Origin of the sequence: Pseudomonas sp. Irchel s3f7, from assembly GCF_900187615.1 — a bacterium.
Classification (GTDB): domain Bacteria; phylum Pseudomonadota; class Gammaproteobacteria; order Pseudomonadales; family Pseudomonadaceae; genus Aquipseudomonas.
On sequence record NZ_FYDO01000016.1, the window covers coordinates 113,615 to 157,936 of the forward strand.

Annotated in this window: 43 protein-coding genes and 1 pseudogene (1 of these 44 running past the window's edge); 19 read left to right on the plus strand and 25 right to left on the minus strand. The window is 58.5% G+C overall.

The genetic code is table 11. The features are described from left to right. The 6 genes from CKW19_RS15685 to CKW19_RS15710 all read right to left on the minus strand — a co-directional run. Positions 1-470, minus strand: partial view of a sensor histidine kinase gene (locus tag CKW19_RS15685; RefSeq protein WP_095058661.1) — the beginning only. Its footprint begins 1,426 nt before the window's first position; 470 of the gene's 1,896 nt are visible here — the first part of the coding sequence; its start codon is at positions 468-470; its stop codon lies off the left edge, out of view. 156 nt (positions 471-626) lie between these two features. Continuing rightward, positions 627-1,361: an amino acid ABC transporter ATP-binding protein gene (locus CKW19_RS15690; RefSeq protein ID WP_007975082.1), complete on the minus strand. Its 735-nt coding sequence runs from the start codon at positions 1,359-1,361 to the stop codon at positions 627-629. After that, complete coding sequence (locus CKW19_RS15695) at positions 1,358-2,029, minus strand: amino acid ABC transporter permease (RefSeq protein ID WP_095058662.1); 672 nt, start codon at positions 2,027-2,029, stop codon at positions 1,358-1,360. Before CKW19_RS15695 ends, CKW19_RS15690 begins: the two co-directional genes overlap by 4 nt. Next, the gene (locus CKW19_RS15700; RefSeq protein WP_053162189.1) at positions 2,029-2,775 is read right to left on the minus strand and encodes an amino acid ABC transporter permease; all 747 of its coding nucleotides are present in this window, start codon (positions 2,773-2,775) and stop codon (positions 2,029-2,031) included. The genes CKW19_RS15695 and CKW19_RS15700 overlap by 1 nt, the downstream gene beginning before the upstream one ends. 193 nt (positions 2,776-2,968) lie before the next feature. Continuing rightward, entirely contained in the window at positions 2,969-3,883 is a 915-nt protein-coding gene (locus CKW19_RS15705) for a glutamate/aspartate ABC transporter substrate-binding protein (protein ID WP_095058663.1), read from the minus strand. A gap of 367 nt (positions 3,884-4,250) precedes the next feature. Further along, positions 4,251-5,876, minus strand: coding sequence for a glucan biosynthesis protein D (locus CKW19_RS15710; RefSeq protein ID WP_095058664.1), 1,626 nt, complete (start codon positions 5,874-5,876; stop codon positions 4,251-4,253). 415 nt (positions 5,877-6,291) lie between these two features. On the opposite strand from CKW19_RS15710, the gene CKW19_RS15715 reads away from it, so the two are divergent. Then, positions 6,292-6,477 (plus strand): hypothetical protein, encoded by a 186-nt coding sequence (locus tag CKW19_RS15715; protein ID WP_095058665.1) that lies wholly within the window; start codon positions 6,292-6,294, stop codon positions 6,475-6,477. 49 nt (positions 6,478-6,526) lie between these two features. Here CKW19_RS15715 and CKW19_RS15720 read toward each other — a convergent pair whose 3' ends face one another. From CKW19_RS15720 to CKW19_RS15765, 10 genes are all read right to left on the minus strand, one after another. Further along, positions 6,527-6,817 carry a type II toxin-antitoxin system RelE/ParE family toxin gene (locus CKW19_RS15720; protein WP_095058666.1) on the minus strand — a complete coding sequence of 97 codons (291 nt, stop codon included), beginning with the start codon at positions 6,815-6,817 and terminating at the stop codon, positions 6,527-6,529. Continuing rightward, positions 6,786-7,043 (minus strand): CopG family ribbon-helix-helix protein, encoded by a 258-nt coding sequence (locus CKW19_RS15725; protein ID WP_095058667.1) that lies wholly within the window; start codon positions 7,041-7,043, stop codon positions 6,786-6,788. The genes CKW19_RS15720 and CKW19_RS15725 overlap by 32 nt, the downstream gene beginning before the upstream one ends. Before the next feature lie 299 nt (positions 7,044-7,342). After that, entirely contained in the window at positions 7,343-7,849 is a 507-nt protein-coding gene (locus CKW19_RS15730; RefSeq protein WP_095058668.1) for a Bro-N domain-containing protein, read from the minus strand. 653 nt (positions 7,850-8,502) lie between these two features. Beyond that, the gene (locus tag CKW19_RS15735; protein ID WP_095058669.1) at positions 8,503-9,927 is read right to left on the minus strand and encodes a gamma-aminobutyraldehyde dehydrogenase; all 1,425 of its coding nucleotides are present in this window, start codon (positions 9,925-9,927) and stop codon (positions 8,503-8,505) included. 175 nt (positions 9,928-10,102) lie between these two features. After that, the gene (locus CKW19_RS15740) at positions 10,103-10,912 is read right to left on the minus strand and encodes an ABC transporter permease (RefSeq protein ID WP_095058670.1); all 810 of its coding nucleotides are present in this window, start codon (positions 10,910-10,912) and stop codon (positions 10,103-10,105) included. Then, entirely contained in the window at positions 10,902-11,849 is a 948-nt protein-coding gene (locus tag CKW19_RS15745; RefSeq protein ID WP_053162175.1) for an ABC transporter permease, read from the minus strand. The genes CKW19_RS15740 and CKW19_RS15745 overlap by 11 nt, the downstream gene beginning before the upstream one ends. 1 nt (position 11,850) lies before the next feature. Beyond that, entirely contained in the window at positions 11,851-12,888 is a 1,038-nt protein-coding gene (locus CKW19_RS15750; protein ID WP_095058671.1) for an ABC transporter ATP-binding protein, read from the minus strand. A 179-nt stretch (positions 12,889-13,067) separates the two neighbouring features. After that, positions 13,068-14,219, minus strand: a complete 1,152-nt coding sequence (ydcS, locus tag CKW19_RS15755) for a putative ABC transporter substrate-binding protein YdcS (protein WP_095058672.1) — start codon at positions 14,217-14,219, stop codon at positions 13,068-13,070. A gap of 225 nt (positions 14,220-14,444) precedes the next feature. Continuing rightward, positions 14,445-15,932 (minus strand): gamma-aminobutyraldehyde dehydrogenase, encoded by a 1,488-nt coding sequence (locus CKW19_RS15760; protein ID WP_095058673.1) that lies wholly within the window; start codon positions 15,930-15,932, stop codon positions 14,445-14,447. Between the two features lie 101 nt (positions 15,933-16,033). Continuing rightward, positions 16,034-16,948, minus strand: a complete 915-nt coding sequence (locus CKW19_RS15765; protein WP_095058674.1) for a LysR family transcriptional regulator — start codon at positions 16,946-16,948, stop codon at positions 16,034-16,036. 194 nt (positions 16,949-17,142) lie between these two features. Between CKW19_RS15765 and CKW19_RS15770 the strand changes: the two genes are divergently transcribed. The 8 genes from CKW19_RS15770 (at position 17,143) to CKW19_RS15805 (ending at position 26,499) form a co-directional block, all read left to right on the plus strand. After that, positions 17,143-17,835 (plus strand): tellurite resistance TerB family protein, encoded by a 693-nt coding sequence (locus CKW19_RS15770; protein ID WP_095058675.1) that lies wholly within the window; start codon positions 17,143-17,145, stop codon positions 17,833-17,835. 230 nt (positions 17,836-18,065) lie between these two features. Continuing rightward, the gene (locus CKW19_RS15775) at positions 18,066-19,688 is read left to right on the plus strand and encodes a methyl-accepting chemotaxis protein (protein ID WP_095058676.1); all 1,623 of its coding nucleotides are present in this window, start codon (positions 18,066-18,068) and stop codon (positions 19,686-19,688) included. After that, complete coding sequence (locus tag CKW19_RS15780; protein ID WP_095058677.1) at positions 19,688-20,224, plus strand: chemotaxis protein CheW; 537 nt, start codon at positions 19,688-19,690, stop codon at positions 20,222-20,224. The genes CKW19_RS15775 and CKW19_RS15780 overlap by 1 nt, the downstream gene beginning before the upstream one ends. Beyond that, complete coding sequence (locus CKW19_RS15785) at positions 20,221-21,492, plus strand: protein-glutamate O-methyltransferase CheR (protein WP_095058678.1); 1,272 nt, start codon at positions 20,221-20,223, stop codon at positions 21,490-21,492. The genes CKW19_RS15780 and CKW19_RS15785 overlap by 4 nt, the downstream gene beginning before the upstream one ends. After that, a complete protein-coding gene (locus CKW19_RS15790) occupies positions 21,489-22,169 on the plus strand; it encodes a chemotaxis protein CheW (RefSeq protein ID WP_095058679.1) in 681 nt (226 codons plus the stop codon). Before CKW19_RS15785 ends, CKW19_RS15790 begins: the two co-directional genes overlap by 4 nt. After that, positions 22,166-24,442 carry a hybrid sensor histidine kinase/response regulator gene (locus tag CKW19_RS15795; protein ID WP_095058680.1) on the plus strand — a complete coding sequence of 759 codons (2,277 nt, stop codon included), beginning with the start codon at positions 22,166-22,168 and terminating at the stop codon, positions 24,440-24,442. The genes CKW19_RS15790 and CKW19_RS15795 overlap by 4 nt, the downstream gene beginning before the upstream one ends. Then, positions 24,439-25,449 carry a chemotaxis response regulator protein-glutamate methylesterase gene (locus tag CKW19_RS15800; protein ID WP_095058681.1) on the plus strand — a complete coding sequence of 337 codons (1,011 nt, stop codon included), beginning with the start codon at positions 24,439-24,441 and terminating at the stop codon, positions 25,447-25,449. The genes CKW19_RS15795 and CKW19_RS15800 overlap by 4 nt, the downstream gene beginning before the upstream one ends. A 48-nt stretch (positions 25,450-25,497) precedes the next feature. Further along, complete coding sequence (locus tag CKW19_RS15805; RefSeq protein WP_095058682.1) at positions 25,498-26,499, plus strand: PleD family two-component system response regulator; 1,002 nt, start codon at positions 25,498-25,500, stop codon at positions 26,497-26,499. A gap of 290 nt (positions 26,500-26,789) precedes the next feature. Here the strand turns inward: CKW19_RS15805 and CKW19_RS15810 are convergent, their stop codons facing one another. The 5 genes from CKW19_RS15810 to CKW19_RS15830 are packed head-to-tail and all read right to left on the minus strand — an operon-like array spanning position 26,790 to position 30,155. Further along, positions 26,790-26,954 (minus strand): rubredoxin, encoded by a 165-nt coding sequence (locus tag CKW19_RS15810; protein ID WP_095058683.1) that lies wholly within the window; start codon positions 26,952-26,954, stop codon positions 26,790-26,792. 19 nt (positions 26,955-26,973) lie between these two features. Further along, positions 26,974-27,312 (minus strand): hypothetical protein, encoded by a 339-nt coding sequence (locus tag CKW19_RS29100; RefSeq protein ID WP_095058698.1) that lies wholly within the window; start codon positions 27,310-27,312, stop codon positions 26,974-26,976. A gap of 20 nt (positions 27,313-27,332) precedes the next feature. Next, positions 27,333-28,040 (minus strand): hypothetical protein, encoded by a 708-nt coding sequence (locus tag CKW19_RS15820; RefSeq protein ID WP_256580345.1) that lies wholly within the window; start codon positions 28,038-28,040, stop codon positions 27,333-27,335. A gap of 22 nt (positions 28,041-28,062) precedes the next feature. Beyond that, complete coding sequence (locus tag CKW19_RS15825; protein ID WP_095058684.1) at positions 28,063-28,788, minus strand: ferritin-like domain-containing protein; 726 nt, start codon at positions 28,786-28,788, stop codon at positions 28,063-28,065. Between the two features lie 23 nt (positions 28,789-28,811). Continuing rightward, complete coding sequence (locus CKW19_RS15830; RefSeq protein WP_095058685.1) at positions 28,812-30,155, minus strand: saccharopine dehydrogenase C-terminal domain-containing protein; 1,344 nt, start codon at positions 30,153-30,155, stop codon at positions 28,812-28,814. Positions 30,156-30,809: 654 nt separating this feature from the next. On the opposite strand from CKW19_RS15830, the gene prfB reads away from it, so the two are divergent. The 7 genes from prfB (at position 30,810) to CKW19_RS15865 (ending at position 37,612) form a co-directional block, all read left to right on the plus strand. Next, positions 30,810-31,905 (plus strand): peptide chain release factor 2 gene (gene prfB / locus CKW19_RS15835; protein ID WP_099493714.1). Its coding sequence is split into 2 segments (ribosomal slippage): positions 30,810-30,881 and positions 30,883-31,905, totalling 1,095 coding nucleotides; the frame shifts between segments, so codons are not numbered across the junction. A 95-nt stretch (positions 31,906-32,000) separates the two neighbouring features. Next, on the plus strand, positions 32,001-33,503 hold the full coding sequence (lysS, locus tag CKW19_RS15840) for a lysine--tRNA ligase (protein WP_095058686.1): 1,503 nt from the start codon (positions 32,001-32,003) through the stop codon (positions 33,501-33,503). A gap of 111 nt (positions 33,504-33,614) precedes the next feature. After that, on the plus strand, positions 33,615-34,319 hold the full coding sequence (locus CKW19_RS15845) for a TetR family transcriptional regulator (protein WP_095058687.1): 705 nt from the start codon (positions 33,615-33,617) through the stop codon (positions 34,317-34,319). A 39-nt stretch (positions 34,320-34,358) separates the two neighbouring features. After that, the gene (locus CKW19_RS15850; protein ID WP_095058688.1) at positions 34,359-34,913 is read left to right on the plus strand and encodes a hypothetical protein; all 555 of its coding nucleotides are present in this window, start codon (positions 34,359-34,361) and stop codon (positions 34,911-34,913) included. Between the two features lie 33 nt (positions 34,914-34,946). After that, positions 34,947-36,224: a flavohemoglobin expression-modulating QEGLA motif protein gene (locus CKW19_RS15855; protein WP_095058689.1), complete on the plus strand. Its 1,278-nt coding sequence runs from the start codon at positions 34,947-34,949 to the stop codon at positions 36,222-36,224. A gap of 147 nt (positions 36,225-36,371) precedes the next feature. Then, positions 36,372-37,286: an alpha/beta hydrolase gene (locus tag CKW19_RS15860; protein ID WP_095058690.1), complete on the plus strand. Its 915-nt coding sequence runs from the start codon at positions 36,372-36,374 to the stop codon at positions 37,284-37,286. Then, on the plus strand, positions 37,283-37,612 hold the full coding sequence (locus CKW19_RS15865; protein WP_095058691.1) for a hypothetical protein: 330 nt from the start codon (positions 37,283-37,285) through the stop codon (positions 37,610-37,612). The genes CKW19_RS15860 and CKW19_RS15865 overlap by 4 nt, the downstream gene beginning before the upstream one ends. A gap of 77 nt (positions 37,613-37,689) precedes the next feature. Here the strand turns inward: CKW19_RS15865 and CKW19_RS15870 are convergent, their stop codons facing one another. The 3 genes from CKW19_RS15870 to CKW19_RS15880 all read right to left on the minus strand — a co-directional run bounded on the left by CKW19_RS15870 (position 37,690) and on the right by CKW19_RS15880 (position 39,611). After that, positions 37,690-38,487 (minus strand): OmpA family protein, encoded by a 798-nt coding sequence (locus CKW19_RS15870; RefSeq protein ID WP_095058692.1) that lies wholly within the window; start codon positions 38,485-38,487, stop codon positions 37,690-37,692. A 46-nt stretch (positions 38,488-38,533) separates the two neighbouring features. Then, a complete protein-coding gene (locus CKW19_RS15875) occupies positions 38,534-38,947 on the minus strand; it encodes a DUF4398 domain-containing protein (RefSeq protein WP_095058693.1) in 414 nt (137 codons plus the stop codon). Positions 38,948-39,266: 319 nt separating this feature from the next. Then, positions 39,267-39,611 carry a pilin assembly protein gene (locus tag CKW19_RS15880; protein WP_095058694.1) on the minus strand — a complete coding sequence of 115 codons (345 nt, stop codon included), beginning with the start codon at positions 39,609-39,611 and terminating at the stop codon, positions 39,267-39,269. Positions 39,612-39,810: 199 nt separating this feature from the next. On the opposite strand from CKW19_RS15880, the gene ppc reads away from it, so the two are divergent. From ppc to tsaB, 3 genes are all read left to right on the plus strand, one after another. Further along, positions 39,811-42,441, plus strand: a complete 2,631-nt coding sequence (ppc, locus tag CKW19_RS15885) for a phosphoenolpyruvate carboxylase (protein ID WP_095058695.1) — start codon at positions 39,811-39,813, stop codon at positions 42,439-42,441. Positions 42,442-42,728: 287 nt separating this feature from the next. Further along, complete coding sequence (adk, locus tag CKW19_RS15890; protein ID WP_095058696.1) at positions 42,729-43,376, plus strand: adenylate kinase; 648 nt, start codon at positions 42,729-42,731, stop codon at positions 43,374-43,376. 93 nt (positions 43,377-43,469) lie between these two features. Further along, a complete protein-coding gene (tsaB, locus tag CKW19_RS15895) occupies positions 43,470-44,144 on the plus strand; it encodes a tRNA (adenosine(37)-N6)-threonylcarbamoyltransferase complex dimerization subunit type 1 TsaB (RefSeq protein ID WP_095058697.1) in 675 nt (224 codons plus the stop codon). Between the two features lie 70 nt (positions 44,145-44,214). Here the strand turns inward: tsaB and CKW19_RS29105 are convergent. After that, positions 44,215-44,322: pseudogene (locus tag CKW19_RS29105) on the minus strand (IS110 family transposase); the annotation flags it as partial.

Genomic DNA, 44,322 nt, shown 5'->3' on the forward strand with positions numbered 1-44,322 from the left:
CGTATGGCGCTCTGGAAATAGGCACGGAAGGACAGGTCTTCACCCAGATAACTGTCGAAGTCGCGCCAGTTGCTGGTGGCCATGACGCGACCGGTGGTGTCCATGACGTAGATGGCCCGACTGCGGCTGCGCCGGTTCAGGCCCTCGAGGTAATCGTTGACCGTTTGCCGGTGTTCCGGGGTCGGGTCGGCCAGCAACTGCGAAACACTGGTTTCGAGTTCGAGCAGGCTGGGCAGGTAGGTGTATTTGCTGATTTCGCTTTCGACGGCGCGGGCGTGCAGCTCAAGCTGACGCTGGCCGTTTTCGCTGAGGCTGCGGATGCCGTAGCGCTCACTGACCCAGAAGCCGATGTAACCCAATCCGATCATCAGCGCGATGATCAGCGGCGGCAGGAACAGCTGTCGAACAAGACGGGGTTTCACGGCGAGTGATGGCGGCGCTGCGCGATAAAGATTGGGGTCGCATTTCATCACAGATGCCTTGGGTCAACCACCACACAAATCTGCAAGCCACCGCCGACCCTTGTAGGAGCCGGCTTGCTGGCGATGACGATGTCCCGGACATTGATGTCGTCTGGACCACCGCCATCGCCAGCAAGCTGGCTCCTACAGGGAGCGGTGTGTTTCTTAGTGCTGCAGAATTTTGTTGAGGAAGTGCTGTGTACGCTCGGCGCGGTGGCTGATGTCGCCGAAGAACTCCTCTTTCTTGCAGTCTTCGATGATCTTGCCGGCGTCCATGAAGATCACGCGGTCGGCCACTTTGCGGGCGAAGCCCATTTCGTGGGTCACGCACATCATGGTCATGCCTTCGTGGGCCAGTTGCACCATCACGTCCAGCACTTCGTTGACCATTTCCGGGTCGAGCGCCGAGGTCGGTTCGTCGAACAGCATGACGATCGGGTCCATCGCCAGCGCACGGGCAATCGCCACACGCTGTTGTTGACCGCCGGACAGTTGGCCCGGGTGCTTGTGGGCGTGGGCCGACAGACCGACGCGCTCGAGCAGTTGCAGGCCTTTCTTGGTGGCTTCTTCCTTGCTACGGCCCAACACCTTGATCTGCGCGATGGTCAGGTTCTCGGTGATGGTCAGGTGCGGGAACAGCTCGAAATGCTGGAACACCATGCCCACGCGCGAACGCAGTTTCGGCAGGTTGGTCTTCGGGTCGGCAATGGATGTGCCGTCGACCACGATGTCACCTTTCTGGAACGGTTCCAGCGCGTTGACGCACTTGATCAGGGTCGATTTGCCGGAACCGGATGGCCCGCATACCACGATCACTTCACCTTTTTTGACCTCGGTGCTGCAATCAGTCAGTACCTGGAAGTCCCCATACCACTTGTTGATGCTTTTGATAGAGATCATACGGCGAACCTTTTTTGCAGACGCTTGACCAGCAGCGAGGCGGAAAAGCTGATGATGAAGTACACGAGACCCGCGAAAATCAGGAACTCATTGGAGCGGCCAATGATGTCGCCACTGGCGCGCGAAGCATTGAGGAAGTCCACCAGGCCGACGGCGTAGACCAGCGAGGTGTCCTGAAACAGGATGATGCTCTGTTGCAGCAACAGCGGTGTCATCTTGCGGAACGCTTGCGGCAGGATGATCAGGCGCATCATCTGGCCGTACGTCATGCCCAGCGCCTGGGCAGCGCCCATCTGACCCTTGGGTATCGACTGCACACCGGCACGGACGATTTCGCAGAAGTACGCCGCTTCGAACATCATGAACGCCACGATGCAGGAGGCGAACGCGCCGATCGGCGTGTCTTCGCCAGTGATCCAGCGCAGCACGAACGGTACCGCCAGGTAGAACCAGGTGATCACCAGCAGCAACGGGATCGAGCGGAAGTAGTTAACGTAGGCGCCGGCCAGGTTCGACAGCAGTTTGTTGTGCGACAGACGGCACAGCGCCAGGATAGTGCCGAGGATGATCCCGCCGATCACGCCCATGACCATCAGCTTGAGGGTCATGACCATGCCGTTCCACAGACCCGGCAGGGACGGGATGATGCCCGAGAAGTCGAATTCCATCATTTACCCCCTACGGAAATCAGGCCCGGTACGGCGACTTTCTTCTCGACCAGACGCATCAGCAACATCAGGCTCATGTTCAGGGTGAAGTAGATCAGCGTGGCCAGGGTGAAGGCTTCGAACAGGTTGGCGGAGAACTCGGCGGTCTGTTTGGTTTGCGCGAGCAATTCCATCAAACCGATCAGCGAGGCCACGGAGGTGTTCTTGAAGACGTTCAGGAATTCCGAGGTGAGTGGCGGAATGATGATCCGGTAGGCCTGGGGCAGCAGCACGTTCCAGTAGATCTGTGGCAGCTTGAAACCCATGGCGCGGGCCGCGGATTCCTGGCCTTTTGGCAGCGCCTGGATACCGGTGCGCACCTGTTCGCAAACGCGGGCGGTAGTGAACAGGCCCAGGCACACGACGACGCTGAGGAAGGCCGAGGTGGTCGGGTTCAGATCCTGCTTGTACCACTCTTGCAAGTCGGCCGGCAGCAGGTCAGGTACCAGGAAGTACCAGATGAACAGCTGAACCAGCAGCGGCACGTTACGGAAGAGTTCGACGTAGCAGGTGGCGATGCCCGATACGATGCGGTTCGGCACGGTACGCATGACGCCCAGGATCGAACCCAGTGTCAGGGCGATGATCCAGGCCGCGATGGCGATGCCGATGGTCCACGCCAGACCGGTCACGTACCAGTCGAGATAGGTCTCGCTGCCCACGCCGGTGGACTTGAAGAACACGCCCCAGTCCCAGTTGTAATTCATTAGGGTCTCCCCTCAGATCGATCGATATACAAATGCCCGCTTGGGGAAGCTCCGTTCCCGCCTGAACCTTGAAGATCAGGCACACACGATCGGCTCGACAGCCACCGGTCCGAGTGTTTCCAGAAATGCCAGCAGGGAGTGACAACCTCCTGAAAGGACGCAGGCCCTCTCAGGAGATAAGGTTAGTCAGAAATCAGGACTTCTTGTCGTCAGCCGCTTTATCAGTCGGATTGGCGATAAGGGCCTTGAGCTCGTCGCTCATCGGGAAGTTCAGGTTCAGGCCTTTTGGCGGGATTGGCTGCATGAACCATTTTTCGTAGATCTTGTTGATCTCGCCCGATGCGTAGGTGGCCTTGATGGCGTCATCCACAGCCTTTTTGAACGGCTCGTCGCCTTTGCGCACCATGCAGCCGTAGATTTCGTACGACTGTGGCGTGCCGGTCACGGCCCAGTCACTGGCTTTCTTGGCCTTGGCCGCTTCACCGGCCAGCAGGGCGTCGTCCATCATGAAGGCCACGGCACGGCCGGTTTCCAGCATCTGGAAGGACTCGCCATGGTCTTTGGCGGAGATGACGTTCATGCCCATCTGCTTGTCGGCATTCATCGCCTTGAGGATGCGCTCGGACGTGGTGCCAGCGGTGGTCACGACGTTCTTGCCTTTCAGGTCGTCGAAATCCTTGTACTTGGAGTCTGCCTTGGACAGCAGACGGGTACCGATTTCGAAGATGCCGACGGAGAAGTCAACTTGCTGCTGACGCTCGACGTTGTTGGTGGTGGAACCGCACTCGAGGTCCACGGTGCCGTTCTGCACCAGCGGGATACGGGTTTGCGAAGTCACCAGGTTGTATTTGACCTGGAGGTTGGGCATGTCCAGGTCTTTTTTGATGGCTTCGACGACTTTCAGCTGGATGTCGTGGGAGTAGCCGACCGGTTTGCCGGAAGCGTCTGCAATGTAGGAAAACGGAATGGAAGCGTCGCGATGGCCCAGGGTGATGGTGCCGGACTCTTTGATCTTCTTCAGGGTGCCGGTGAGTTCGGCGGCGAAAACTGGCGTGCTGATCAGAGCGGCAGCAATGGCTGCGCCCAGGATATGGGGAACGATGCGCATCAAATTTTCCTCGACATTGTTTTTTTTATGGAGCCAGTTCACCGGCCCTTTTGTGCTGCAGCTACCTGAGCGCTATTGAGTGTGTGCGCAAAGGTCATTCATCGAAGAAGTGTAGAGCATGACTCGTGCCAGACCAGTCTGAAATGGTCAAAGCATTGATTAATAAGGAAATTAAATTTTTATGGCGCTGATATTCCGATTGAAAGATCCGGTTAACCGAACCGACCGGCAGGTCGCGTTCGGAAAACCGAATGGTGAGCTTGTAATGCATTGCTTTTCGTAGGAGCCGGCTTGCTGGCGATAGCGCTCTCGAGGTCGCCATCGTCGGAACGCCGCCCGCAGCAAGCCGGCTCCTACGGGGTGACAGTCACGGATATTTGCGTTTGTCCGGCGCTGGCGGGAAGTACTGGTACAACCAGGTTTCACTTAACGTGCGGTCATTGGTACGGATGAACAGACGCAGCTCGACGGGCTCGACGCTGTCGTTGGTCGGGTACCAGTCAAACAGGATGCGGTAGCCCTTGATGTCGTCGAGTTTCAGAATGCTGAAATCCTTGACCTCGCCGTTCGAGCAGGTCACGACCGGCTCGATGCCCGTCCCTTCCGGCAGGCGGTCCAGGCCGCCGCCGTTGAAGTCCACGGCAAAGCGTCGCGCCCAGACCGGCGGATAGTGTTCGCCCGGCGCCCAGCCCTCGGTGAAACCGCCCATCCCCGAACGGGTCGCCTGCACCCGCGCCAGTGGCGTGCTGACCGGCGGCAATGCGCTCCAGTAGAGCTTGTAGCCGTAGTTCAGCGAATCGCCGGCGGCCACCGGTTTTTTCGGTGTCCAGAAGGCGACGATGTTGTCCATGGTTTCGCCGGTCGTTGGAATTTCCAGCAGGTCGATCGAGCCTTCGCCCCACGCGGTGGTGGGCTCGACCCACAGGCTCGGGCGGCGGCTGTACCAGTCGACCGTGTCCTGATAGCTGGCGAATTCGTGATCGGTCTGCACCAGGCCGAAGCCTTTCGGGTCTTTGTCGGCGAAAGCGTTGAACTGCAACGTGGCCGGGTTGTTCAGCGGGCGGCAGATCCACTCGCCGTTGCCGCGCCACATGGCCAGTCGATCCGAGTCGTGGATTTGCGGGTGAATGGTGTCGCACATCCGGCGCTCGTGGGTGCCGCAGCTGAACATGCTGGTCATCGGCGCGATGCCCAGTTGATCGATGGCGGTACGCGCATTGACGTGGGCGTCGACCTCCATCACCACGCGTTCAGCCTGGCAATCGATATCAAAGCGATAGGCGCCGGTGGCGCTCGGCGAGTCGAGCAGGGCGTAGACCACGAAGCGGGTGCTGTTCTTGTCCGGGGTTTCGAACCAGAACTTGGTGAAGTCGGGGAATTCTTCACGCTTCTTGGCGTAAGTGTCGATGGCCAGGCCACGAGCCGACAGGCCATATTGGCCAGTGGCGTCCACCGCACGGAAATAGCTGGCGCCGAGGAAGGACACCACATCGTGCTTGTCCAGTTCCGGGGCCTTGAACAGTTTGAAACCCGAGAAACCCAAGTCACCCTTGAGCTGCGCGGTATCGACCGTGGTGTTTTCATAGTTGAACAGCGAAGGACGGAAATGCACCTCGCGGGCCATCCGGGTTTTCGGGTCGACGCTGTACATGCGCACCGGTTGCTTGAAACCCATGCCGACGTGGAAGAACTGCACGTCCAGTTGGCCCTTGAGGTCCTTCCACAACGAATGATTGCCGTCGTAGCGGATCGCATTGAAGTTCTGCGGGGTCATGGTCGCCAGCGTCGGCGGCAGCACCTGTTTGGTGTCCTGATAGCGATTGCTGGCCAGTTGCTTGGCCTGCACTTTCAGCGCTTCGAAATCAAAGGCCCTGGCCTCGCCATCGGCGGTGTCAGACGCGGCCCAGGCCCGGGCGGCCAGCAGACCGGTGGCCGAAAGACCGGTGTAAGCCGCAATGGCCATGGACGCTTTGAGCAAATTCCTGCGATGCATAAATACAACCTGTCGTGAACAATCCCGCGCCGTTCCTGGCACGTGCTGGATCAGAAATATCGGTTCGGACATGCCTTCGGCCAAACACAACGGACTTTTAAACAGATGCCCAACAGCTTAAACCGTTCGATTGCAGAGCAAAATTGATTGATGGCAAGACGCTGGCGCTGGAATGAAACAAGAAGTGTCGGGAAAGATTTCCGACAGCGTCTTCTGAATTACAGGGCATTTCTGCTTTTTTCGACTAATTACTCTAAAAACCACTTTTCAGCGCCCGGATTATTTCTATCCTGTGTACATGACCGGTTTATGCCCTTCGGGCCGGTGCGGTTCAGTTGGCACGAGGCGCTGCTGAAAAAGGGTGAGGGCGATGCGGTTTCTGAAGTTTTCTTTGACGTAGAGAAGGACATCGTCCATGTCGAAAGTACAAGGCATCACTGAAATGTTGGGAATCTTTCCGTGCCTGGCCATGGGACGACGAAGGCGCCGATTGAATTCCGAAGAGCTGAAACTGGTGGAGCGCTATCGGGAACTGTCGGAAAGCGACCGGATCGCGATGAGGTATCTGGTGGATGCGATGAGGAGTGTTTCGCGGTTTTGAAAAGGAGGGGCATTCAGTCGCAGCAAAGTTGTCGCGGCTGGGTGCTTTTTTACCAATCTTGCGAGCGCTCCATTCGCTGATGCAGCACTCGCAAAACTTGAATTTGCCCATGGGTAAATCGGTATGGGGCAATGAAGGGATAACGATCTAGTACCAGCTCTCGCACATCGGGCATGACGGAAGGTCTGCCTGAACCGGGAAACAGTTCCAGTTGTTGGAACGACTGCAAGATCGTCGAGATGATCTTTATGGCGGACTCCGCGCCAACAGACGCTCGGTAGTGCTCATGAATATTGTCGAGGTCGCTTTCAGCTTTTTCCGTCAGTACTACTTTCGGCACGTTTTTCCCACTTAGCCTTCACGGCGTCCAGATCGGTGAGTTTTCCAGCATCGGCATCGGCGATACCCTCGCAGATGGCTTGTAGATGCCAGGACTCGGCTTCCACATATCGAACCAGTGCACGTTTGAGATGATATTGACGGTCGCGATCAGTGGCTGCGGCCAGTTGATCTAACTGTTGAGCCAGAAGCTCTTCCACGCGAAAAGATAAAACGGGCGAGGCCATAGCGGCTTTCCTCAATGTGTATACGCTGTAAACTACGTAAACACCCTAGGTTGTGCCGTGATGTTCGTCAACCCTCACCACGTGCTTGGGTAGAAGACACTCTAGCCAGTGATACCGCAGTGGACGTAGGGGAAATGTTGCGAGTGATTGCCTTGTAAGCAGATTGTCCTGGCATTGAGGCAGACGCAGTTATCGACTCGCCTTTCATTTCACATCTCTCCGGATGCTGCAATGCTGTGGTCATACGGCAAACGGGGCAGGCTGTGGCGTCTGCCCCGTGGTCATTAACGACTCAAGCCTCAGCGGCAGGTGCCTGCAACCGGATAGGGACGTTGCACCTGCATCAACTCAGGCATGTCGCGCCATTTGACCCAGGCGTGATGTTGGTAATGCAGCAAGGGCACTGAAACTCCAGCCCAATTCAGGGAACTCAGGCTTGGCAGGTTTTCCACAGGCGCTGATTTCGCATCACGTAGCGAGGGGATGACTTCGTTGCTCAGCCATTGGCGCAGGTTGCGGTTTTCCGGGACGAAGTGGTGAACCAGCAGGGCGTACATGCCTGACTCACTGATCATCAGTGCTTCGACCGTTTTGCCGTCCTTGCGCAGCCAGACGCTGCGACGCTGGTCGGGGTCGAGTTTCAAGGTGAGGCGTTCATTGAGCGGTTTGCCCATCAGGCGACCAAGGTCCTGGGCGCAGAACCAGGCTTGGTTGTCTTGCATGAAGGCGTGGAGGAAACGGTTGTGGCGGGTAAAGACGGTGGGAGTGAAATAAGGAAGGGGCGAGTCTTGAAAGTGCATTGGCATGGCGTGATTTTCCGTTTTGACTTGGAAAGTCGCCCCCAACCCTTCGACGGGTTGGGTGGCGGACCGAGTGGCGTTCGAAGTCGGGACACTTCCAGGTCAAAACGGAAGCCGAAAGGCCCGCGCCACACGGCCCGCCATAATGCAGAACTGAAGGCATAAAGCAGCCACAGTCCTATGGGGGCACACGAGCACCGTTTTGACTTGTTCCGGCTTCGACTCCGGGCCGCTGATTTGGCAGCGACGGAACAAAGCCTATCGGTCAGGCACTCGCGGCGCCAAGTCTACTCTGGCGACGCGTGTCGTAGGAATCGAGGGTTTTTCAGGAAGGTTGCATCTGTAGGAATTTCCTGTTTTTGCACTTGCTACAGAGAAGCGGCACCTGAGGTGCAGTTTTTCAGTTAGTTATTCGAATATTGGGAATACGTAATCCTACGATCAGCGGCGGTTACAGAGGTGACGGGGCCTTGGGGGCGCCGCCCGGATCGGTGGTTATTGTTTTGTTTTCTTTGGGGTGGAGCCTGGTGGTGCGTACTGCCGGTTTCTGCCTTGAAACCGAGGTGACCCCTATCGCTGGCAAGCCAGCTCCTACAGGTTTTGTGTGAGTCAGGAACGACGCGGACGTGTAGGAGCCGGCTTGCTGGCGATGCTTTTTCTTAGTGCTTGAACATCACATGCCGAACGACGGTGTAGTCCTCCAGCCCATACATGGACATGTCCTTGCCGTAGCCGGACAATTTCTGACCGCCGTGGGGCATTTCGCTGACCAGCATGAAGTGCGTATTCACCCAGGTGCAGCCGTACTGCAAACGGGCGGATAGGCGATGGGCGCGGCCGACGTCGGCGGTCCACACGGAAGAGGCGAGGCCGTAGTCCGAATCGTTGGCCCAGCCCAGCACTTGTGCTTCATCGGTGAATTTGGTGACCGACACCACCGGCCCGAACACTTCGCGACGGACGATTTCGTCGTCCTGTTGCGCGTCGGCCAGCACGGTCGGTTCGAAGAAGAATCCATTGCCCTCAACCGCTTTGCCGCCAGTGATCAAACGAATGTGCGGCTGAGCGATGGCGCGCTCGACGAAACCGGCCACGCGGTCGCGGTGTTGCGCGGTGATCAGTGGGCCGAGTTCGGTGGACGGGTCATCCTGCAAGCCGTACTTGATGCTGCTGACGGCCGCGCCAAGCTTCTCGACGAATTTCTCGTAGATGCCTTCCTGGGCATAGATGCGGCAAGCAGCGGTGCAGTCTTGCCCGGCGTTGTAGAACCCGAAGGTGCGGATGCCTTCGACGGCGGCGTCGATGTCGGCGTCGTCGAAGATGATCACCGGGGCTTTGCCGCCCAGTTCCATGTGCATGCGTTTAACGGTGTCGGCGGTGCTGGAAATGATGTTCGAACCGGTGGCAATCGAACCGGTCAGCGATACCATGCGTACTTTCGGGTGAGTGACCAGTGGGCTGCCGACGGTAGGACCACGGCCGAACACCAGGTTGAGCACGCCGGCCGGGAAAATCTCCGACGCCAGTTCGGCCAGACGCAGGGCGGTCAGCGGGGTTTGTTCCGACGGCTTGAGCACCACGGTATTACCGGCGGCGAGGGCCGGGGCGATTTTCCAGGCGACCATCATCAACGGGTAGTTCCACGGCGCGATGGAAGCGATCACGCCCACCGGATCGCGGCGGATCATCGAGGTGTGACCGGGCAGGTACTCGCCACCGGCCGAACCGCTCATGCAACGGCTGGCGCCGGCGAAGAAACGGAACACGTCGGCAATCGCCGGGATCTCGTCGTTCAGCGCAGCACTGTAAGGCTTGCCGCAGTTGTCCGATTCCAGTTTGGCCAACTCTTCGCTGTGGGCTTCGATGACGTCGGCGAGTTTGAGCAGCAGCAGCGAACGCTCTTTCGGCGGGGTTTGCGACCAACTGTCGAATGCGGCGTCGGCGGCGCGTACGGCGGCATCGACCTGGGCTTCGCTGGCTTCGTTGATTTCCACCAGCACACGACCCAGCGCGGGGTTGAACACCGCTTGGGCGGGGCCTTCGCCGTTGAGCAGTTGGCCGTTGATCAAGAGTTTGGTTTGCATGGCATGTGTCCTCTTACAGACGATTGTTTTTTTCTGTGGAAGCCGGTTCTCCTGTAGGAGCTGGCTTGCCAGCGATGGCGTCATCAGATCCAGCATCTAAGCCGGTTGACCTACCGCTATCGCCAGCAAGCCGGCTCCTACAAGGTTTTTTTCCACAGTTGGAAAAGGTTGTCGGTTACTTGCCGCCGCTGCCCGCAACGCTTTCGCCGCCACGGGTCAGGTAATAGGCGCCAAGGATCGGCAGCATGGTCACTATCATCACCAGCATCGCCACGACGTTGGTCACCGGCACGTCCCGTGGGCGGCTGAGCTGGTTGAGCAGCCACAGCGGCAGGGTGCGTTCATGGCCGGCAGTGAAGGTGGTGACGATGATTTCGTCGAACGACAGCGCAAACGCGAGCATGCCGCCGGCCAGCAACGCCGAGCCGAGGTTCGGCAGGATGATGTAGCGGAAGGTCTGCCAACCGTCGGCGCCGAGGTCCATCGAGGCCTCGATCAAACTGTGGGAAGTGCGACGCAAGCGGGCGATGACGTTGTTGTAGACGATCACCACACAGAAGGTCGCGTGGCCGACGATGATGGTGAACATCCCCGGCTCGATCCCCAGTGTTTTGAACGTCGCCAGCAACGCGATACCGGTGATGATCCCCGGCAGCGCAATCGGCAGGATCAGCATCAGCGAGATGCCTTGCTTGCCGAAGAAGTCGCGGCGATACAATGCCGCCGAAGCCAACGTGCCGAGCACCATGGCGATCAGCGTGGCAATCGAGGCAATCTGCAACGACAGCTTGATCGCTTCCAGCACGTCCGGCCGCGAGAACGCCACGCCGATCCACTTCCAAGTGAAGCCCTTGGGCGGAAAGCTGAACGCTGCATCTTCGGTATTGAAGGCGTACAGGAAGATGATCAGGATCGGGAAGTGCAGAAACACCAGCCCGCCCCAAGCGGCGATTTTCAGACCCAGTGAAGCCTTTTCAGAGTGCATCGAAGGCCCCCAGACGTTTGACGATGGACAGGTAAATGGCGATCAGCACGATCGGCACCAGAGTGAAGGCGGCCGCCATTGGCATGTTGCCGATGGCGCCTTGCTGGGCGTACACCATGCTGCCGACGAAGTAGCCGGGCGGGCCCACCAGTTGCGGCACGATGAAATCGCCCAGGGTCAGCGAAAACGTGAAGATCGAACCGGCGGCAATGCCCGGGATCGACAGCGGCAGAATCACTTGCATGAAGGTCTGGCGCGGCTTGGCGCCGAGGTCGGCGGAGGCTTGCAGCAGCGATGGCGGCAGACGTTCCAGCGAGGCCTGGATCGGCAGGATCATGAACGGCAGCCAGATGTAGACAAACACCATGAAGCGGCCCAGGTGCGAGGTCGACAAGGTGCTGCCGCCCACGCCCGGAATGCCCAGCACGAATTGCAAAACCGGCTCCAGCCCCAGGTGCTGCACGAACCACTGCGCCACGCCGCCCTTGGCCAGCAGCAACGTCCAGGCGTAGGCCTTGACGATGTAACTGGCCCACATCGGCATCATCACGGCGATGTAGAAAAACGCCTTGGTCTTGCCGGTGGTGTAACGCGCCATGTAGTAGGCAATCGGGAACGCGACGATGGCGCTGGCAATCGACACGACAATCGCCATGCCCAAGGTGCGCAGGATGATGTCGAAGTTCGACGGCTGGAACAGCGCGGCGAAGTTCGCCAGCGTCAGGTCCGGCGTGACCGCCATGGTGAAGTCATCGAAGGTGTAGAAACCTTGCCAGAGCAAAGTCAGCAATGAGCCCAGGTAGATCGCGCCGAACCACAGCAACGGCGGCACCAGCAGCATCGACAGGTACAGGTTCGGCCGGCGATACAACAGGTTGGAAAACCTGCGCAGTGGCGAGCCGCCCGAGGGGGATTGAGAAACAGCCAAGGTGTTCATGTCACACCCCGCCGACAACGGTGTCGTGCAACTGGACCATCGCTTCACGCGCCCAGCGTGCGCTGAGTCGTTGCCCGGTCTGGTGCTGCGCGCTGGTATCCAGCCACTGGTTGTTGGCCTGGCTGATGTTCAGGGTCTGGCCGTTTTCCAGTTTTAGTTCATAGCGCGTGGCGCTGCCCTGGTACTGGATGTCGTGCAGCAAACCGCTGACTTCGATTTCGTGGCTGGCCAGCGGACCCTCGGCGAAACGCACGTGTTCCGGACGAATCGAGAACGGCTGCGGATTGCCACTGAGCTGCTTGGCCAGGTCACCGCGAATCACGTTGGAGGTTCCGACGAACTCTGCCACGAAGGTAGTCGCCGGTTTCATGTACAGGTTGCGCGGGGTGTCGACCTGTTCGATGCGACCCTTGTTGAACACCGCCACACGGTCGGACATCGACAGCGCTTCGGTCTGGTCGTGGGTGACGAAGATGAAGGTGATGCCGAGCTGGCGTTGCAGCTTCTTCAATTCGCTTTGCATTTGCTCGCGCAGCTTCAGGTCCAGCGCGCCGAGCGGTTCGTCGAGCAGCAAAACCCGTGGACGATTAACCAAGGCACGGGCCAGGGCCACACGCTGGCGCTGGCCGCCGGAGAGCTGTACCGGCTTGCGGTCGCCGTAGCCGCCGAGGGCAACCATGTCGAGGGCTTCTTCGGCTCGTTTCAGACGTTCAGCTTTGCCCACGCCTTTGACTTTCAGGCCGTAGGCGACGTTGTCGCGAACGTTCATGTGCGGGAACAGCGCGTAATCCTGGAACACGGTGTTCACGTCGCGCTGGTACGGCGGCAGGCCGGCGGCCTCTTCGCCATGAATACGGATGGAACCTGCGCTCGGTTGCTCAAACCCGGCGATCAGGCGCAAGCAGGTGGTTTTGCCCGAGCCGGAAGGCCCCAGCATGGAGAAGAACTCGCCGTCCTGGATGTCGATGGAAACCCGGTCTACGGCTTTCACTTCGCCGAATAGACGGGAAACGTTAGTGAATTGGACTGCAAGCGTCATGGTGCGGTGCTCCAAAAAGGCGAGGGCTGTCGCAGCGGCCCTGCCTGGACTTCTGAAAAATCTGAATCGGTAGAGAAGAGCGCTTCGCGCTCTATCGCTGGCAAGCCAGCTCCTACAGGGGTACGTGGACTGTGTAGGAGCCGGCTTGCTGGCGATAAGGTCCGAAGGACCTTCAGGCGTTAACGACCGCCCATGATCGCGATGTAATCCTGGGTCCAGCGGCTGTACGGCACGAACTTGCCGCCTTCAGCCTGCGGGGTTTTCCAGAAGGCGATCTTGTCGAACTGATCGAAACCGTTGGTCTTGCAGCCTTCGGCGCCGAGCAGTTCACTGCCCTTGCACGCTGCCGGCACCGCTGGCAACGAACCGAACCACGCCGCTACGTCGCCCTGGACTTTCGGTTGCAGCGACCAGTCCATCCACTTGTAGGCGCAGTTCGGGTGCTTGGCTTCGGCGTGCAGCATGGTGGTGTCGGCCCATCCGGTGGCGCCTTCTTTCGGGATGGTCGAAGCGATCGGCTGCTTCTCGTTCATCAGGCCGTTGACCTGATAAGGCCAGGCACCGGAGGCGACTACGCCTTCGTTCTTGAAGTCGCTCATTTGCACGGTGGTGTCATGCCAGTAGCGGTGGATCAGCGGCTGCTGGGCGCGCAACAGATCGAGCACGGCCTTGTACTGTGCCTCGGTCAGTTCGTAGGGGTTCTGGATACCCAGTTCCGGTTTGGTTGACTTGAGATACAGCGCCGCGTCGGCGATGTAGATCGGGCCGTCATAGGCCTGCACACGACCCTTGTTCGGCTTGCCGTCCGGCAGGTTTTCCGCGTTGAACAACACACCCCAGGTGGTAGGCGGGGTCTTGAATACGTTGGTGTTGTACATCAGCACGTTCGGGCCCCACTGATACGGGGTGCCATAGGTTTGATTGTTGACCACGTACCACGGCGCATCCTTGAGGCGAGGGTCGAGGCTCTTCCAGTTCGGGATCAGCGCGGTGTTGATCGGCTGCACACGCTTGCCGACGATCAGGCGCAGGGACGCGTCGCCGGATGCCGTCACCAGGTCGTACCCACCCTTGGCCATCAGGCTGACCATTTCATCGGAAGTGGCGGCGGTTTTCACATTGACCTTGCAGCCGGTTTCCTTCTCGAAACCGGTGACCCAGTCGTAGGCCTTGTCGCTCTCGCCACGTTCGATGTAGCCGGGCCACGCCACAATATCCAGCTGACCTTCGCCGGCGCCGACCGCTTTGAGCGGCTCGGCGGCCTGGACACTGACGCTGGCCAGCAGCGCGGTGGTGATTGCACTGAGCAGTGCGGTCTTGTGCACGAACATGGGGTATCCCTCTTCTTTAAATTATGGTCGGGGCAGTTTTTGAACGTGGTTTTCAACGTCGTAAACAAGATCCTGCAGGAGCAGGCTCGCCGGCGATGAGTCCCTCAAACCTTGCGGTCTCCTGATGGACGCCATCGCTGGCAAGCCAGCGCCTACAAGGGCACCGCTTTGTTCCAACGTTTCAACATCAATGCCTTTACGGCTGATTGTTAGCGTAGTGCTCTTTTACAAATGCTGTCCGTGGCGCGCCATGATGTGCCGCACCACGCTGTAGTCCTGGAGCGAGTCGCTGGACAGGTCTTTGCCGTAGCCGGAGCGTTTCAAACCGCCGTGGGGCATTTCGCTGACCAGCATGAAATGGCTGTTGATCCAGGTGCAGCCGTACTGCAACCGGGCAGCGACCTGCATGGCCTTGTCGAGGTTCTGGGTCCAGACCGACGAGGCCAGGCCGTATTCCGAATCGTTGGCCCAATCCACCGCTTGTTCGAGTTGATCGAAACGGGTCACGGTAACCACCGGCCCGAACACTTCGCGCTGGACGATTTCATCGTTCTGTTTGCAGCCTGCGAGCAAGGTCGGCTGGTAATAGAAGCCAGCGCCGGAATGCACGGCGGCGCCGGTTACCCGTTCAATGTGCGGCTGGCCGAGGGCGCGTTCGACGAAACTGGCCACGCGGTCGCGCTGGCGGGTGCTGATCAGCGGGCCGATTTCATTGTCGGCATCGCGTTTGCCGGCAAAGCGCAGGCTGCTGACGGCTGCGCCGAGTTCGGCCACCAATCGGTCATGAATCCCGGCCTGGGCGTAGATTCGGCAGGCGGCGGTGCAGTCCTGGCCAGCGTTGTAGTAGCCGTAGGCGCGCACGCCTTCGACCACGGCTTGAATGTCGGCATCGTTGCAGACAATCACCGGGGCCTTGCCGCCGAGTTCGAGGTGGGTGCGCTTGAGCGTTTTCGAAGCGGCTTGGAGGATTTTCTGGCCGGTGACGATATCGCCGGTCAGCGACACCATGCGCACTTTAGGGTGGCTGACCAAATGGCTGCCGACGCCTTCACCGCCACCACAAATGATGTTGATCACACCGCGCGGCAGGATCTCGGCCAGCGCCGGCGCCAGGGCCAGGATCGACAGCGGCGTGTGTTCCGACGGCTTGAACACCAACGTATTGCCGGCGGCGAGGGCCGGGGCGATTTTCCACGCGGCCATCATGATCGGGTAGTTCCATGGCGCAATCGACGCCACGACCCCGATGGGATCGCGCCGGACCATGCTGGTGTAGCCAGGCATGTATTCACCGCTGAGCTGGCCAGTCTGGCAACGCACGGCACCGGCAAAGAAACGGAACACATCAACCGTAGCGCTCAGGTCATCCTGACGGGCCAGGTGCAGCGGCTTGCCACAGTTCATGGATTCGAGGCGAGCGAGCAGGTCGGCGTTTTTTTCGATGGCGTTGGCGATGTCCAGCAACAGGTTCGAGCGTTGCTGCGGCGTGGTCCGTGACCAACCGGTGAAGGCGCGGTGGGCGGCGAGGATGGCCGCTTCGACTTGTTCGGTGCTGGCTTCGGCGATCTGTGTCAGGACTTCCCCGGTGGCGGGGTTGAGAATCGGCTCGACGCAGCCTTGTCCGGCGACTAATTCACCATCGATCAACAATGCGGTGAACAACGGGGTCTGCGCGCCAGCCATTTTTCGGGTTCTCTTTTCTTGTGTGGCCATGCTGCTCCCTGTGACTGGGGCTGGCCGTCTTATATAGATGTAACAAGACTAGTGCGCGGCCCCGAGGTCGACAAATACTAAATACTGAAGGTGGCGTTCGATTAAATAGATGGCTTGCGTTTGCCGTGGGGTTGTTCACGCGCGACGGTGAGAAACGGATCCACCAACGCCGGGCGGGCGGTGCCGCGACGCCACGCCAAGCCGATATCGAGGGTCTGGTTCAGGTCGGCAATCGGCCGCGCTTCAATGATGTCGCCTTCCAGCGACCAAGGGCGGTAAGTCATGTCGGGCTGGATCGATACGCCCAAGCCGGCAGCCACCAGGCTTCGCACCGCTTCGGTCGAGGCGGTGCGCAGCGTGATGCGCGGCTGCAACGACGCGGCGGACCACATGCGTTGTGCGTTGCGGTCCATTTCATCGACGTTCAGCTGGATCAACGGCTCGCGAACCACGTCGGCGAGGTTGATGCTGTCGTGTTCCAGCAACGGATGCTGGGCCGGCAGCCACAAGCGATGGGGCGAATGAGTCAGCACCTCGGTCTGCAAGGCGTGGCGATCTTCGAGGTTGGAGAGGATCAGCACGCCGACATCAATCTCGCCGCTGACCAACAAATGCTCGATGTAGGGGCGCTCGTCTTCCATCACGCGAATTTCAACGTTGGGGTAGGCGCGCTGAAAACGGGTGAGCAAGTCCGCCAGGTAATAACCGGCCACCAGGCTGGTCACGCCGATGATCAACTGCCCGGCAACCTGGTCGGTACTCTGTTGCAGGCTGCGCTTGGCGTTATCCACCGTGGCCAGAATCAGGTGTGCCTGGCGCAGGAATTGATGGCCCTGATGGGTCAGCGTCATGCCCTTGGCGTGACGGCTGAACAGGCTGACGCCGATTTCTTCTTCCAGCTGCTGGATCGCCAGGGTCAATGTCGACTGGGAGATGAATGCCGTTTGTGCGGCAGCCGAGATCGAGCCGGTCTCGGCAACGGCGATGAAGTGGCGGATTTGACGCAGGGTCATCATGGAGAGGGTACCCGGTGGGCTGTTTTTATCGATTTGTTACAGTGTATATCGATAATTCTGAAGGAGGATTCAACCTGTCAGCGTTGACGCGCTGTCGAGCAACATCTGGAAGCACTCTCGCTGGCAGTTTTCGGGCACTTTCGATCTAGTCTGGTGGCCTGAAGGACCGGTTAAACCTTTTTATGGAGGCGCAAATGATCACCCGTGGATTGCTCGAGCAGTTACTCAAGTCTGGCCAGGACATGTTGCAAAACAAGGCCGGCAGCGTGCAGAACAAGGGGGCGAGCAGTAGCTCTGGTGGCCTTGGCAGTTTGCTTACCGGTGCCAGCGGCGGTGCATTGGCGGCGGGGGCAATGGGGTTGCTGCTGGGTAACAAGAAGGCCCGCAAGGTGGGTGGCAAGGTGGCGGTCTATGGCGGCCTCGCGGCGTTGGGCGTGATCGCCTACAAGGCTTACGGTAACTGGCAGGCCCAGCAAGGCACTGCACCGAAGACCGAACCGCAAACCCTTGACCGGTTGCCGATGGCCGAGGTCGAGCAGCACAGTCAGGCGATTCTCAAGGCGCTGGTGGCCGCGGCCAAGGCCGACGGGCATATCGATGCGCGTGAGCGCGAGCTGATCGAAGGCGCGTTCACCAAACTGGATAACGATCAGGAACTGCAACACTGGCTGCACGCCGAGCTCAACAAACCGCTGGACCCCAGCGATGTCGCCCGCGCTGCCAGGACCCCGGAAATGGCCGCCGAGATGTACATCGCCAGTGTGATGCTGGTGGATGAAGAGAGCTTCATGGAGAAATCCTATCTCGACGAGCTGGCACGGCAGCTCAAGCTGGAGCCGGGGCTGAAGGCCGAGCTGGAGAAGCAGGTTCGCCAGGCTTCGATGTAAGTTGTTTGCTTAAAAGATCGCAGCCTTCGGCAGCTCCTAAGGGATCCGCGTCATCCGAAGGCTGCGATCTTTTGCTTTGAGCCGGCCAATTCACGGCCCGTTTCTGCCGAATCGCCACTGGCGTGCCAGGCTTTTTCAGCGGGATGAGAAGCAGCGCGCAACCGTCTTATAAATGAAACACCGCCCTCGGCTATACTCCTCGCATTTCGAAATCGCCCCGAGGACTGACTGTGAAGAACTGGACGTTGCGCCAACGCATTTTGGCGAGCTTTGCGGTAATTATCGCCATCATGCTTCTGATGGTCGTCGTCTCGTATTCGCGGTTGTTGAAAATTGAAGCCGGCGAGGAACGCGTGCGTGACGACGCGATTCCCGGGGTGTATCACAGCTCCATGATCCGCAGTGCCTGGGTCGACAGTTACCTGCTGACTCAGGAGTTGCTTGGCCTCAAGAAGGGGCAGGGCATCAACGCCGAGGATGCGGCGGACTTCAAGGCATTTGAAACGCGTCTACAAGAGCAGATCGCCAACTACCGCAGTACGGTCACCACCGATGAGGACAAGACCGAGTTCGCGCTCTTCGAGCAGGACGTGCTGGACTTCAACAAGATTCAGGCCGCTGTCCTCGATCTGCACCAGCGCAACCAGGGCGATCAGGCAATTGAACTGTTCGAAACAAGGCTGACGCCTGCCTGGACAAAGGGGCGCATGAAACTCAACGATATTATTCGCGAGAACAAAGTCGTCGCCGACAACGCAATGAATGCCATTGATGACGCGGTGGCGGCGGCGAAAATCAGCATGGGTGTTTCCCTGCTGGTGGCGGTATTGGCCGCCGCGCTTTGTGGTCTGTTGTTGATGCGCGCGATCATGGCGCCGATGAATCGCATCGTGACTATCCTCGAAATCATGCGTACCGGCGACCTCAGCGGTCGTCTGAACCTGGAGCGCAAGGACGAGTTCGGCGCGGTGGAAACCGGCTTCAACGACATGATGACCGAGCTCACGTCCCTGGTGTCCCAGGCCCAGCGCTCGTCGGTGCAGGTCACCACGTCCGTCACCGAGATTGCTGCCACCTCCAAGCAACAACAGGCCACTGCCACCGAAACCGCGGCGACCACCACCGAGATCGGTGCGACCTCCCGTGAAATCGCCGCCACCTCCCGCGATCTGGTGCGCACCATGACCGAAGTGTCCACCGCCGCCGATCAGGCTTCGGTGGCCGCCGGTTCCGGCCAGCAAGGGCTGGCGCGCATGGAAGAAACCATGCATTCGGTGATGGGCGCGGCCGATCTGGTCAACGCCAAACTGGCGATCCTCAATGAGAAGGCCGGCAACATCAATCAGGTGGTCGTGACCATCGTCAAGGTGGCCGACCAGACCAACCTGTTGTCGCTCAACGCCGCCATCGAAGCTGAAAAGGCCGGTGAATACGGGCGTGGCTTTGCCGTGGTTGCCACGGAAGTGCGGCGTCTGGCGGACCAGACGGCTGTCGCCACGTACGACATCGAGCAGATGGTGCGCGAGATTCAGTCGGCGGTTTCGGCCGGGGTCATGGGCATGGACAAGTTCTCCGAAGAAGTGCGTCGCGGCATGTCAGAAGTGCAGCAGGTCGGCGAGCAGCTGTCGCAGATCATTCATCAGGTGCAGGCGCTGGCGCCGCGCGTGCTGATGGTCAACGAAGGCATGCAGGCCCAGGCCACCGGTGCCGAACAGATCAATCACGCGCTGGTGCAATTGGGTGATGCCAGCAGCCAGACGGTCGAGTCCTTGCGTCAGGCCAGCTTCGCCATCGATGAGCTGAGTCAGGTGGCCGTCGGGCTGCGCAGCGGCGTTTCGCGATTCAAAGTCTGATGAGCGAAATCACGGCTAAACGTCCTGCTGTGAAGCAGGCGTTGCACGCGTTGTTCCTGGTGTTTCGCATCGGTAGCGAACGGTATGCCCTGAAGGCCATCGAGGTGGCGGAAGTGTTGCCGTGTCTGCCGTTGAAACCGATTCCCCATACACCCGACTGGGTCGCCGGGGTGTTCGCCTATCGTGGGGCGGTGGTGCCGGTGATCGACCTGAGCGCGCTGACCTTTGGTAGGCCTGCCCTGGCACGCACCAGCACGCGACTGGTGTTGGTCAATTACCGTCCCGATGAGACCGCTGAAGCACAATTGCTCGGGCTGATTCTGGAGCAAGCCACCGACACCCTGCGTTGCGATCCGGCGGACTTTCAACCCTACGGCCTGGACAATCGCCAGACGCCTTACCTGGGGCCGGTTCGCAAGGACGAGCAAGGCTTGCTGCAATGGGTGCGGGTCGCCGATTTGCTGGACGATCAGGTTCGCGCGCTGCTGTTCCCGTCGCCGCCGTTGGACCTGGCGCTGCTTGAGGGACGGTCATGAGTAGTGATCAGCGGTTTTTCGACTTCCTCAAGGAGCGCATCGGCCTCGACGTGACGTCGGTGGGGCCGGCCATCATTGAGCGCGCCGTACGCCAGCGCAGTCAGGCTGCGCAAGCGCAGACAGTCGATGAATACTGGCTCACGTTGCAGGGATCGCGTGACGAACAGCACGCGTTGATCGAAGCGGTGATCGTCCCGGAAACCTGGTTCTTTCGTTACCCGGAATCCTTCGCTACCCTGGCCAAACTGGCGAGCAAACGCCTGGTCGAGATCAACAACTTGCGCGCACTGCGGATTCTCAGCCTGCCGTGTTCCACTGGTGAAGAGCCGTATTCGATTGCCATGGCACTGCTCGATGCCGGGCTCAAGCCGCACCAGTTCAAAGTTGACGGCATGGATGTGAGCCCGTTGTCGGTGGAAAAAGCCAGGCGGGCGGTGTATGGGAGAAACTCCTTTCGCGGTCAGGATATCGAGTTTCGTGATCGCCATTTCAGCGCCGAAGGTGAGGGCTACCGCCTCAATCAACGGGTACTCGAACAAGTGCGTTTGCAGGTCGGCAATTTGCTGGACCCGGTCTTGCTCGCCAATGAGCCGGCGTTTGATTTCGTGTTCTGCCGCAACCTGATGATCTATTTCGATCAAACGACGCAGAAGCAGGTATTCGAGGTGCTCAAGCGCCTGACCCACGTCGACGGTGTGCTGTTTATCGGGCCGGCCGAGGGCGGTCTGCTGGGGCGTTTTGGTATGCGTTCGATGGGTATCGCGCAGTCCTTTGCTTTCAGTCGGCAAGGGGCGCCGGAGCCATTGCCGCTGCCGACGTTGGTTCCCGCGCCGTTACCGGTGCCATCGGTGCCGCGCAGTCGCCCCTCGACCGTGGTGCGCAACCGTCCGTTTGCCAGCGCCGAACCCGCGGTTTTTGCGCCAAAAACGTCGGTCTCCGACACCGTCGCATTGCTGGCGAACATCGGAGCCCTGGCCAACGAAGGCAAAAGTGCCGAAGCGCGAGCCGCCTGTGAACGCTATTTGCGCAGCCATGAACCCGTGGCCCAGGTGTTCTGCTGGTTGGGGCTGCTCAGCGATGTGGCCGGCAATGCCTTCGAAGCCCAGGGGTTTTACCGCAAGGCGTTGTACCTCGAACCGCAACATCCCGAAGCGTTGATGCACCTGGCGGCGTTGCTGCAAGCCCAGGGCGACACGGCGGGTGCCAGACGATTGCAGGAGCGTGCCGCCCGCAGCACACGCGCCGCCGACAGTGAGCGTAAACGATGATTGTCTCCGACACCTTTAGCGTCAGCCGGGATGCCCAGGCCATCGACGACTGCTGGAACCGCATCGGTATCCATGGGGACACGTCTTGCCCGCTATTGAGCGAGCATATCCATTGCCGCAACTGCGCGGTGTATTCGGCGGCGGCGACGCGTTTGCTGGATCGTTATGCGTTGCAGCAGGAAGATCGCGGGCACGTGTCCGTCGCGCTCGAGAGTGAGGTCAAAACTCGGTCGCTGTTGATGTTCCGCCTCGGCGAAGAATGGCTCGGACTGGCCACGCGCAGTCTGGTGGAGGTGGCGCCGCTGCAAGCGATTCATTCCTTGCCCCACCAGCGTTCCCGGGCCTTGCTCGGCGTGGCGAATGTGCGCGGTGCGCTGGTGGCGTGTCTGTCGTTGGTGGATTTGCTCGGGCTCGAAGACGCCGGCAGCGTGGCAACCGGTGCGCGAGTCATGCCGCGCATGTTGATCATCGCGGCTCACGGCGGGCCGGTCGTGGTGCCGGTGGACGAAGTTGACGGGATTCACGCCATTGATGAGCGCATCCTTGATGCCGCGTCGCAGTCGGGGACCCAGGCCAGTGCCAAGTACACCCGGGGCGTGTTGCCATTCAAAGGTCGCAGCCTGCGCTGGCTGGATGAAGAACAGCTACTGTCCGCCGTGACCCGGAGCCTCACATGACCCCCGACCAAATGCGTGACGCCTCTTTGCTGGAGCTGTTCAGCCTGGAGGCCGAAGCCCAGACCCAGGTGCTGAGCACCGGCCTGCTGGCACTGGAACGCGATCCGACCCAGGCCGATCACCTTGAGTCGTGCATGCGCGCGGCGCACTCGCTCAAGGGCGCGGCACGAATTGTCGGCGTCGATGCGGGCGTCAGCGTCGCTCATGTGATGGAGGACTGCCTGGTCAGTGCCCAGGAAGGGCGTCTGCTGCTGAGTCCCGAACACATTGATGCGTTGCTGCAAGGCACCGATTTGCTGATGCGCATCGCCACGCCGAACAACAATCCGGCGTCGTTGAACATCGACGCCTACGTGGCGTTGATGGCGCGGCTGCTGGACCCGGCAGCCCCGCTGGCGGTCGCCGCTTCGGTGGTGGCCGAGTTACAGCTCGAGGCGCCCGCGCCCACGATCGAAGCCCCGGCGCCGGACGTAGAACCCGCGCCAGCGCCTGCACCGCGCAAAACCAAGCGCGCCACCGAAAACGGCGAACGGGTCCTGCGTGTCACGGCCGAGCGCCTTAACAGCTTGCTCGATTTGTCGAGCAAGTCCCTGGTGGAAACCCTGCGGCTCAAACCGCACCTGGCAACCATGCAGCGGCTCAAGCGCATGCAGAGCAACGGCCTGCGCGCGCTGGAGAATCTCAACGTGCACCTCAAGGATCACGCCTTGAGTCTGGAAGCACGGGAATCGCTCGAAGATGCGCGGCGGTTGCTGGCGGAATCCCAGCAATTGCTGGTGGCGAAAAATGCCGAACTCGATGAGTTCGCCTGGCAGGCCAGTCAGCGCGCGCAGGTGTTATATGACACGGCACTGGCCTGTCGCATGCGGCCGTTCGCCGATGTGTTGACCGGGCAAGCGCGCATGGTCCGCGATCTGGGACGCGACTTGGGCAAGCAAGTGCGGCTGGAGATCGAGGGCGAGAAAACCCAGGTCGATCGCGACGTGCTGGAAAAGCTCGAAGCGCCGCTGACCCATTTGCTGCGCAACGCAGTCGATCACGGCATCGAAACCCCGGAACAACGCCTGCTGGCGGGCAAACCGGCGGAAGGCGTGATCCGTTTGCGTGCCTCCCATCAGGCCGGCCTGTTGGTGCTGGAATTGAGCGATGACGGCAATGGCGTCGATCTGGAAAAGGTCCGTCGCAGCATCGTTGAACGCAATCTCTCACCGTCTGAAACGGCCGCTCAGTTAAGTGAAGACGAGCTGCTGACGTTCCTGTTCCTGCCGGGCTTCAGCCTGCGCGACACCGTTACGGAAGTCTCCGGGCGCGGCGTCGGGCTGGACGCGGTGCAACACATGGTCCGCCAGTTGCGCGGCGCGGTGGAGCTGGAACAAACGGCGGGCGAGGGCAGCCGTTTTCATCTCGAGGTACCGCTGACCTTGTCGGTGGTGCGCAGCCTGGTGGTGGAAGTCGGCGCTGAGGCTTACGCCTTCCCGTTGGCTCACATCGAACGCATGTGCGACCTGGAACCCTCGGACATCGTGCAGGTCGAGGGGCGTCAGCATTTCTGGCATGAAGGCCGGCATGTCGGCCTCGTGGCGGCCAGCCAATTGTTGCAGCGTCCGGCGAGCCAGAGCGACCAGCAAACCCTGAAAGTCGTGGTGATTCGCGAGCGCGATGCGATCTACGGCGTGGCGGTCGAGCGCTTTATCGGCGAGCGGACCTTGGTGGTGCTGCCACTGGATGAGCGTTTGGGCAAGGTGCAGGACATTTCTGCCGGAGCCTTGCTCGATGACGGTTCGGTGGTGCTGATCGTCGACGTCGAAGACATGCTGCGCTCGGTGGACAAACTGCTCAATACCGGGCGCCTGGAGCGCATTGCGCGTCACAGCAGTCAGGTGGTCGAAGCGGCTCGCAAACGGATTCTGGTGGTCGACGATTCCCTGACCGTGCGAGAGTTGCAACGCAAGCTCTTGCTCAATCGCGGCTACGATGTGGCCGTCGCGGTGGACGGCATGGATGGCTGGAACGCCCTGCGTTCGGAGGCATTCGATCTGTTGATCACGGACATTGATATGCCGCGCATGGACGGCATCGAGCTGGTCACGTTGCTGCGTCGGGATACGCGTCTGCAATCGCTGCCGGTGATGGTGGTGTCCTACAAGGATCGCGAGGAAGATCGCCGTCGTGGACTGGATGCCGGAGCCGACTATTATTTGGCCAAGGCCAGTTTTCATGATGACGCCTTGCTCGATGCAGTCGTCGAGCTCATTGGAGGAGCAAGGGCATGAGGATTGCAATCGTCAACGATATGCCCATGGCGGTAGAGGCCTTGCGCCGCGCCCTGGCGTTCGAGCCGTCGCATCAGGTGGTCTGGGTGGCGGGCAATGGCAGCGAAGCGGTTCACTTGTGCGCGCAGGACACGCCGGACCTGATCCTGATGGACCTGATCATGCCGGTGATGGATGGCGTCGAGGCAACCCGCCGGATCATGGAGGAAAGCCCCTGCGCCATCGTCATCGTCACCGTGGATCGTCAACAGAACGTGCACCGCGTCTTCGAAGCCATGGGCCATGGCGCGCTGGATGTGGTCGACACCCCGGCCCTCGGCGCAGGCAATGCCCAGGAAGCCGCCGCGCCGTTGTTGCGTAAAATCATCAACATCGGCTGGTTGATCGGCGAGAAAGGCAACCGGCCGAATCAAGCTCCGGCCCCGTTACGCAGTACGGGGTCGTGCCAAAGCCTGATCGCCATCGGCTCGTCCGCTGGCGGGCCGGCCGCGTTGGAAGTCCTGCTCAAGGGGCTGCCGCGCCACTTTTCACCGGCCATTGTGCTGGTGCAGCACGTTGATCAGGTATTCGCCGCCGGCATGGCTGAATGGCTCGGCAGCACCAGTGGCCTTGATGTGCGCCTGGCCCAGGAAGGTGAGCCGCCGCAAAGCGGCACGGTGTTGCTGGCCGGCACCAATCACCATATTCGCTTGTTGAAAAACGGCACGCTGGCGTATACCGCTGAACCGGTCGATGAAATCTATCGGCCCTCCATCGACGTTTTCTTCGAGAGCGTGGCCAATTACTGGAATGGTGATGCCGTTGGTGTTTTGCTCACCGGCATGGGGCGTGATGGCGCTCAGGGGCTTAAACTCATGCGCCAACAGGGTTACCTGACCATCGCACAAGACCAGAACAGCAGTGCGGTGTATGGCATGCCGAAAGCGGCTGCGGCCATCGACGCTGCGGCAGAGATTCGTCCGCTGAACAAGATAGCGCCACGATTGCTGGAGATATTTACTAAATGAATGGTTTTTTCAGCAGTCCTGGCCCAGGCAGTATTCAGGTGAACGCCCATGAATGATTTACAGCTCGACGACTTCAAGACCGACGAAAACGCGGCCATGGTGTTGCTGGTAGACGATCAGGCCATGATCGGCGAAGCCGTGCGCCGCGGGTTGGCGAACGAAGAGAATATCGACTTCCACTTCTGCGCCGACCCGCACCAGGCCATCGCCCACGCGGTGCGCATCAAGCCGACAGTGATCCTGCAGGACCTGGTCATGCCCGGCCTTGACGGCCTGAGCCTGGTGCGCGAGTACCGCAATCATCCGGCGACCAAGGACATCCCGATCATTGTGCTGTCGACCAAAGAAGACCCGCTGATCAAGAGCGCGGCGTTCGCGGCCGGGGCCAACGATTATCTGGTCAAGCTGCCGGACAACATTGAACTGGTCGCGCGCATCCGCTATCACTCGCGTTCCTACATGACGCTGTTGCAGCGTGACGCGGCTTATCGTGCACTGCGCGTCAGTCAGCAGCAGTTGCTCGACACCAACCTGGTGCTGCAACGCCTGATGAACTCCGATGGCTTGACCGGGCTGTCGAACCGTCGTCATTTCGATGAATACATGGAACTGGAATGGCGCCGTTCGCTGCGTGAGCAGAGCCAATTGTCGTTGCTGATGATCGATGTCGACTACTTCAAAGCCTACAACGACAGCTTCGGCCACCTGGAAGGCGATGAAGCCCTGCGCAAGGTGGCGGCGGCGATCAAGGACGCCGGCTCCCGGCCTTCCGACCTGCCGGCCCGCTACGGCGGCGAAGAGTTCTCGCTGGTGCTGCCCAACACCTCGCCAGGTGGCGCGCGACTGGTGGCGGAAAAGCTGCGCCAGACCGTCGCAGCCCTGAAAATTCCGCACAACTCGCCTGGCGAAGGTTCGAGCCTGACCGTCAGCATCGGCCTGTCGACGATTATCCCCAAAGCGGGCAGCAACTGCCGTGAGCTGATCTCGGCGGCGGACAAGGGGCTGTATTCGGCAAAGAAAAACGGGCGTAATCAGGTGGGTGTGGCGTGACGGTACAACGCTCCGTAGTGCATTAGCGGCTGCGGAGCCCGCGAGAGTGCGTCCGAAGACAAAGTCCTCGCAAACCCTGTGCATGGAGTTTGACTAAAGAGGCTTGTCGCATAGTTCACGAGGTTTGTTGTACGGATAGTCGTTCAACAAAATTAATTATTGCTATGTATAAGAATGCTGGCGAGTTTACTTTCGACGTTCAGAAAATAATCGTGTCAGCTTTTAATAAAGGCTTAGGAGGGCAGCATCCCGTTCAATAAAAGTGAAAGGGAGCGCCGCAATAAGTGTTCTTACTCAAAATCTTCTTTGGGCATCTGACAGTCTGGGCATAACCAGTCTTCGGGCAGATCGTTCCAGGGCGTGCCAGGTGGTATTCCATTCTCAGGGTCGCCTAGAGCGGGATCATATTCATAGCCACAAACAGTGCACCGCATTATTTTTTCTTTGCTTAACATGATTTTTCCCGAGGGTAGATTAAAGTGTGATAGTAGCGATCAAGCCTGTTGCTCCTAAGATGAAGCCAATTAGAGCGCCTCTTTCGGGTAGTTCCTTTAGCATTGCGTATATCACAATTGGTTCAAGAATCAGAAGGAGTGTCAACGATGCAACGGTAACTATCCATATGTTTCCAGTTGCTTGATATCCTAGCCAGTACGCGAAAATTAGACTGATGCCAGCAATGCTGATAAGTACTATAGGTTTTACGAATATTAAAGGGGTGTCCAATGAGCGGTCGGGGAGTTTGGAGGCGTATACTTCACTGTAAATTGTAAGTATTTCGCCGAAAACCATAAGTATCAAGGAGGCTGCCATGTAGTAGTGGTTTCTCATTTTTAACCTTTGGTTAGTATGGATAAAATGTCTTCTACTACAGGGGCTCCGACTTCGCTTGAATTGAGCAAAAAGTGAGGGCCGTCGTGATCAAAAAGAAATGTGTTTTGATAGGGTGTATTTTCGAGTTTGGCAATGCTGTGAAGTATGTCTTCGGCTTTGTGTAAATTTGAAGGGTGGTTGTATTTCAGTATTTTTATTGCATTCCCGAAGTGTATGGCTTCGTCCGCAATCAGGTTTTTAATCCATGTGCCAAAATTTTGGTGCCCGAACTCGTTGTAGAAAGTGTCTTTTTTGTATGTTTTGACTGAGGTGTATTCATCGTAAGCAAATAGAAGTAGGAGGTTGAATTCGCTTGTCAATATTTCTTGTAGTTGGTCAAAATTACCGGTTCTTGTTTTTAGCTGATCTATAAGCTCCTCCTCGGTTGAATCAAATAAAAGGCGGATGAGTTCAAGAAAACCGTCGGAATGATTTTTTTCATCTGCAAACCATAAATCGAGATACTGGACGAAGTGCGGAGAGAATTCTGCTCTCCGCAGGTGTAAGTGATGATAAAGATTGATGGCGTCATACTCTGCGAACAAATCTGCCATAAAGAATTTTTTGTACTTTAGGTCGATTCCCGGGTTTGTCCATTCGCTACCAGATATCTCACTGAAAAGTGCTCTTGAACTCCAGTGTCTTTTTGTAAGGAAGGATGGGGTCATTTTTTTTCTCCTGTAGTGCGGGCTATGCGTTTATTTTTTTTATGATGGTAGGGATTATGAAGTCTTTTATCTCTTGTTTTTTAATGGGGAAGTCTGGTGTGTTATGGTCCAGAACAAATGTTCCAGAATAATTTGGTTTCTCGAAATCTATAGCGAAAATTTCTTCCAAGATTGAAGCGGTTTCATTAATCCTCTCGGGGAATAGTTCCTTGGCTTTTTCGATAAACGAAAAGAAGTGATCGATTTCATCTTTTTTTGTTTTTCTGATCCAGGCTGAAAGTTGTGGTGAGTCGAACTCGTCGTATTTTTCTATGCTGCGGTGATAGACGTGTGTGGTTATGATTTCGTCGTAGGCCAGCATGATGAGGAGCTTGAAGGTGTCATCAATTATTGGGCTGATTACACTGAAGTCATGGTTTCTAACTTCAGCCTCCAGAGTAACTTGATCCAAGGGGATGCCTGTGAATGATGAGTAGATCAGAGCAAATCCATAGGCGTGGTCAATTTCGTCCCTGAGCCAAGGGTTTAGAACCCCTACTAGTGACGGAAAGTAAGTCGGATATTTGGTTTTTAAATGCCAATAAAGTCGCCGTGCATCGTACTCAGTAATGATTGAGTCGAATAATATTTCCTTCCATTCAGTTTGCTCGATATTACTTAGTTTTGTATCAGGGAATCGGAAGTTTTTCAGCAGCACGGCAGCGTCCGGGGTCGAACGGTGGGGGAATCTGGGTTCTTTTGTGTTCATGGTGTTTGGCTTCCATTGGATTATCAGTTTTTTGGGTACACCCTGAAACTATGAAATTGCAGAGTGTCGCTGCAGCTTGGGCGCCAGTCAGTTTCCTGGATGATTATTGGCTGCCAATACGGCTCTACGAAGTCGTAGATATATTCCCAGTCTAGATTTTCGGACTCCAGAACCCCAGATTCTGAATTTTGCTCGGCCCACTTCATGCCGGCAACGATGCTTGATGTGACTTGTAGGCTCGTTGCACTATTATGTTTTGCCATTTTCCTTGCCTTGCCTATTGAAAGATTAGAGCCGAGCCAAAGTGATTTGTATTTTTTGCTGATCAGGAAAATACCTAGTTCGTCAATGCCGGAAACGATATCGTCTTTCATTACTTCCTTTGATTCGATCTGGTCTTCATTCCCGCTGCAAAGTAAATGCATTGAATCTACTGTTTGGTCGCAAGGGTGATATGCGTAGTATACGGTTGGTCGATATTTGGGTGTTGATGGGGTGTCTAAAGTTAAGTATTCGGCGATTGATAGCGACTCATTGTGGGTTAATAGGTATGCATTAAATTCTAAATAATTGGGAGACCAGCTTTTTACGATGACGTTTCGGCCTTGTTCGATCAGTTCGAGTGAGTATTCGTTGTTCTTGGCGTTCTGTGGGACGTCTACTTCGTGAGATCCCCAGCCCAGTTCCGCCGGTTGCAAGCACTCTGTAATCAGTCCGTCCACAGACCAAGTGCAGATAAAACTTTTTGGTGCGCGCTTTTTGGACGAGATTTGTGTGTCACGCTCTGATATTTGTATGACCTGTAATTCTAGGTGTTCTGATAGTTTGGCCCACTCGGATTGTGTTTTCGGTTGATCAGGTATTCCATTTTTTTGTGCCATTTCAAGCATTGCTTTTTTTAGGAGTATAGATATAAAGCCAGGGTTTGCTCCGTGCCCAACAATTGCTGTTGTTGTGCTGGTTTGGGTTTGCGCATATTGCTTCAGATTTTCCCTTAGAGAGTGATTGCTTTTTAAGTGGTTGTTGTTGTGGTTTGCGTAGTCCCAAGGCTCTATGCATGTGTCTAAATACAATGTGTTGAATCGCTGGGTTAGATTTATCAGCGCTAAGCTGGAAACAGATACCGCCAGATTTAAGAGAAAGCTGTTGTTGTTTAATAATGGTGACAAAATACTGTGGAAGTTGTTTGGGGTTATCAGATTATTAATTAATATTGCGGAATACTCGCTCGCGATATTTTTTCGAGTGGCGTCGATTTCTTTGTCGAAAATGATGATTTCCGAATCGTAATTTTCTGAAAGTAGCGGTAGCAAAGCCTGGGCGATACTTCCAAAGCCTACAATTATTATTCTGTCGATTTTTTTCATGGTAGTCCTTTGGTTAATGAGTTGGGTTGACTTATCCATGTTTTGTGGTGGTGCTGTAGCTTGCTTGGGTTTCTGAGGGTTAAGGTTTTCGGTGATGGTGCTAGTAAGTTTTTAGAAATTTTTTGTGTTGCATAGTTATAGGGAAGGCGGATGCATTGCGCAATTGCCAATTAAGTAGGATTGGTCCGTTATTGTTGAAGTTGTTTTCCTACAGATCGGTCGAGATCTTAATCTTGTTGTTGATTAGTGCTCTGAGAGATGTTTAAGGCATCATTGCTCAAGAGCGAGTTGTTTTTAGCCATGGCAGTTGCGTGAGCCATTAAAGGCACCCTACTGGGAGTCGAGTCGGTCAAGGGCGTTGCCGACCTTTAACCCTTTCCATCAACCGCGGCGTAACGGTCAGCCGGCTGATGTAGCCCAGACCATTCCGTTTTTGGTATCGAATCAGCCTTCGGGGGATCATCAGTACTGTACTGACAGTCGACAGCGGCATCACTGAAAGACGTGAGCAGGGTGAGGGCAGCGTTCATGGTTGGTGCGAGGCAGGAATAACAGAAACCATTCGCCGGTAAACCAGCCATGCGGGCTGCCGGGATCGTGTGATTACGGTATACTCGCCGGCTTTCAAAAGTTCGCCAACGAGTGCTGCCCGTCATGGAAATCAACCCGATCCTGAACACCATCAAGGACCTGTCCGAGCGCTCCGAAACTATTCGGGGGTATCTTTGACTACGATCAAAAGCATGAGCGTCTGACCGAAGTCAATCGCGAGCTTGAAGATCCGAGTGTCTGGAACAAACCTGAATACGCCCAGGAACTGGGCCGCGAGCGCGCTGCGCTGGCGCAGATCGTCGATACCCTCGACGAACTGAACACCGGTCTGGCCGATTGCCGCGACCTGCTGGACATGGCCGTCGAAGAAAACGACGAAGGCGCAGTGGGCGATGTCGTCGCCGAGCTGGCCCGTCTCGAGGAAAACCTCGCCAAGCTGGAATTCCGGCGCATGTTCAGCCATGAAATGGACCCGAACAACGCCTACCTGGACATCCAGGCCGGTTCCGGCGGCACCGAAGCCCAGGACTGGGCCAACATCCTGTTGCGCATGTACCTGCGCTGGGCCGACAAACGCGGTTTCGAAGCGACCATCATGGAGCTGTCGGCCGGTGAAGTCGCCGGGATCAAAGGTGCCACCGTGCACATCAAGGGCGAATACGCCTTTGGCTGGCTGCGGACCGAGATCGGCGTCCACCGTCTGGTGCGCAAGAGCCCGTTTGACTCCGGCAACCGTCGCCACACCTCGTTCAGCGCAGTGTTTGTCTCGCCAGAGATCGATGACAAGGTGGAAATCGAAATCAACCCGGCAGACTTGCGGATCGACACCTATCGTTCCTCGGGTGCCGGTGGTCAGCACGTAAACACCACCGACTCGGCCGTACGTATCACCCACGTACCGACCAACACCGTGGTCAGCTGCCAGAACGAACGTTCCCAGCACGCCAACAAGGACACCGCCATGAAAATGCTGCGGGCCAAGTTGTACGAGCAGGAAATGCAGAAGCGCAACGCGGCGTCCCAGGCGCTGGAAGACACCAAGTCGGATATCGGCTGGGGTCATCAGATCCGCTCTTATGTACTCGATGCCTCGCGCATCAAGGATCTGCGCACTAACATCGAACGCAGCGACTGCGACAAGGTGCTCGACGGCGACATCGACGAATACCTGGAAGCCAGCCTGAAATCCGGGCTGTAAGTTACTGACACACCGCGATCCCCTGTAGGAGCCGGCTTGCCGGCGATCCCCGGCCGCAGGCCGGGGACAACGAACCAGATGGAATATTTAAAGACATGAGCGACCAAGAACTCGACCCGCAAGCCCTGCAACAGGAAGAAAACTCCCTGATCGCCCTGCGCAAGGAAAAGCTTGCTGCCGAGCGTGCCAAGGGCAATGCCTTCCCGAACGACTTCCGCCGCGACAACTACTGCGATGCGCTGCAGAAACAGTACGCGGACAAGACCAAGGAAGAGCTGGCAGAGGCTGCAATTCCGGTCAAGGTTGCCGGTCGCATCATGCTCAACCGTGGCTCGTTCATGGTGATCCAGGACATGACCGGTCGTATCCAGGTCTACGTCAACCGCAAGACCCTGTCCGAAGAAACCCTGGCCGCGGTGAAAACCTGGGACATGGGCGACATCATTGCCGCCGAAGGCACCCTGGCCCGTTCCGGCAAGGGCGACCTGTACGTCGAAATGACCAACGTGCGCCTGCTGACCAAATCCCTGCGCCCGCTGCCGGACAAGCACCACGGCCTGACCGACACCGAACAACGCTACCGCCAGCGTTACGTTGACCTGATCGTCAACGAAGACGTGCGCCAGACGTTCCGCGTGCGTTCGCAAGTCATCGCCCACATCCGCAGCTTCCTGATGCAGCGTGACTTCCTGGAAGTGGAAACGCCGATGCTGCAAACCATTCCGGGCGGCGCGGCAGCCAAGCCGTTCGAAACCCACCACAACGCCTTGGACATGGGCATGTTCCTGCGTATCGCGCCGGAGCTGTACCTCAAGCGCCTGGTGGTTGGCGGCTTCGAGAAAGTGTTCGAGATCAACCGCAACTTCCGTAACGAAGGCGTCTCGACCCGTCACAACCCTGAATTCACCATGTTGGAGTTCTACCAGGCTTACGCCGACTACGAAGACAACATGGACCTGACCGAAGAACTGTTCCGCGAACTGGCGCAGCTGGTTCTAGGCAGCACCGACGTGCCTTACGGCGACAAGGTGTTCCACTTCGGTGAGCCGTTCGTGCGTCTGTCGGTGTTCGACTCGATCCTCAAGTACAACCCTGAGCTGACCGCTGACGACCTGAATGACATCGACAAGGCTCGTGCCATCGCCAAGAAGGCCGGCGCCAAGGTGCTGGGCTTCGAAGGTCTGGGCAAGCTGCAGGTGATGATTTTCGAAGAGCTGGTCGAGCACAAGCTGGAACAGCCGCACTTCATTACCCAGTACCCGTTCGAAGTGTCGCCGCTGGCCCGTCGCAACGACGACAACCCGAACGTCACCGACCGCTTCGAGTTGTTCATCGGTGGCCGCGAAATCGCCAACGCCTACTCCGAGTTGAACGACGCGGAAGACCAGGCCGAGCGCTTCATGGCTCAAGTGGCCGACAAGGACGCCGGTGACGACGAAGCCATGCACTACGACGCCGACTTCGTTCGTGCGCTGGAGTACGGCATGCCGCCAACGGCGGGTGAAGGCATCGGTATCGACCGTCTGGTGATGCTGCTGACCAACTCCCCGTCGATCCGCGACGTGATCCTGTTCCCGCACATGCGACCGCAAGCGTAAGTGTTTCAATTAAAAAGCCGCCTGAAATGGGCGGCTTTTTATTGCCTGTCTGGTACAAACGTATCAATTGGTTACTTTTGAAGTGAGAGGATTCCTGTCGTGAACGGTGCAATGGCTCAAGAAGGTGCAGCGGATATCGCCACTGCGGTCGCTGAAAGTGTTCAGTACCAGGGTCGCAAGGCCAGCCGACAGGGCAGTGAACAGCGGCGACAGGACATTCTCGACGCCGCCATGCGCATCGTCGTGCGCGATGGCGTGCGCGCCGTGCGGCACCGTGCAGTGGCCGCCGAGGCGCAAGTGCCGTTGTCGGCGACCACCTACTATTTCAAGGATATCGATGACCTGCTCACCGATACCTTCGCGCAATACGTGGAACGCAGCGCCGCCTACATGGCCAAGCTGTGGGTGAACAACGAAGGCCTGCTGCGCGACATGATCGCCAGTGGCGATGGCAGCCCGCAGGCTCGTTCAACGCTGGCGGACGACATTGCGCGGCTGATGACGGACTATGTTCACCGGCAACTGATCACACGCCGAGAGCATTTGATGGTCGAACAGGCGTTCCGTCAGGAAGCGCTGTTGAACCCGCGCCTGGCTGAGTTGGTGCGCTCGCATCAGCAAATTCTGTTGCAGGGATCCTGCCAGCTTTTCCAGGTCTTGGGCTCGCATGAGCCGCAACAAGATGCCAAAGTGTTGACGGCCATAATCGGACGGATGGAATATCAGGGCCTGCTCAACGACGCCGATCCGGTCGCCGAAGAGGAAATGCTCGGCAATCTGACGCGGTACATGCATCTGGTGTTGGCGTCAGTCTGATCCCCTGCAAAAGCGGTATGTGTTCAAAGGGAGTGTTGAATGAAAGCCTGGCGTGTCGTTGTGATCGCCTTGTCGTTCCTGTTGCTCAGTGGCTGTCTGGTGACCTTCAAGGAGCCGCTGCCCACGAGCGACCCCGCGCCCAAAGGATTGCTCGGCAAATGGACCAGCACCAGCGCCTGGGGCGAACCCGTCAATCTGGAACTGACGCGCATCGCTGACAACCGCTATCAGGCCGTCAGCTATTTCAAGGCCAAACCCAAGGAGCGTGAAGCCTATCCCTTCACGGTCTCGCACCATGGCAGCCGCTGCTACCTGTCGGCGAAGGTGCCGGCGCAGTTCGGCGGGCATTTCATCATTGGCGGCTTTGAATTGACCGACAAGCGTGAGCTGGTGCTGTACAACCTCGACCTCGAACAGATCAACCAGGCGCTGAAGCAAAATGCCCTGAGCGGCGAAGCGTTTCAGACTGAGGACGGCGCAGGCGTGTTGATCAACAGCCCCATGGATAAAGTCGCCGCTTACCTCGACGACCCGGCCAATTCCGACGTGTTCATCGAGGCGGTGCGCTATCAGCGCCAGGCCAAGGCCAAATAACCAGCACACAACAGGTACTTACAGGAGTTTCGGGTGGACGATTACCAGCAGTCGATACGCATATTGTCCGATCGCATTGTGCTGGCGCAGACGCCCATTCGCGTCCTTGATGCGGTCAAGTGGGACGACAGCATTCGCCAGGGATTCCTCAAGGCCAAGGGCAAGGAAATGCCAGCGGTCGATCGCGACTATTACCTCAACCGGCCGCTGGCGTTCGACTCCAGCAAGGTGAAGCTGGAATTCCAGAACATCGAGCGCGATATCACCCGCCAGCTCGGTCAGTTCAACCCGGTCGGCCAGATCATGCGACGCATGTGCAAGGAATACCGCATGGTGATCCGCATGCTCGAAGCGCGCGGCACCGAGGACTTCGGCCTGATCTCCCAAGAGTTGTACGGCGCCGCGTCCGACGCGTTCCATGCCGGCGACCCGACCCTGTCCGACCTGGGCCTGATGCTCTCCGATTACCTGAATAACATCGACGGCCGTGGCGACCTCAAGGATGAGCCCAAGACGCTGACCGCCAAGGAAGCGGTCGAGATGCTCCAGCATCGGTTGAACAAGGTGTTTGGCGAGGCCGAGGAAACCATTCGGGTGTTCGAGTCTGACGGCATCGTCGCGGATGCCGCGGCGGGCGCCGACTACATCAAGATCCGTTCCGATGCGATGTTCAACAACCGTGATGTGCGCGCCCTGGAAGTCCACGAAGGGCTGGTGCACGTCGGCACCACGCTCAATGGTTTGAACCAGCCGATCTGCACCTTCCTGGCTAAAGGTCCGCCCTCGTCGACGGTGACCCAGGAAGGCCTGGCGATCCTGATGGAAATCATCACCTTCGCCTCTTACCCGAGCCGTCTGCGCAAATTGACTAACCGCACCCGCGCGATTCACATGGTGGAGGAGGGGGCCGACTTCCTGCAGGTGTTCGAGTTCTTCCGCGAGCAAGGTTTCGAAATGCCCGAGAGCTACAGCAACACCAGCCGCGTTTTCCGTGGTTCGGTGCCGACAGGTCTGCCATTTACCAAAGACTTGTCCTACCTCAAGGGCTTCATCATGATTTACAACTACATTCAGCTGGCCGTGCGCAAAGGCAAGCTGGAGCAGATCCCGCTGCTGTTCTGCGGCAAGACCACGCTGGAAGATATGCGCACCTTGCGCCAGTTGGTGGACGAAGGCCTTGTGGTACCGCCCAAGTACCTGCCGGAACAGTTCCGCGACATGAACGCGCTGTCGGCGTGGATGTGCTTCTCGAACTTCCTCAACCACCTGAGCCTGGACCGGATCGAAGCGGATTATTCAAATATCCTGTAATCCTGGCGACCTTCCCTGTAGGAGCTGGCTTGCCAGCGAATGCGTCATATCAGACAACAACCATGTTGCATGTTGAACCGCTTTCGCTGGCAAGCCAGCTCCTACAGGGGATGCATTCCAATCCCGTTATCTGCGAGGTTTCACCGGATGAGAATCCTCGGCACCCTCTGCCTTCTCCTGACCTTGAGCGGTTGCAGTTCGCTGCTGTTTTACCCCGAACCCGGCCAATTGTTCACCCCGGAAAAAGCCGGGCTCGAATACCGAGTCATCACCCTGACCACTGCCGACGGCCTCAAGCTGAACGCCTGGTGGCTGCCGGCGAAACAAGGTGTCGAGGTCAAAGGCACGGTGCTGCACCTGCATGGCAATGGCGGAAACCTGCCCATGCACCTGGGCGGAAGCTATTGGTTGCCGAAAGAGGGTTACCAGGTGTTGCTGGTGGACTACCGCGGTTATGGCTTGTCCGAAGGCGAGCCGAGCCTGCCCGCGATCTATCAAGACATCGACGCGGCCTTCAAATGGCTCGACCAGGCGCCGGAGGTCAAAGGCAAGCCGCTGATCCTGCTCGGCCAGAGCCTCGGTGGCTCAATGGCCGTGCATTACCTGGTCCAGCACCCGGAACGGCAGAAACAACTGAAGGCGTTTGTCCTTGATGGTGTGCCCGCCAGCTATCGAAGCATCGGGCAGTTTGCGTTGAGTACTTCATGGCTGACCTGGCCGTTCCAGGTGCCTTTGTCGTGGCTGGTGCCGGACGGCGACAGTGCGATCAACTCCATGGCGCAACTCAATGGCGTGCCGAAACTGCTCTACCACAGCATCGACGATCCGATCGTGCCTCTTTCCAACGGCATCCGTCTGTATCAAGCTGCGCCGCCGCCGAGGGTGTTGCAACTGACTCGCGGCGGGCATGTGCAGACGTTCGCCGACCCGGTCTGGCGCACTGTCATGCTGCGTTACCTTGAAGACCCGCAACATTTCAACGGTCTGCGCCGCCTGGGTGAAATCCCCAATTACCCGGCCCCCCCGAATTCTGAAAATGAACCACCAGAGAGCCCGCAATGAGTGAAGAACGTAACGCCATCCCGCTGATCATCACCGGTATCTGCACCATCCTCGGCACCGTCGGTGCCCTGTGGTGGTACGGCTACCTGCACTTTGCCAAGCCCGAAGATGCGCTGCTGCTCAACGAATTCACCATGCTCAAGACCGTGCCGGGCGAAGACTATCGAGTCTCCCTGGAACCGGCCGCCCAAGTGGCGCAGTGCATCGATGGCGTGCTGGTGTTGTTCGACATGGAACAGAAAGGCCTGACCGGCGTGCTGATCAACAACAAGAAAAAAGCCGTGCGCTGCATGGGGCAGGAAACGCCGCAGAAGCTGGAGCAGTAAATCAATTCCTGAAAGCAGCCCAGAACCAATGTGGGAGCCAGCAGGCTGGCTCCCACAGTTTTTTGTGTGATGACCGCTTATTGGGTGTAAGAACTCACCGCCGAGCGCGGCATCACCGGCTGATTGTCATTGGATATCGTCACTTCCACCCGACGATTCATCGCCCGCCCCGAGGTGCTGGTGTTATCCGCCACCGGGTATTCCTTGCCGTAACCCTGGGCAACGATGCGGGTCGGGTCCACGCCCATTTTCACCAGCGCCGCACGCACCGAACCGGCGCGACGTTCCGACAGCGACTGGTTGTGCGACGCCGTGCCGGTGCTGTCGGTATACCCCTCGACGATCGCTTTGCGCTCCGGGTTTTCCTGAAGATACTGCGCGAGTTTGTTGATGTTCATCAGACCGGTGGACTTGAGTTCCGCCTTGTCGGTGGCAAACAGCACATCACCGAACGTCACCAGCGTGCCGCGATCCGTTTGCTTGGCGTTGAGGCTGTTTTGCAGCTGTTTGATTTGCTGATCACGAGCGTCCAGACGCGCTTCGGCCCGCTGCGCCGAGGTGTTTTTCAGGTTTGCTTCAGCGGTGCGCAGGGCGATGGTTTGCTTGGCCACTTCAACCCGCTGGTTGGTCAAGTAGGCAAGTTGGTCAACCTTGGCGGCATCCTCCCTTTCCCTGTACGCCTGATCGGCCTTGGCCAGATAATCGCTGGCTTCCTTGGTTTCCAGCGCCGCGACCTTGGCTGCTTGCGGGTCGGCTTGCAGGCCGGAGTAATTGGTGCGGGCCTGTTCGAGGCTGGCGTTGGGCGGTGTGGAACAGGCTGCCAGCGCAACGGTGACGGCCAGCAGGGCAGGGATCATCAGTTGATTAGGTTTCATGATTTCGTCCTTTTTAGTCGATTAGGAATGACGTCTCGCTGCGCGGTTACTGAACGGTGCGCTGGCTTTCCTGACGCAGTTCCTGAACGCCTTGCTGAGCGTCCTTCACTGATTGTTCAGCCTTCATTGCCTGGGCCTTGCGCTCTGCCACGCGAGCGTCCCATTCGGCCTGTTCGGCAAACAGGCGGGCCTGATCGTATTGCTTGTCGTGCATGGCAATTTCAGCTTGTTTGAGTTTGTCTTGTGCGGACTTCATTTCCACGGCGGCGAATTCGGTGCCGCCTGCACTCACGGCGTCGTTGACGGCCGATTGGGTCACTGCGTATTGCTCGGTCGGCGGATTGCCGGCGCAACCGGCCAGTACCAGGCTGCTGCCGAGGGCCAACGCCGCCAGTTTCAGGCTACGCAGTTGAGTGAACGAGGATGTGCCAGTTCGGGTTTTCATGGTCTTCAACTCCATTGGGCCAGCTCCTGAAAAACGTCGACATCCATCCTGGGCAAGGAGCTTGAACCGTCATTTGCGGGGCGTTCTGAAACGCTCGTCCCAGGCGTGGTTACTTGGGTTGACCCGAGGCGTTTTTTGAAAGTTCAGAGAATTTAGCTAGCTATCGAAAAAGATGCGGCTGGATGGGCGGGGAGCTCATCCGAAAAAATGTAGGAGCGAGCCTGCTCGCGATGGACTTCAAGACACCGCGTTTTTTCAGTCACTACGCAGTTTTCGTTGACGACCATCGCGAGCAGGCTCGCTCCCACCTTGAGCAGTTTGGCGGGGAAAGGAATCAGTGTTTCTGCTTGTCGTGACCGGATGACAAATCGTGCAAATGCTGGCGGGACAGCGCAAGGAAACGCGGGGTCGCCCCGACGTCTTCATACAACGGATCGCCTTCTTCATCGGTGGCGACCACTGTCGAGCCCTTCACATACGGAAAGCTTCTTTCCAGTTCTTCCAGCGCGGCGCCGATCAGGTCGCCGAGCAGTTCTTCAGGCTGCCGCTTGGGGTACATCTCGATAATCGCCGCCAACCGTGCGGCAGCTTCCACGTCCAGATGGATCGCATAACCGGTATCGGTCAGACGACCCTTGGCGTTTTCTTCCCAGTGGTGGGCGAGCTCGCGGATTTTCATAAAGACCTCAATGCACGCCTGCTCGTGGCAGGTCTGGAGAGTGTTCGGCCATGGCCGACGACAGCCGCTATACGGCTACTGTTCAGACTAGCTTCAACGCGCAAGGTTTAAAGGCCCTTCGTCGTCTGGCTTGTAAGAACCGGTCTGGAGCGGCACTCTCTAGGGCTTGGCCGCCCGGATTTCTGCTGGAGAACTGCTGATGACTGATATTGATGCACGCTTGCGCGAAGACGTTCACCTGTTGGGTGAGCTGCTGGGCAATACCATTCGTGAGCAGTATGGCGACGGTTTTCTCGACAAGATCGAGCAGATCCGCAAGGGCGCCAAGGCTGACCGTCGCGGCTCCATGGACGCCGAACTCAGCGCCAGCCTCAACCAACTGACCGACGATGAATTGCTGCCGGTGGCGCGGGCGTTCAACCAGTTTCTCAACCTGGCCAACATCGCCGAGCAGTACCAGTTGATTCACCGGCGCGAAGAATCCCAACAGGCACCGTTCGAATCTCGCGTGTTACCGGAATTGCTCGCTCGCCTGCGCGCCGAAGGGCACGGGGCCGAAGCCCTGGCCCGACAGTTGGGGCGGTTGGAGATTGAACTGGTGCTGACCGCGCACCCGACCGAAGTCGCGCGGCGTACGCTGATCCAGAAATACGACGCCATCGCCGCGCAACTGGCCGCACTGGACCATCGCGATCTGACCGGCGCCGAACGCGATCAGATCAAAACCACGCTGCAACGCCTGATCGCCGAAGCCTGGCACACCGAAGAAATCCGCCGCACGCGCCCCACGCCCGTGGACGAAGCCAAGTGGGGGTTCGCGGTGATCGAGCATTCGCTGTGGCAGGCGATTCCCAACTACCTGCGAAAGGCCGATCAGGCGCTGCATGCGGCCACCGGCCTGCGTTTACCGCTGGAGGCCGCGCCGATTCGCTTTGCCTCATGGATGGGCGGCGACCGTGACGGCAATCCCAACGTGACAGCGGCCGTGACCCGCGAGGTGCTGTTGCTGGCGCGCTGGATGGCGGCTGACTTGTACCTGCGCGATGTCGATCACCTGGCCGCTGAACTGTCGATGCAGCAAGCCAGTGATGAATTGAAAGCCAAGGCCGGGGACAGCGCCGAACCGTATCGGGCGGTGCTCAAACAATTGCGCGAACGCCTGCGTGCGACTCGCAACTGGGCGCACACGTCGCTGTCGACACTCACGCCGGCCCCCGCCGAGGTGCTGCAAAACAATCGCGAACTGCTCGATCCGCTGGAGCTCTGTTACCACTCGTTGCACGAATGCGGCATGGGCGTGATCGCCGACGGGCCGCTGCTCGATTGCCTGCGTCGGGCGGTGACGTTCGGGCTGTTCCTGGTGCGGCTCGATGTGCGTCAGGATTCGTCGCGGCACAGCGCTGCGATGACTGAAATCACCGATTACCTGGGCCTCGGTCGTTATGAAGACTGGAGCGAAGAGGAGCGCATCGCCTTCCTGATGCGCGAACTGAACAACCGTCGACCGTTGTTGCCGACGTACTTCAAACCGTCCGCCGACACGGCCGAAGTGTTGGCGACCTGCCGCGAAATCGCCGCTGCGCCGGGGGCGTCCCTCGGTTCCTATGTGATCTCTATGGCCGGGGCGGCTTCCGATGTGCTGGCGGTGCAACTGCTGCTCAAAGAGTCCGGCGTGTTGCGGCCGATGCGCGTGGTGCCGTTGTTTGAAACCCTCGCCGACCTCGACAACGCCGGGCCGGTGATCGAGAAACTGTTGCTGTTGCCGGGCTATCGCGCGCGCCTGCAAGGGCCGCAAGAAGTGATGATCGGCTACTCCGACTCGGCCAAGGATGCCGGCACCACGGCGGCCGCCTGGGCGCAGTATCGGGCGCAGGAGCGACTGGTGGATATCTGCCGCGAACAACAAGTGGAACTGCTGTTGTTCCATGGCCGTGGCGGCACCGTGGGCCGTGGCGGTGGCCCAGCGCATGCGGCGATTCTGTCGCAGCCACCGGGCTCGGTGGCGGGGCGGTTCCGCACCACCGAACAGGGCGAAATGATTCGATTCAAATTCGGCCTGCCGGACATCGCCGAGCAAAACCTCAATCTGTACCTGGCGGCGGTGCTCGAAGCGACGCTGTTGCCGCCACCGCCGCCGACGCCAGAGTGGCGGCACTTGATGGACGAATTGGCAGCAGACGGCGTCAGTGCTTACCGCGCCGTGGTGCGGGAAAATCCGCAGTTCGTCGAGTACTTCCGGCAATCAACGCCAGAGCAGGAACTGGGGCGCTTGCCGCTCGGCAGTCGCCCGGCCAAGCGTCGGGCCGGCGGGATTGAAAGCCTGCGGGCGATTCCGTGGATCTTCGGCTGGACCCAGACGCGCCTGATGCTGCCGGCGTGGCTCGGCTGGGAAGCGGCCCTGAGCAAGGCACTGGAACGCGGCGAAGGTGAGCTGTTGGGGCAAATGCGCGAGCAGTGGCCGTTCTTCCGCACCCGCATCGATATGCTGGAAATGGTCCTGGCCAAAGCCGACGCAGAGATTGCCCAATCCTATGATTTGCGTCTGGTCGCGCCGGATCTGTTGCCGTTGGGCGCGCACTTACGCGACCTATTGTCGCAGGCGTGCACCATCGTCCTCGGCCTGACCGGGCAGTCACAGCTGCTGGCACATAGCCCCGCGACCCTTGAGTTCATCCGGTTGCGCAACACCTACCTCGACCCGCTTCATCTATTGCAGGCCGAATTGCTGGCCCGTTCGCGGCAACAGGACGTGGCGCAGGGCAGCCCGGTAGAACAGGCGCTGCTGGTGTCTGTAGCGGGGATTGCCGCCGGATTGCGTAACACCGGCTAACGATTTTGTCGTGGGATCAGGCATCCGGCGCTTGAGTCGGATGCCGTCGTGTGACAGGTCAAAAAGTGCTGCCAAGCGACAGTTAATGATGGGGTTGCGACTTGGGGAACTGCGCGCAATGGTCGCAAGAGGCGGCGGTTTCTCCGACTTTCGGCGGCTTGTGTGGTCGCAGCCTGCTGTGTATCTTGATCAGCCTTTGGCCGTTTGGGCGGTCACGACCCTATTTTGAGATTGGCCCCACGAGGCGAATCTGACGTTATCTATATAAAAAATTGAGGAGCACATCGATGCGCGTCATTCTGCTGGGAGCTCCCGGGGCCGGTAAAGGTACTCAGGCACAGTTCATCACCGAAAAATTCGGCATTCCGCAAATCTCCACCGGCGATATGCTGCGTGCCGCGGTCAAGGCTGGCACCGAGCTGGGCATCAAGGCCAAGAGCATCATGGATGCCGGCGGCCTGGTCTCCGACGACCTGATCATCGCGCTGGTCAAAGACCGTATCGCTCAGTCCGACTGCGCCAACGGCTTCCTGTTCGACGGCTTCCCGCGCACCATTCCTCAGGCTGAAGCCCTGGTGACTGCCGGCGTTGAACTGGATGCCGTGGTTGAAATCGCCGTTGAAGACGAAGAAATCGTCCAGCGTATCGCCGGTCGCCGTGTTCACGAGGCCAGCGGCCGCGTTTACCACATCGTCTACAACCCGCCGAAAGCTGCCGGTAAAGACGACGTCACCGGCGAAGAGCTGGTACAGCGCAAGGACGACACTGAAGAAACCGTGCGTCATCGCCTGTCGGTCTACCATTCGCAGACCAAGCCGCTGGTGGATTTCTACCAGAAGCTGTCGGCCGCCAACGGCAAGCCGAAGTACAGCCACATCGAAGGCGTGGGGTCGGTTGAAGCCATCACCGCCAAGGTGCTTGCAGCGCTGAGCTGAAAAGTCTGAATCGCTTCACCTTCTACGGCCCGCTTGCGGGCCGTAGTTGTTTATACTGACGCACTTTTTCCGACCTCTCTTGTGGATACATCGATGAGCACCTTGCTGGCCCTGGACACCGCGACTGAAGCTTGCTCCGTTGCCTTGCTGCATGACGGCAAAGTGACGAGCCATTACGAGGTGATCCCGCGCCTGCATGCGCAGAAGCTGTTGCCGATGATTCAGCAGTTGCTGGCTGATGCCGGGACCACCCTGCAAGCGGTCGATGCCATCGCGTTCGGTCGCGGGCCGGGTGCCTTTACCGGCGTGCGTATTGCCATCGGTGTCGTGCAAGGCTTGGCATTCGCGCTGGAGCGCCCGGTACTGCCGGTGTCGAACCTCGCCGTTTTGGCCCAGCGCGCCTATCGCGAACACGGTGCCAGCCAGGTCGCTGCGGCCATCGACGCGCGCATGGACGAAGTGTATTGGGGTTGCTACCGCGAAACGGCGGGTGAAATGCGACTGGTCGGTGCCGAAGCGGTATTGCCTCCGGAGTCGGCTGCATTGCCGGCCGATGCCAGTGGCGAATGGTTTGGTGCGGGCACGGGCTGGGGGTATGCCGAGCGTATCGCTGTCAGCCTGAGCGGGCAGGACGCGGGCATGCTGCCTCACGCTGAAGATCTGCTGACCCTGGCGCGGTTTGCCTGGGAGCGCGGCGAGGCCATCGTCGCCGATGAAGCTCAGCCGGTTTATCTGCGCGATAAAGTGGCGACGCCTAAAGCGCGTTAAACCTTGAAAGATCGCAGCCTTCGGCGGCGCCTACAGAGATCGCATTCCTCCGTAGATACCGTCTTGCTTCTCATCGAGCAAGCGCAAGTTTCGGGTCAAAGGGTTGGCCCGACTTGAGCACTCCGTAAACGAAATGCAGCAGTTTGCGCATCGCCGCACAGATGATCTGCTTGGGGGC

Excerpts from the sequence above, each read along its gene's own strand:
- CKW19_RS15825 (WP_095058684.1), bottom strand. The coding sequence starts at position 28,788 with ATGAACACAAAAGAACCCAGATTCCCCCACCGTTCGACCCCGGACGCT.
- CKW19_RS15705 (WP_095058663.1), bottom strand. The coding sequence starts at position 3,883 with ATGCGCATCGTTCCCCATATCCTGGGCGCAGCCATTGCTGCCGCTCTG.
- lysS (WP_095058686.1), top strand. The coding sequence starts at position 32,001 with ATGAGCGACCAAGAACTCGACCCGCAAGCCCTGCAACAGGAAGAAAAC.
- CKW19_RS15750 (WP_095058671.1), bottom strand. The coding sequence starts at position 12,888 with ATGACGCTTGCAGTCCAATTCACTAACGTTTCCCGTCTATTCGGCGAA.
- CKW19_RS15790 (WP_095058679.1), top strand. The coding sequence starts at position 21,489 with ATGATTGTCTCCGACACCTTTAGCGTCAGCCGGGATGCCCAGGCCATC.
- CKW19_RS15725 (WP_095058667.1), bottom strand. The coding sequence starts at position 7,043 with ATGGCCTCGCCCGTTTTATCTTTTCGCGTGGAAGAGCTTCTGGCTCAA.
- CKW19_RS15875 (WP_095058693.1), bottom strand. The coding sequence starts at position 38,947 with ATGGAGTTGAAGACCATGAAAACCCGAACTGGCACATCCTCGTTCACT.
- CKW19_RS15830 (WP_095058685.1), bottom strand. The coding sequence starts at position 30,155 with ATGAAAAAAATCGACAGAATAATAATTGTAGGCTTTGGAAGTATCGCC.
- CKW19_RS15715 (WP_095058665.1), top strand. The coding sequence starts at position 6,292 with ATGTCGAAAGTACAAGGCATCACTGAAATGTTGGGAATCTTTCCGTGC.
- CKW19_RS15870 (WP_095058692.1), bottom strand. The coding sequence starts at position 38,487 with ATGAAACCTAATCAACTGATGATCCCTGCCCTGCTGGCCGTCACCGTT.
- CKW19_RS15690 (WP_007975082.1), bottom strand. The coding sequence starts at position 1,361 with ATGATCTCTATCAAAAGCATCAACAAGTGGTATGGGGACTTCCAGGTA.
- CKW19_RS29100 (WP_095058698.1), bottom strand. The coding sequence starts at position 27,312 with ATGGCAGCCTCCTTGATACTTATGGTTTTCGGCGAAATACTTACAATT.
- tsaB (WP_095058697.1), top strand. The coding sequence starts at position 43,470 with ATGAGCACCTTGCTGGCCCTGGACACCGCGACTGAAGCTTGCTCCGTT.
- CKW19_RS15805 (WP_095058682.1), top strand. The coding sequence starts at position 25,498 with ATGAATGATTTACAGCTCGACGACTTCAAGACCGACGAAAACGCGGCC.
- adk (WP_095058696.1), top strand. The coding sequence starts at position 42,729 with ATGCGCGTCATTCTGCTGGGAGCTCCCGGGGCCGGTAAAGGTACTCAG.
- CKW19_RS15880 (WP_095058694.1), bottom strand. The coding sequence starts at position 39,611 with ATGAAAATCCGCGAGCTCGCCCACCACTGGGAAGAAAACGCCAAGGGT.
- CKW19_RS15710 (WP_095058664.1), bottom strand. The coding sequence starts at position 5,876 with ATGCATCGCAGGAATTTGCTCAAAGCGTCCATGGCCATTGCGGCTTAC.
- CKW19_RS15820 (WP_256580345.1), bottom strand. The coding sequence starts at position 28,040 with ATGACCCCATCCTTCCTTACAAAAAGACACTGGAGTTCAAGAGCACTT.
- CKW19_RS15860 (WP_095058690.1), top strand. The coding sequence starts at position 36,372 with ATGAGAATCCTCGGCACCCTCTGCCTTCTCCTGACCTTGAGCGGTTGC.
- CKW19_RS15745 (WP_053162175.1), bottom strand. The coding sequence starts at position 11,849 with ATGAACACCTTGGCTGTTTCTCAATCCCCCTCGGGCGGCTCGCCACTG.
- ppc (WP_095058695.1), top strand. The coding sequence starts at position 39,811 with ATGACTGATATTGATGCACGCTTGCGCGAAGACGTTCACCTGTTGGGT.
- CKW19_RS15780 (WP_095058677.1), top strand. The coding sequence starts at position 19,688 with ATGAGCGAAATCACGGCTAAACGTCCTGCTGTGAAGCAGGCGTTGCAC.
- CKW19_RS15765 (WP_095058674.1), bottom strand. The coding sequence starts at position 16,948 with ATGATGACCCTGCGTCAAATCCGCCACTTCATCGCCGTTGCCGAGACC.
- CKW19_RS15695 (WP_095058662.1), bottom strand. The coding sequence starts at position 2,029 with ATGGAATTCGACTTCTCGGGCATCATCCCGTCCCTGCCGGGTCTGTGG.
- CKW19_RS15800 (WP_095058681.1), top strand. The coding sequence starts at position 24,439 with ATGAGGATTGCAATCGTCAACGATATGCCCATGGCGGTAGAGGCCTTG.
- CKW19_RS15810 (WP_095058683.1), bottom strand. The coding sequence starts at position 26,954 with ATGTTAAGCAAAGAAAAAATAATGCGGTGCACTGTTTGTGGCTATGAA.
- CKW19_RS15865 (WP_095058691.1), top strand. The coding sequence starts at position 37,283 with ATGAGTGAAGAACGTAACGCCATCCCGCTGATCATCACCGGTATCTGC.
- CKW19_RS15795 (WP_095058680.1), top strand. The coding sequence starts at position 22,166 with ATGACCCCCGACCAAATGCGTGACGCCTCTTTGCTGGAGCTGTTCAGC.
- ydcS (WP_095058672.1), bottom strand. The coding sequence starts at position 14,219 with ATGTTCGTGCACAAGACCGCACTGCTCAGTGCAATCACCACCGCGCTG.
- CKW19_RS15845 (WP_095058687.1), top strand. The coding sequence starts at position 33,615 with ATGGCTCAAGAAGGTGCAGCGGATATCGCCACTGCGGTCGCTGAAAGT.
- CKW19_RS15700 (WP_053162189.1), bottom strand. The coding sequence starts at position 2,775 with ATGAATTACAACTGGGACTGGGGCGTGTTCTTCAAGTCCACCGGCGTG.
- CKW19_RS15770 (WP_095058675.1), top strand. The coding sequence starts at position 17,143 with ATGATCACCCGTGGATTGCTCGAGCAGTTACTCAAGTCTGGCCAGGAC.
- CKW19_RS15785 (WP_095058678.1), top strand. The coding sequence starts at position 20,221 with ATGAGTAGTGATCAGCGGTTTTTCGACTTCCTCAAGGAGCGCATCGGC.
- CKW19_RS15735 (WP_095058669.1), bottom strand. The coding sequence starts at position 9,927 with ATGCAAACCAAACTCTTGATCAACGGCCAACTGCTCAACGGCGAAGGC.
- CKW19_RS15760 (WP_095058673.1), bottom strand. The coding sequence starts at position 15,932 with ATGGCCACACAAGAAAAGAGAACCCGAAAAATGGCTGGCGCGCAGACC.
- CKW19_RS15730 (WP_095058668.1), bottom strand. The coding sequence starts at position 7,849 with ATGCCAATGCACTTTCAAGACTCGCCCCTTCCTTATTTCACTCCCACC.
- CKW19_RS15850 (WP_095058688.1), top strand. The coding sequence starts at position 34,359 with ATGAAAGCCTGGCGTGTCGTTGTGATCGCCTTGTCGTTCCTGTTGCTC.
- CKW19_RS15740 (WP_095058670.1), bottom strand. The coding sequence starts at position 10,912 with ATGCACTCTGAAAAGGCTTCACTGGGTCTGAAAATCGCCGCTTGGGGC.